Raw genomic sequence first — 57,206 nt, forward strand, 5'->3', positions numbered from 1 at the left:
ATCCTGCCATATATAGCGGCAGATGTATCACTCCATCCTTTTCCATTAAAGAGCACTTTTCCCATCGTCTATTTTTTTCCATTCAATCATTTTACTATATATTTTTCTGTTAAGATCCATGGTTACAGCCTCCAATTATAACTCACTCACGAAAGGGCACTTTGTTTCTCTTTTATTGTAGCAAAAACAGGCCGGATTCCATAGGAATCCGGCCTGTTTTGTGTCATGCCTCCTTGATGCTTTTAGCAAATTTTACTGCCTCTTTTATATCATCGTCATTGGGTCTGCCCTTGTGGATTCCCTTGAATTCACCCTTGCAGTGGAATTCCTTGTCGAGCATGGGAATTCCTACCTTGTCAGCCTCAGCCTTAACCTTCTTGTAGGTTGAGTTAAGCATGGCTGCAGATCCGAAGTTGACAATCTTACCAACTTTATTCTTATCCAAAGAACCGATAAAGGACTTAACCTCAGGATCTATATTGAATGCGTAATAGGAATTGCCAAGGAACAGGTAATCCACCTTATCTTCAACCGGGGAGCTGATGGGAAGTGCCTCCACGCCTAACTCTTTGGCTACTGCCTCCGCGAGGCGCTTGGTGTTTCCTGTCTTTGTATAGTATCTTACTGCAAATGTCATGGTCTTGTCCTCCTTTTTCTTGTGGTATATGAATGACTTTTGACACCTATATCATTATATTTTACACAATTTAATTTTATATTTGCATTATTCCATATAATAATTTCTTCGTCAAGAGAAAGTTAACTATTCTTTGAAATTAAGATAATTCCGGAGATTATAAGAAGGACTATAACAAGGTGCTTGGCAAGCTTCTCATCCAGTATGGATGCACTTTTTATCCCAAGAAAAAGGCCTATCAGTGCCACCGGAAGAAGGATCAGCGCCTGCTTTATACCATCAAAGGTGATAACCCCTAGAACCGAATAAAGAATGATTCTAAAGGTGTTATCTGCAATAAATACTGCGCTGATATTTCCCTTGAACTCTTTGCTGTTATCGGTAGTTCTTCCGATGTAGGCTGCAAGAAGCGCTCCCACGCCGAAAAGTCCGCACAGAACTCCCGATACAATTCCAATAATTGCCAGAACCAGCCTGGATTCCTTGTATTTCTTGGTGCTTTTTTCTCTGAGAAACATTTCCAGCGCCAGAAGAATAACCACCACGCCAAAAACTATTTTGATGGACTTAACATCCACGTTCTTAAGAAGCAATGCTCCGGGGATGCTTCCAAGAAGCACCAGCACCGCAAGGGGGATAAATACCTCTTTCTTAAGAGATTTTCTGTTTTTCCAGGTGAGAATAAGATTGGAGGGATATCCCAGCATAAGCTCCACCGGTGATATCGCCACATTATTCTCTCCAAATCCCAATATTGATGTAAACACCAGGGTGTTGGCAAAGCCGCACAGCCCCTTTACAAAAAACGCGGCCAAAGTCGCTATTATCCATAAAACCATATCGTTTCGCCTCTAATTAACCGCCTATCTGCTTCCTGCGCTCCACATAGCCCTGATAAAGGCCTTGCTTTTAACATTGTAATATCATAGCACAAAAGAGCCCCGGTGAACCGGGGCTCCCAATAATCATGGAAAAAATAATTAGAAAAGTTCAGATAATGCGTCCTTAAGGGACTCAGAGACATCCAAAGAACGGATATAGCCGATTTTATCTGTGATGTTTTCATCCTGGAGAGTTCTATACAGCCTCTCCTTAAGATCGTAGCTTATCTCGCAGCGCTTAAGGAATCTGTACAGCTCGTCATATCTCTTCATACCACAGAGCTCTACATCATCAATAACCACCGTTGTCTTTTTGGCAGTATCATAATTAATTCCAAGTACACAGGCCTGACGTTTCTCTGCATCATAGCTGTATCCCTTAACAGCCTCAACGCCGCAAAGCACCAGATTTATGCTCCGAGACTCAGGAATATCCATAATATCCCCGGTTACAGGCAGAATCTCGACAGTAAGCCTCTTTTCCCCGGCGTCATACTTCTGGGTGATCTTAGTAAAGCTTCCGGAATTATCAAGATACGCATTGCTGATTCCGTCGTCCTCAAAGAGCTCATACTCACCGTCAGCGCCAACACCCAGGAAAATATTAAGCTCCGAAGGATGTATGGTTATTATGCCCGCAGCGCCGGTACTTACATCGCCGCTGCCGGTATCCGTCACATCTCCGCCGTCCATGGGCACAATGCCTCCGGCCTTGATAAGCACAGGAATGCTCTCTATGGAGCGGTACAGGTTCATGATCTTCTCACCTTCATAGACATTGCCGTTGAAGATATCTATCCATCTTCCCTCAGGAATAAAGGCATGTACCCTGCCCATCTGCAGCTCATCACTGTTCTTCTCGGTAATAGGAAAAGCTATAAGCTCAGAGCCGAAATAATATCCGTTTCTTGCCTCATATGCTCCGTTGCTGTCAGGAGAATCATAGTACAAAGGCCTTATTATAGGAATATCCTTACTCCAGGCCTTGTAATTCTCCGTGTAGAGATAAGGAATCATGGCGTGCCTTAATCTCATGAAATCCCCGATAACAGATCTCATGGGCTCAGGCTGATTCCAGGGCTCCTTGAAAAAGAATGGATTGCAGGAGCTGTGAAGTCTCATAATAGGTGAGAAAACGCCGTACTGTATCCATCTGCAGGTTCTCTCGGTGTCCTCTTCCCCATGCATGTGGCCGCCTATATCGTGGCTCCACCAGCCATAGCCTACATTTGATGAGGTCGCTGTAAAAAAGGGCTGTATAGAAAGGCTGGTCCAGGTGGCATAGGTGTCTCCCGAGAATCCCACAGGATATCTGTGGCTTCCAAGGCCCGCATATCTTGAGAAGATCATGGCTCTTTTGCCCCGGCGAAGCTGATCAAGGTAGTGGTAATGGTTCAGGATCCACAGGGGGTCCACGCTTCCCTGCTTTGCCTTGGTGCCCTGCTGCCAGTCTATCCACCAGAAGTCGACGCCCTCATCCTCATAGGGGTGCATGACCTCTTCAAAATAGGCATCCACGAACTTCGGATCCATCAGGTCAAAGCTGACAGGCTCCTCATTCTCTGTATCAACGCCCATTCTGGAGGCCACTCTCTCATAGCACTCCTCGAATGCCCTGATTCCGTCTGCAGGATGGAGGTTCAGGGTTACAGCCTTTCCCCTCTTTTTTAATTCCGCAAGGAACCTCCTGTAATCCGGAAAATAATCCTTATTCCAGGTATATCCGGTCCAGCCGCTTCCATACTTCTCATCTATTTCAGTGAGATGCCAGTCCATATCTATAACCGCCACGGAAACAGGGATCTGCTCCTGCCTGAATCTGTCCATCAGGGCAAGATAGCTCTCCTCCGTATATTTCTCATACTTGCTCCACCAGTTGCCAAGGGCATATCTGGGTATCATGGGAGTCTTGCCGCAGAGATGGTAAAAGTCTCCGAGCGCTCTGTAAAAGTCCTTGCCATAGCCCCAGAAGTAGATATCCTCCTCGGGATGGCGCCTGTCGATTATCTCCTCTCCCACCAGCTCGCAGCTGTCTCCGTCTGCAAACCAGGAATAGCCCTGCCTGGAAAAAAGTCCTTTTCCATAGAGCACTATTCCGTCGGTCTCATCCAGGGTTCTCACGGTTCCGAAGAGATTCCAGCCGTTTTCCCCAAAGGTCCATTTGACATTTTCCTCCAGAAGCTCGATGGTAAGCCCTCTGGGAGTGAATTCCTTCTTATCATAGGTAACCTTAAGGCGCTTTGTGGAAAATTCCAGTACCTCATCATCCCTTATAACAGAAAAATCAACCCTGGGAAAATTCCTGTTAAGCACTGTCTGTGTCGCATTATCCGTAAAATGTCCGTCCTTTTCGTATTCAAGACGGAGCAGGCTATCCGTCAGAATACTGATGCGATAACCTGCCCCCTGAATAATATTTTCCTGCGGACAAACGGGATCAAATCTAAATGTCTGCATTTATTATCCTCTTAATCTATTACTTGTTTGCCTGATAGGTGCTGTAAGCATCCTGCTGGATCTTGATGAAGTCGTTGTAGCCCATGGCCTCAAGAGTCTTCATGTACTCATCCCACTGTGCATCAGCGCCGCCCTCGGTTACCCATGTAGCCTGAGTGGCTGTTACATAAGCGTCGATATCTGTGAAAAGAGTTGCCAGGGTGTTCAGCTGGTCATTGGTGTAACTTACGTTGGGATATGCTTCCTTTGCATATTTACCAAGTTCCTTATCAAGGGCAAGCTTGGAAGCATCGCCGTTTTCAGCAGCATAATTTACCTTGTCGTTGAAGCCCTCTGCCACATACTTAGGTCCGAAGTCACGAAGGGACTGGATCCATGCAAAAGTATCTGCAGAATTGCCGTCGTTTGGCTCAAGAACTGTATAAGTTCCTGTTGCCTCATCCTTCTCGATGCCTACTCCAAAAGAGCCATAGAAGTTCTGGATTGAAGCATCATCTGTGTAGAACTTGTCTACCCAGGAAAGAAGCTTGCCGGGTTCCTTGCACTTGCTGGTTACAACGAACTCGTATCTTGAATAGTTCCAGTGCTCAGGGTCTGATGAGATGTACTGAACTCCGTCAGGGCCTGCAAGAGCAGGAAGTGCCACATACTCACCGGCGTTGGCGCCAAAGGTGGAATCTGCTGTCCAGCCTGCAGCAGCGCCTACAATGGGAGTCTCATTCATAAGCTTCGCATCGCGCATGGAGGAATCCTCAGTAAAGAGCTCAGGATCAATAAGGCCCTTCTCGAAGCACTCGTGCATCCACTCTACGCCCTTTTTATAGCCCTCTGTTGTGGGAAGGTATACAGGAGTTCCGTCCTGGATAGCCATCATATAGGTTCCGTCAGCTCCGATGGTAGTTCCGAAGGGAAGGCAGAAGAACATTACTGAATCCGCATAGCCCTGTCCGAAGGGAATCTCATCATTGGGGTCTCCGTTGCCGTTGGCATCATTATTCTTGAAGGCTGTAAGGCACTCCTCGAATTCCTTGTAGGTTGTAGGAACCTCAAGTCCCAGGTTATCAAGCCACTTTTTATTGATGAACATCTGGTTAGCTACAGTAGGTCTGCAGGGCTTCTTGGAGGGAAGTCCGTAGATATGGCCGTCTGCTGATGTTGCAAGGGCCTTCATAGTTGGATCCTTCTCCATGACAGCCTTGAAATTGGGCATATACTCATCAATATAGTCATCAAGAGCTATAAAAGATCCTGTGTTGGTGAGCACATCTGACTCTGAGAAGCAGATGGAGCCCATGAAGGCATCGGGAAGATCCCCTCCTGCCAGAAGAACCGCTTTTTTATCCGCCCAGTCTGAATTAAGGATAGTGTCCCAGCCGATGGTTATTCCTGTCTCAGCTGCTGCCTTATCCGGAAAACCTGTGTGATAGTCCTCTCCCCAGTCTGCCCAGCGTACAGTTGCTACCTCATAATCGGCATTAGCTGCCTTTGCTGTAGTGCCTTTTGCACTGTCAGCGGAAGCGCCGTTCCCCGCAGCACTGCCACAAGCTGTCAGTAACATCGAAAGTGCCATAACTCCGACAAATAAATTCCTTTTCTGCATTTTCATACTCCTTCTCTATAATTATTATTTTAAACTATTTATCCCTTCACCGCTCCTATCATGACGCCCTGGTTAAAATATTTCTGTAAAAACGGATAAAGCATCATGATGGGCAGTGTAGAAATCACAATTGAACCGTACTTCATCATGTCAGAAAGCTGTCTGAGCTCCTGGGCCATGGTTCCGGTGGCCGCTCCCAGCAGGGATTCGTTGGAAATAAGGATCCTTCGAAGCAAAAGCTGAAGCGGTATCAGGTTTTCATTCTGAAGATATATAAGTGCGTTAAACCAGGAATTCCAGAGACCTACCGCTGTCCAAAGGCCTACCACTGCAATTACAGCCTTGGAAAGGGGAATTGCGAACTGCAGGAAGTATCTGATGGTGCTGCAGCCGTCGATCTGGGCAGCCTCCCAAAGAGACTCCGGCAGGGAGTTCTGGAAAAAAGTCCTGGCAACGATTATGTTGTAAGTGGATACCGCAAAGGGCAGGATCATCACCAGAAAAGAGTCAAGAAGGCCGAACTGTTTGACAACCAGGTAGGTTGGTATCAGACCTCCGCTGACAAACATGGGGATCAGATAAAAAATATTTATCCATTTTCTCCCGGGCAGGTCCTTCCTTGACATTGCATAGCCGGCTGTGATATTCACCACCAGAGCAACCAGGGTGCCGAATACTGTATAAATAATGGTGTTCAAATAGCTTTTCCAGATCTGACTCTGCTCAAAAAGCTTTTGGTATCCCCTTACATCAAATGATTTGGGCCAAAACCAGACTTTGCCGTTGGCCACATCCGCAGGATTACTGAAGGATGCGATGATAACAAACCAAAGCGGATAAATTACTATCAGGATCATAAGGATCGCTATCACATGAAATATGATGTTCACCACTGTATCCTGAGAAAACTTCTTTTTCTTAACCATTTTTCCTCCCATTTTTAAAAGAGACTGCTCTCTGTAAGCTTCTTGGATGCAAGATTTACCAGCAAAAGAACTATCACGTTGACCACGGTATTAAAGAGGCCGATGGCTGTGGATAAGCTGTACTGCATGCTCTGCATACCCATTTTGTAGACATAGGTTGAGATGATCTCGCTGCTCATGATGTTCTGGACATTCTGTAAAAGAAATACCTTCTCAAAGCCTATTCCCAGGATGCTTCCCGCTCTAAGAACCAGAAGAACCATGGCTGTTGGCAGGATCATGGGTATGTCTATGTATTTGATCTTCTGCAGTGTGCTGGCGCCGTCCACTGTGGCCGCCTCGTAGTAGGTGGGATCGATTCCCGCCAGTGCCGCAAGATAGATAATGCTGTCCCAGCCCAGGTGCTGCCAGATATCACTCCAGACGTATACATGCTTGAAGCCAGAAGCGCTGGCCATCAGGTTGGGAAACTTTGCCCCGAACAGATTGAAGATGTTGGCGAAAAGTCCGCTGGAGGGTGATAAGAAGATCAGCACCAGACCGCACATTACCATGGTTGAAATGAAATGCGGCAGGTAGGTTATAACCTGAAATACCTTCTTAAACATCTTGGTCTTCATCTGATTGCACATAAGTGCCAGCAGGATCGGCAGTGGGAAGCCCACCAGAATGCTGTATAAGCTAAGGACCAGCGTGTTCTTTATGGTCACCCCGAACTGGTAGGATCTGAAATATTGAAGGAAATGCTTGAATCCCACAAACTTACTTCCCATAACTCCCAGCGCCGGTGAATAGTCCTTAAAGGCTATCACTATTCCAAACATCGGCAGGTATGCAAAACAAAAAAGTAAAACCGCCGAGGGAATAAGAAGCAGATACAGCTGATAGTGCTTTTTTACGTTTTTAAGTATATTGTTTTTCATTGCTCTCTCCTTTTGTTCATGCTCCGATAATAAATTTTTTGAGCTTTGAAAAATAGCACATTTCGGTTCGACAGATAGCACTTTTTGGACAATGTAAGAAAAAACTCTAGATAAAAAAAATCCTTATAGATATAATGAACGCATGAAAAACAGGAAACGCACACGGTCCTACCCGGTGGTGAAGGTACTGCGTAAAACCTTGTTTCTGGCAATCCCGGTCATCATTCTTTTTGTGGTGGTGAGCTGGTTTTCTTTTTCGGAAATAAGGAAGCAGAACAGCCTGGCGGTAGAAAACGCCGTGGAAATTTATCAAACTGAATTAGAGCACAGATTGTCCGCAATAACGCATTTTATTCAGTGGACAGTTGTACATGATCCCATATTGGATTCCTTTTCCCCGGATAAACACATGGGGGACTTCAGGCTTGCCAGCAATGACCTGCGGCTTCGAGTCAGCGACATGCAGTACTCCACAGGAACGGAATACCAGTATTTCTTTTATTGGGATGAAAAGGACATCTTTTTCAATGCCTCGGAGTTTGGTTCCGACTACGAAACCTACAAGAAGATAAAGGAAAAGATAAAGACGGATGTAAACAACTACACCTGGGTTCCCTGGGTGTTCCGGGGCAATGAGTACCTCTACTACACCATCACCTACAAGCACAGAACCTTCGCCTGTCTTGTGTCCATGGAGGATATCCTGTCGCCTCTGTCCTCACTGAATCTGGGAGAAAACGGAGCCATCAGCGTTTACACGCCTTCAGGAGTTCTGTTTTACAAGACCGGGGACGGTCCCTCAAAGCTGTCCAAATACTATTACAACAGGCAGTTTTTCCCGGCAGAGGAATCCGGGCTTCCCTTCTCACTGTCCATAGATTCCAGGGTCCTGGGTGAATACGGAAGACTGTTTATCCTGCAGGTTATTGTATTTCTGGCAGCTCTGATGCTGAGCTTTATCATGGGAGGCTACATCCTTGTTACTTACAAAAAAGTGATACTTCCCATTAAGATCTTTTCCAAGAGCCTGTCGGGAATTGACTCCCTCTCAGACAGTGAGGGACTGGTGCTTACTGACAGCAAGATCCAGGAGCTGAATCAGATAAATGAACAGTTTAAGAACCTGATCCATGAGATAACAAGGCTTAGGATCGATATCTACGAAGCGGAGCTGGATAAGAACAAGTTCATGATCCACTTCCTGCAGCAGCAGATCAAACCCCACTTTTACTTAAACTGCCTGACAACCATAGACAGCATGGTGAGTCTTGGAGATATGGATGCCGCCAAGCAGATGCTGATGTTCACCTCCAAGTACTTCAGATACCTGTTCCAGGTGGACAATAACTTTGTGCCCCTGGCCAATGAGCTGGGACATATCAGGGATTACCTGTCCATTCAGAACATGAGACTTAGCAGGGCCACGGCTTTTGAAGCAGATATCCCCAGGGACTGCAACAATCTGGATATCCCGCCCCTGCTTCTTATAACCTTCGTGGAGAACTCCGTAAAACACGCATCACCGCCGGAGGATGAGAGCCTTACGATCTCCCTGTTCTGCAGGAAGCTTGAGGAAAATAACGAAAGCAAGCTGGAAATAGTGATCACCGACAACGGTCAGGGCTTTTCACAAGAGGTTCTCGAGAAGATAAACAGAAAAGAAAGCATCGAAGAAAACGGAAATCATATAGGAATAACCAACTGCATCAAGCGTATGGAGCTGCTGTACGGAAGCTCCTTCAGCCTTCACACAGACAATACCGCTCCCCATGGGGCCCGGGTTACACTGGTGATTCCCACCAAGCAATGAATTTTAGAGGATTAGAATGAATATTTTACTGGTTGATGACGACAGATTCGTCATTGCTGCCCTTGAAAAGAATATAGACTGGAACAGCCTTGGGATTACCGGCGTTTTTACCGCAAACGATATCAAAAAGGCTCAGGAGATCATGGCAGAAAACAGCATAGATCTGCTCCTTAGCGACATCGACATGCCCCACGGAAGCGGCCTTGAGCTTCTTGGAATTCTCAGGGAGCAGGGAAACAGCATTCCCGCCATTTTCCTGACTAATTATGCGGATTTTTCCTATGCCAAAAGGGCCCTGGAGCTTCGCTCCTTCCACTATTTTCTTAAGCCCATCGACTACCCTGAGCTTACCAAGATCATAAGTCAGGCCCTTCTTGAGGTGGATCCGGACAGGCAGGACAGTTCCAACACCCTGTCCAAGCTCTGGTATGACTATCTCATCGACCGCCGCATCACCTACAAGGCCCTCATATCAGATCTTAACAAGCTTTTGCCCTTTGAAAAGGGCATTCCTTCCTTTGCCATCTGTCTTATTCAGTTCACAGGAGAAAAGCTCTCCGGGGACAGGGGCCGCATCGCAGCCCAGATAAGGCACATAATGGAATCCATCTTCGGAAGCTCTTTTTCCTCCCAGGGTGTACTTCTGCCCTATCAGGCCGATGATTACATACTTTTTTCCCTGATTCCGGTGGAAGAAGATGCTTATAACACAGCACTTCGGCCCCTGGTCAGTGAGCTCTACTACGCACTTTCCCAGGAGTTTAAGACCTCCTTAAGGCTCTTTTTAAGCTCTGAGAAAAAAGTAAATGAAATCCCTGAGGTTCTGGACAGCCTCATCAACATGTGCTCAATGCCCTTTGATGAGGATACTAACGTAATACATGTGGATGAAACCTCGGTGACAGCCCTTCTTCAGTACGTGGACGCCCATTTTACCGAAGATATGAGCCGGGAACATCTGGCAGAGCTGTTCTACTTTGCCCCCGACTACATCACCAAGATTTTCAGAAAAGAAACCGGAATGAGTTTCAAGAACTACATAATTGAAAAGCGACTGGACCTTGCAAGGAAGCTCCTTCAGAATACCGATGATTCTGTCCGTGACATCTCCCTTAAAGTTGGCTACGACAATTACTCCTATTTCACAAGGCTGTTTAAGAACCGATTCGGAGTGACCCCCGTGGAATTCAGGGGCTGCGGAAATTGATAAATAATTATCGTAATTGCAATTATCTTTGTATCATGATACGCTTTTATAGAGTGGGTTAGTCTCGCATCATAAGGAGATTACATCATGGAAAATACAAGAAGAAAACGAATCGGTCTGTTTGTATCATTTCCTGAAACCGTACATGTGCGCAGGATCACTGAGGGCATCCGCAGGCGCTGCGAACTGTATGGCTATGATATGTGCGTGTTTGCCGCCAGCGTACATGTTGCCTTCCCTATGGATGATTATGTGCATGGAGAAGCCAGCATCTATGAGCTGGCCAATTTTGATGAACTGGACGGCGTAATCCTTGATCATGCGACTCTTAGCGGCTCCACTGATGAATTTGTTCTTAAAAGGATCCGGGAACGGCTCAAAGAGCACCCTTCTCTTCCGGCATGCTCCCTTGAGACTCCTATCGAAGGCACGACCTTCATCGAAAATGATAATGAAGAAACCCTGCGTGAGCTCTGCCACCACGTAGTTAATGTTCATAATAAAAAGAAAATCTGTCTTTTAACAGGTTTTAAAGATAATCCTGTATCAGAGAAGCGTCTTTCGATCTTTCTTGATGAAATTAAAAAACTGGGTCTTTCTGTGCTTCCGGAACACATTGTTTACGGAGATTTCTGGTATAGCAGCGGCTATAAGCTTGCAGATGAAATAGCAGACGGAATAATTGAATCCCCCGAGGCGGTAATATGCGCCAGCGACTGTATGGCACTGGGACTAATCAACAGGCTTGCCGCCCGCGGAATAAGTGTGCCAGAAGACATTCTGGTTCTTGGCTTTGATTCCTCAGACGAAGGAGCCATCAATTTCCTTACTCTTAGCTCCTATGACCCCAATGATATTGATATGGGCCAGCGGGCTGTAGATTATATCAGAACTGTGATAGAACCGGATGAGCCTGTCGCTCCTCGTGAAGCCAAAACAATAGGCCAGTTCCACCCCGGCGCCAGCTGCGGATGTGAATCCGATCCTTTTTACATCATAAAGCATGTCAGAAGCCAGCTTCACACCAATGCCTACAGCTTTGCCAACGAAAGCGATGATGAACCGGTCAGTGTTGGAGCCCTTATGGAGACCTATGTGCTGGAGGAATTCACTGCCTCCAAAACCGTGGATGAGTGTATGGGCAATATATTCGGCAGTACAAATCTTCTTGTCCCCTACTCCAATATTTTTCTGTGTCTCAGGGAAGACTGGCTCGATATGACAGACAGCCACAGCGAAGGCGATTCAAAGTATATGCGCATATATTTAAAAAGCTCCAAAGTAGGTGAACCGCCAATCTGTGGCACGGAAGGGGCACCACGCTTTGAGACTTCAAAAATGCTTCCCAAGCTTGATGAAAACAGGGAAAAACCCGGTATCTTCTATTTTTCTCCTCTTCATTTTAATGGAAAAGTTATGGGATTTACTGTTCTCGAACGAGAAATATCAGAAACTTATACCTTAAACATAGTGAACCGAAACTGGCTCCGTTACATCAATAATGCTCTTGAAATGATGTGCTCTAAGCACAGACTTGAAGCGCTTTCCATCATGGATGAAATGACCGGCGCCTACAACCGAAGAGGTATGTATCAGCGCTATAAGGAGCTGCTCTCCCAGGCTTCTCCGGGAGATTCCCTGTTTGTCAGTGTCATAGACATGGATGGCCTCAAATATATAAATGACACCTTCGGACATAAGGAAGGGGATTTCGGAATCAAGACCATCTGCAATGTACTTCGTGAGACCAGTCTTGAGAACGAGATCTGCATCCGCAGCGGCGGAGATGAATTTTTCCTTATAGGAATCGGCAAATATAAAAAGGACGATGAAAGCCAGAGATCTCTGAACTTCGTTGAGACCCTGAAAAAGCGCTCCGAAGAGCTGCAACGGTCCTACAATATCTCAGCCAGCATAGGATGCGTGGTATTTGACGATTACAATGAAGTGGCTCTGGACAATGCCCTAAGCGAAGCCGACGAGCGCATGTATCACTATAAGTTCCGTAACAGAAGGCACAGAAGCGTCTGACCAGTTATATCACCTGATCAGGGGCTTAACTCTTCTGGAAATAATAACTGCAATTGCCATCTTGGCAAGATCAGGAAGGATGAAGGGGAATACGCACCAGGTTAAAACCGTGAAAAGTCCCACCTCTCCTGTTTCTCTCATGTATACATACATAAACCAGGCTGTTCCGAAGGCATAGCATACAAAAAGACCGATTAGCAGAGCTGCGATCTCAACAACTGCCTTATTTCCAAAGGCTTTTGTCATAGCAATAAAAATAAGTCCCATAAAAATGAAGCCTACGATATATCCGCCGGTGCTGCCAAGGACAATACCAAGACCTCCCGAAAAACCTGCAAATACAGGTATTCCGATGGCACCCATAAGCACGTAGATAAGTGTGGCGATGGTTCCTCTCTCACCTCCCAGGATGAGAAGCACCGCGAATACTGCGAAGGTCTGAAGTGTAAAGGGAACCGCCATGGGTATGTTTATCCAGGAACATATGGTAATAAGCGTAACTCCTATGGCTGCATAGACCAGGTCCAGAGTTTTACTTTTCTGCAATCTTTGAGTATTTACTTTATTCATCTATGTCTTATCTCCTAATGATTTTCATTACTTATTCTCAACTATTCTTTTTACTCTCTTTGACCTCCAAAGTCAACCCTCTTCCTATGAAAAAAACTGTTCGGTGGTACAAAAATAATAGTACAATATATCTATGAGTAAAGAGAGAAAAAAATACAAAAGAATATCAATGGCCAGGCTTGCGATGTACATTTCCGTTACATCATCCGTTCTTCTTGGCTTAATCATAATACTTGTATCCGCAATGTTTTTCCGCAAAGAATCCATCAAGATCTACGAGGGCATGGAAACCTCACTGACCAGGTCTGCTCTGGTGAATGTGGACCGGAATGCCCTTCAGGACCTTATTATCCAGACTGCCCAGGTGGTGGAGACCATTGAAGATCCTGTCTCCATGCGAAATAATAACGAAGCTGAATATTTCGCCAAATTCGCTGACATTGAAAACAGTGAATCCTACAAAGCCATTTGGGATAAGCTCAATAACACCAGAAGAGCCACTATTTCCACGGCCTACTGCATTTCTCTTATCTATCCTGAAAGAGGCTATTGGGTATATGTAATGGACGCCAGCGATTCCACTGTCCAGAGATGCGGTGAGCTTCTTTTCGCTGATTTCAGTGATTATAAGGGCAATCCGGGCATGGATTATTTAGGTAATGTCACCATGTCTCCCACCTATGGAGGCGTCCGCACCGACGGCGTTGCCATCTATACTGATGAATCCAGGGGCATATACTCCTATCTCACTGCTGATATTCCCATCAGCACAACCCAGAGAAACGTAAGGCTTTTCCTGCTTCAGTCTGCTATTGCGGCCTTTATGCTGTCCCTTCTTTTCAGCATCGGTATTTTTGTCTGCGTAAACAGCGTGGTTGTAAAGCCCCTAAACAATATGGCGGGCAAGGCTGAAGACTTTGTTGATATGTACGAGGAAAGATTCGACACCCACCAGGGCACCGATATCTTCAAGAATATCTACCATGGTGATGTAAAAGAGCTCAATAAGCTCACAGACTCCCTTCAGAGCATGGAGTTTGAGATGAACAGCTATATCGAGGATATTAACAGACTAGCCGGAGAAAAGGCCAGAATCAGTACAGAGCTGGATATAGCCACCAAGATTCAGGAAGCCACTATTCCCAGGAATTTTGCCGACTATAACAAATATCAACAGCTTGAAATATATGGAGATTGCAAGCCCGCCAAAGAGGTTGGCGGTGATTTCTATGACTTTTTTATGCTGGATGAGGATCATCTGTGCATAGTAATGGCTGATGTTTCGGGAAAAGGTATACCTGCTGCCCTTTATATGATGGTTTCCAAGATTGCCATTCAGACCAGAGCTGAGCAGGGCGGAACCCCTTCAGAGATCCTTTACTATGTAAATAACAGGCTCTCAGCCAACAATTCCGTGGATATGTTCGTAACGGTATGGCTGGGCATTCTGACTCTTTCCACAGGACATGTCATCGCAGCCAATGCCGGCCACGAATATCCTGCGGTTACAGATGAGAACGGTAATTATGTCCTTCAAAAAGAAAAACACAGCTTTGTATGCGGTGGCATGGAAGGCCTTCGCTACAAGGACAACGAATTTGACATACCTGCCGGCGGCAAGATCTTTCTCTACACCGACGGTGTTGCGGAAAGCACCAATAAAGCTCAGGAGTTCTATGGAACAAGGCGTATGATCGATGCTCTTAACTGCTGCAAGGATGCCTCTCCCAAGGACACTGTGGAATACATACAGAAATCCCTGGCAGAGTTCTCCAACGGTGCAGACCAGTTTGACGATACTACAATGCTAAGTATTCTGTATAAAGGAAAACTGCCTGAATAAGTTTTCAGGCAGTTTTTTTCTGTGTAAATACATCGAGTATAATATTCTGAAGCTCTTCGTCATCAGCTTCTTCAGGAACGTTTTCAACAGCCTCGGAGACCTTGTCCACCACAGGCTTGGCCATCTTGTCCTCAAGAACCTCCTTAACCCAGGTAACATCGTCCATGGTCTGCTTGCCGGTGTATATCTGCTCAAATATGTAGGCAGCAACCTCACCCATGGCAAATACTATGGCTCCCGCTATAAAAGCATTGATGACGGCAGCACCAAGATTAAGTCCCGGGATCATCTTAAGGCCGGAAGCCAGCATTTTTCCTGCTGTTCCCTTGGTTCCTATATCAATGATATAGTCGATAAATTCCTTGGTTTTTTTAGTCTTTTTTATTCCCCAGATCTTCGATATTGCTTCAATTTCCAGGGCCTCTGTAGGCTTTAGAAGCATGGCATCCGCAATGGGCATAGCGCCTCCTCCCACGGTGATCCCGGCCAAAGTAGCGGCACTAACCACGGCATGGGACATGGCCCTTCTTCTTGCCAGGTTATATCTGGCAATATCCTTTTCTGCAGCCTGATATCCCTCGGGAAGAATGCTGTTTGTAAGCTCTATAAGCTCTGTTATCCCTTTGGGCGGTTCAATAACGCCCTCTTTTTCTGTATAGGGCTTGGCCACAACACTGACTATCTCTGTCAGCCTTGTGGCATATTTATTTTTGGACAAAAAGGCCTTTTCGACGATGTCCTGAGCCTCTTTGGTATCAGTTCCCTTGTATGACTGAGTAATGACCACAATGATAGGAACATTCTTCCACATGCTTATGGCCTTCATCAGGGAATCGATGGTCTTTGGGAAAATCTTTACAGTAAATCTGTCAACACAGAACCAGACAGCGCTGATGTGATGCTCATCATCCTTGTTCTTGATAGTCTCGCCGGCCCACTTCTTTACAGCGTTTACAGCTTTAAACTCCGAAAAAAGACCGGGCTCCAGCCCCACAGTATCAATGAGCCTGAAAGAGATCCCTTTGTTCTCATAGACCTGAAAGTCTGATGCCACCTTGGTTTTACCGCCGCAGGGCTTTTTCATTGCCTCATCTCCGAGCACAGTCCTGATCAAAGTTGACTTTCCGACACCTGCATAACCGACAACAAGCACATTTCCCTTTTCCATGATTTTTCCCCTGTAATACCAAACATCACTACGGAACACTATCATTATATCATTCACTTGTTATCGTAACAACATTCACACCATCTGATTACTTAAAATATTCATCAACACCGTTGGCGATACCGGTAACTATTTTCCACTGATATTCCTCGGTAGCCATCAAAAGGTCCTCTTCTGCGTTGGTCATGTATCCCATCTCAACGATAGTCACAGGCACCTGGCTCCAGTTGATGCCGCTCATGGTATCTGTTTCCCATACGCGCTCTTTTTTGCAGCCTGTAGCTGCCACCATATTGTCAAGAACGCAGGTTGAGAGCTTTTTACTCTCCTGGTAAACATTGGCATTATATGGGTTTGAAGCGGTCTGACAGATCGTCATGGCCCCGTGGGCTTCGGGATTGGCAACGCCGTTGGCATGGATCCTGAGAAAAACATCCGCATGATTGTCGTTGGCTATGGCAGCTCTCTCGGAATTACTGATATTTACATCATGGGTCTCCCTGACCATGATTACTGTATAGCCGCGCTTTTGAAGCTCATCCCTGAGCTTTAGGGAAACCTGAAGAGTGAGCTGATACTCTGCAAGTCCGCTGGCTACGCCTGAAGTTCCGCCGGATACTTTGGCCTTGGTCTCGCTGGCTCCGGGGCCCACAGGCTCCTTTTCGGAATTGCCCTTGGCCTGATGTCCTGCATCAATTACCACCAGTTTACCTGTAGCTTCTCTGGGAGTGTTATCCTGAGCTGTTTCCTCCTGAGTTGTGGCCTCCTGTGAAGGCTCGTCCTGTACAGTGGCTTCCTGAGCCGGGGCTTCCCGGACAGATTCTTCCGCTGAAGCTTCCTCGGAAGCAGGCTCTTCCTGAACCGACTCCTGCGCTGCCACTTCTTCCATGACAGTAGCTTCCTCCGCAGGAGAATCGCCGGCTTCTTCGGAGGCCTCTTCCACAGCCTCCTCAGGTTCTATATCCTCCAGCTTTTCAAAAATAACATCCGAAACAAATTCTTCCTTGGGAGAATCCGCTTCTTTACCGCATGCCACCAGCAGCACTGCTGCCGCCAGAAGCAGGGTTATCTTTAACCTTTTTAAAATCATCTGTATCCCTTTTCTTTTTCGTAATCTACGATCACATCTTTATTCTTTATCTCGATATCAGACAGTATGCTTTCCTGGAAATCATCAGCATCTATGGTTCCTTTATACCAGTCCTTGGAATCAAAGTATTCCTGAAGTTCGCTGTCCTTGAATTTTCTTCCGTGACGGGCATAGATCTCGTTTCTGGCAAGCTTGCAGGTCTGAGCATCGAAGCCCTCCAGGTCAGACTTTGAAATAAGTTCTGAATCACTGTTAGGAAGGATATAGTCAGCACCGGAGGTAACTGTCTGAGGCTTTTCAACCTCAGTATGATTTGATACTGCCAGGGATGTGTCAACATTGTCCTCATGGTTGTAAGCATCGAGATTGGCTGTAACTACAGACTTGTACAGGTCATCCAATGACTCGTAGCCGTGATAATACCAGGATTTTGTGCCAAACCAGCCTGTGCTCACATCTGTGTTTACATAGAAAGTATTGCCTGGTGTGTTGTAATCATTTAAGTCTACCGATACGATACCGTTTTCATCCAACATGACATCAGAATAAGAAATGAACCAGTATACATCATTGATCTTGTCATAGGTCTGCTTCTTGTTGCTTACAAAGTCATGGACCTCTGCCTTGTAGATAAGGTACAGATAGTTGTACTTCCCATATCCGCTGCCCTTGCTGGTAAGAAGGTAGTCGCCGATATAGTTAAGGCTCACTACTTCTTCGCCATCGCCAAAGCTCTTTGCAGCATGAGAATAATAAGCATCTTCGGCCTGACTCTGCATATCTTTAAGAGCAGAATCATTAATTTCGGAAATCTTTGTAACATAGCTGCTAAGTCCCGAAACAGTGTATTCCTTCTCAAGGGACTCAGGAACCCTGCCGTACTGTTCAGCGCAGCGCTCCACCTGCTTGTCATCGATCTTTACAACAAAACTGTCTCCGTTACTTAAGTCACTGTTTTCATCAAACTCAAAATTGTAATAATTCAGTTCTTCACCGGTATAATCCAGAGATGCGCGTCCCTGGGGAGCCACACCGCTAAAAGACACCTCAAGATCTGCAAAGGCATCGAACTTTCCAAGCTCAGTAAGATCAGACACTTTGAACTTACCGTCCTTATATTTGAGCTTGCACTTTACAGATGAAGAAAGGCTTTCATCTATATCCCATGTGTATTCAACTACGTCTCCGTTGGAGAGATTTTTGGAGTTGTCATACTCAACGGATACGCATTCTGCCACCATTTCGATAGGATCAAACATGGCAGCCAGCTCACCGAGCTCCTTTTTTGCCTCACCTGTAAGCTTGAGCTTTTTGCCGTACTTTTTGTCTATGCCGTCCCAGTCAATGCTTACATGGGGCTTTCCGTATCCGTCATAGCCCTCAGCCTCACAAACAACATATTTATTTAGGTCAATGGTTGGCTTTGCATTAAGAACCAGTACCGCAGCTATCACAGTAAGTACTGCCACTGCAACAAGGCCTGCCAGGATCTTAGGCAAAGCGGAGCCGCCCTTGGCAGGTGCCGGGGCAGAATTAGGAGCCGCAGCAACGCCGTCCTTGGGCTCTTCAACCTTATCTTCAGTATTATCTTCAACAACCGCTGCCGGAGCAGGATTGGCCGGTGCCATCAAGGGCGCACCACACTTCTTACAAAACTTTGCAACATCATTATTTTCAGTTCCACATTTTCCACAAAACATATACTATCCTCTTTAATAATAAATGAACTACAGTTACTCTATCTTTGCTCCGCAGGACTTGCAGAATGCAGCAGCATCCACAAGCTTTGCTCCGCACTGTGTGCAGAATAAAGGTCTTGTATCCGCAACTATCTTCACATTTCTTTCAGCCTCCTGCTGTGCTGCCTCTGCAGCGGCCTTTCTGGCTTCCTCTTCGGCAGCTCTTCTGGCCTCTTCAGCAGCTTTTCTTGCTACTTCAGCCTCGGCAATCATGTCCTCAGGCACCGGAGCTCCGCAGGAAGTGCAAAATCTGTTATCGATCATAAGCGGTTTGCCACACTTGGAGCAATAACCGATTATATCCTCTTTTTTAACAGTATTCTTTGCAGTGTTTGCTGAAATATTCTCGGCAATCTTACTTACAGAGTCAGACATCTGGTTTACAGCCGCAGACATCTGATTCAGAGTTTTCTTGGCTTCGGGACTGGTAAAGACCTTCACCAGATCCGCTTCCATATCAACAATTTTAGCAGCCGCCAAAACAGACAGTACTACGATCAAAAACAGCACTATCATATTGAACACAAACCAGACTGTGCTCTTGAATTCGCAGTAGTTCTCATCAGCAAGATCTTTTACTGAAGATCTGAAAACGAGCCACATTATAAAATCAACAACGCCACAAACAGCAATTATCAGCGCGCTCTGTTCATTTTTAAGCTTCTTGAGAAAAAGAAGCACCATAGTAGCAATCGGAAGTAATAAAACTATAAGCATAATGGGATGCGGATCAACGACTGTCTCTCCGTAGGACTTAATACCGGTAACCGCAGACATAGCTGAAACATCAATAGTATCACCGGAACAGGACACAAGAAATGTCGGGCAGAACACAAATACGATACATAACAAGGAAAGAACTCTTAGTATGTTCTTCACTGTCAAAATGGGTTTCTTTTCGTTTTCAATCATTACACTGTCTCCTTAAGCATACATTTTATGCGGTTTGTACCGCATCACCACATATATTATGCGCTGAGCCGCTAAATAGCAACAATAAAATGTATACTTAAGGAATTTAGTAACTCATCATGCTTCGGCAGTCTGTTTTTTAATAAACATTGGCCATACACAGATTGCCAGAAGTAACATTATAAATCTTGCTACGAAATTGCCCCAATGTCCCCCAAGGAAATCAACGATGATAGCGGGAGCAAAGAGCTCTTTCCATGCAAAGAGAAGTCCTGCACCGACACAAACGAGAATTGGAAGGTTCTTATGTCCCACAGGGATTTCATAATGAAGATAGTGACGATCCAGATAACTTCCGATCAGGAATCCTGTCATGGCACCACAAGCCTTGAAGCAGTCGTTCATCATCTTTGAAGGATTAACAAGAAGCTCTCCTGCAGCATCATAATCCATGGGATAAGGCTTAACCTGAATATAGATAAGAGCTGCCACAACAACAAGAAGCCCTACCAGGGTCAGAATATCAAGAGTCTTTTGATTTCCGCCTACCTTTTTAGCAATGGTATGCACGCAGAAAATAGTAAACAGCGCCTCAGTCATACCTACAGCAACGTCCTGAGGAGTATGAACTCCAAGAAAATTACGTGAAAATCCGGTAAGAAGGATCATTACTGCGCATACTACCGCAACCCATCTTTTCTTATCCTTCTGCCAGACAAAGGTATTTCCGTAAAGAATGGTTCCAACGTTTGTATGTCCGCTTGGGAACGAATATCCTGTGGCAGCGGTTTTCGAATCTCCCGCAGGTTCTATCAGTTCCGACCTGATCCATGGGCGATATGCGCATACCGTCAGTTTGATTACACCGTTTAACAGCTCACCGGCATTGTAGCAGGTCATGAATAAATAACCCCAGGCCTTATCAACGCCCCAGAAGATAACAAAGGGTAAAAAAGGAAGAATATCCACCGCAAACTTGGATATTGCATTGAAAAACTCATTAAAAATGCCCCCTGTCGCATTCCTCAGATCCTGCAACAAAAGTAAATACTGAATGTCTAATTCCATGCTCTCCTCCTCGATATGTAATTTTGTATTTATTCACTCTATAAATAATGATACGATAAAAAGTGTAATAAAATTATTAAAAAGCAATAAAGTTTATAAAATCGGTAAGTGGAGGAACCCATTATGGAGCTTACTAGTTCAGAAATCAGGATCTTATCTGCCTTATCCTTTAATTCAGAAGAAATACAAAACGGAAACCTCACAGACAAGGAATTGTCCCTGTTAAACGAGATGAGAGCTGTAGAAAAACAGCTCTCTTTCAAATACCCAAGCTATACATTCGAAGTCACCGGCTGTGAGCCCATGGAAGGTACCGCCAGAGACTACAATGAGTGGTTCTACCGCCCTGCCGGCTCCGAAAACGAATCCGCATATATCGCCAGAACCCGCATGGCAGATAATGTTCTTTTGATAACAGATGATTTTTATGCCGTAGTTATTCGAGACGCCATTTTAAGTGAGCTTGGAAAAATCGTCACCGGAGCCGGCTTCCCTCTTATTCAGTCAAATATAGGTTTCTGGGAATTTTTCGGAAAAGAATACGGCGAAAACCTTCCTCCCATGGATGTACTCACAGGAAAAATAAATGCCGGAAATGATATTAAGCTGTTTTTGGACGGCTCGAATCTAAAGCAGTCCTCCTATGAAACTGCAGTAAAAGAGCTGGAAGGAAGTCTTAAAAAAAGTAGCGTAACAGGTGATATTTATGTAATCATCCTCAAAAACGCCCAAGGGGATCCCGCAAAGGACAGGGTTTATTCAGACAGTTTTTCACTCGAAAGATGACACGGACAAAGGGGGTCAATGTCTATGAACAGCAGTCTTTCCATAGAAGAAGTTGTACTAATAAATAACCTTCTTTACATAGAAAATCTGGGAGGTCCCAAGGGCACCTTTATGTCTCCCAGCCAGGAATCAAAGACCATCGGCGATTACGTCAGAGGTGTTTTCAAAAATGAGGATCTTATAGAAGATGATACAGAGTACAGCGACGGGGTTACCGGCGCTGAATACAGGCAGATCCTGGGAGCTATCAGGAAAAACCAGCATCTTCTTAACATGATAATCATGCAGGTTCACTTTGAAAGCGACAGTGCCGGCGGCGGAAGAAGCGTTTTTCTCTGTGATCCCTCCAGCAACGAGGCTATCATTGTCTTCAAAGGAACCCAGAGCGATGCGGAATGGGTAGACAATATTGCAGGTCTCTATCAGGTGCCCACCGCTTTTCAGGAAAATGCCCTTAAATGGTTCAAGTCCCTCCCCCTTGAGGGCTATGACATCATCACGGTAACCGGCCACTCCAAGGGCGGAAACAAGGCCAAATACCTCGTGATCATGGATGACAGGATCGATAACTGTTTTTCTTTCGACGGCCAGGGCTTTTCGGATGAATTCATCAATGAATACTCAGCTGAAATACGAAGAAATGAAGGAAAAATCCTCAATATCAATGCAGAAAGCGACTTTGTAAACATCCTTCTAAATGATGTGGGCCCAAAGAAATACTTCCTGGGAACCAACTACGGAAGGCTTGGTTTTGGCGAGAATCACTGCGCCAATGCCGTTCTCTTTTTTGACGATGAAGATAATGTCTCCATGTGGGAAGCTCAGCAGCAGGACAAAAAGATGGCTGACCTTGACCTGATGCTCAACAGCTTCATCCGCTCCTATCCCATGAGCACCAGGGAAAACATCGGTAGCATGCTTGGAAATATCATTTTAAGCGCCTTCCACGGCAATACAGACACAATAATCGGAACTTTTTCAGATGATAAATACAAGGATAATGCGGCAGAACTCACCGCCTTCATCCTCAGATACAAGGAAAAGAAGCCTCAGATGGTGGCGTCTCTGAAGGAAATCCTGAAGCAAAACGGCGTAGACACTGCAATGATCGGCGTTATCGATTTTATCACCAATCATGCCCTTATTATGGAAGCTATCGGAGAAAATCCCACCTCCATAATCCAGATACTGGAACTAAATGAAGCCCCCGCTGCTGTCACAGATTTCCTGTCACAGCATAAGGAGCTCTTTGCCTTTATCGTCAATGTGTCCCACAGAATGAAGCGGATCGATCCCACCAGATACAAGGGTGATGATCTGGTAGCCAGCGAAGACGGCTTCTGGCCCAGCCTTCTAACCCACAAGGATAAACGGGTCAACCTCTTCGTTATGATAGCCATCGCACTGGCTGTAGTAATCCTGCTTGTTCTGCTCTTTCTAATATTATAAATTATCAGGCAGCGTCGCTGTTTTCGGGTTCCACGTATTGCTGATCACTTTTACGGATCGTATCGGGATAGATCTTGTAAAAATCATTTTTCATGGAAACAGGAACATAGCCTTTTTCGGCATAGTAAGCTGACTTTTCGGCCCAGTCCTGGGTTCCCCACTCACGGACATCATCATCGGCAACGATCATATAGGCCTGTGCCGGATAGGTATTTCTTTCATCAATGGCATAGTTCATCATACTGGTGTCACTGCCACTGTTTCCGAAGGCCAGTACAGGGCGCTGCCCGATCTCACGCTCGATCCAGATGGTCTTGTTGGCATTGAGGTTCTTCTGAATGAATCCTCCGGTGAAAACAAGCTCATCTCCATCGGCGTATTTATAATCCATATTTGAAGATATGTCTTCGTTTCCCTTTACCTTTACTTCGAACTCGGTTCCGATAACATGAGCCGGGGAAACATATTTTGCAATGGGTGAATTGGCCACGATAGCCCTTGTGGTGGTGCGCTCCGTGCCGCTGACTACATAGATGGTAAAATCGTTGTCATAGAGATATTTTACAAGCTCTACCATAGGAAGGTAGAAGCCGTCGCAATAGCGCATATTGCTAAAACTGTCTGTATACTTCTGACCAAACTCTACAGCGTAATCGTAGAGCTCCTGCACTGTCATTCCGGCGTAGGCCTTGGCGAAATTCCTTGCCAGCTCCTCTCCCGCTGTATATCCGGGTCTAATCTCAGCAGCTGCTGCCTTCAGTTCCTCGGAGACCTTGTCCGGATGGTCCACAAGGCAGTAGTTGATAAACATCATGGTGTCATAGTAAGTATAATAAGTCTCACAGGTCAGGGTTCCGTCCATGTCAAAAACGGCGATACGGTCCTTCACCGGAATGTAATTCTCCGGATCCTGGTTATTGGTAACCTTGGCCACATAATTTCTAAGGCTCTCCGCAGCCTGTGAATCCGCTGACCAGTATTCTGTCAGGTCCCTGGGTGCGCTGCTGCCGCAGCCTGTGATTCCTACGCAGCAAAAAAGCATAGTCATGATCAAAATAACAGATAAAATACGATTGCTTCTTTTAAGATACATTTTTCAATCTCCTCCTCAATCTTCTATAGAATGCATAATCATATTTTATCATTTGACGTATATTTATTTAGTAAAAAAAGTATAAAAATCCTAATCTGTCGTTCCCCTTAAGTTCATGAACCTCGCCGGTCTGTTTCAGTTTACCCGGGCACAGACAGTCCGCTCATTTTTCATGTCGTGGTAGATATGGAAGCTATCCTGTGAAAGGTCATAAACAAACACAATGTCCTTTAACTCTTCCGTTTCTTCCACGATATCCATGAGAACGTTCCTGTGGCCCTCCAATAAAGAGATGTCGTATTTTAGAGTCTTCTCATTCTCAAAAATGGCGTTATAGAGAATGCCGGACTCCACAAGATCCTGGAAGAAGTGGCTTCCATAGGACAGCTCCGGATTGTAGCCCACCTTGGAATCCGCAATCTCGCAGACGGCATCAAATTCACTGATATCCGCAAAAGCAGTAGGAACCCCCAGCTCCGGCGATGAGGTTCCTATTCTTCCCGGAACCATCAGGAGCATATGCTTTTCTTTGCTTCGCATGGCCCAGTTCATTTTTCCAATGGCTGCGGCCACTTTTATTTTGTCCTGATATCGCATGCTGTAGTATTTTACAGGGTCCACATATACGATATAGTCCAGCTTTTCAGCCCTGGAAAGGCCCATGGCGGACTTTCTGCACTCAAATATCACATCCTCATCCCTGATATCATCAGGAATCTTCAGCTCCTCCATGTCCTGATAGACCTGAAGAGGTCTGCACTGGAGAAGGTTTATCACGTAGTCCCCGCTCTCAGAGAAATTCATGGTAAATTCTATATCCACAGGGTGCCTGTACTCCTCCTGAAGGGCCTTTAGTATCTCCTTCATCTGGGCCATAAGCTCTTCTTTTCTGACAATCCCCTGACAGGAAATAAATTCAATATCCCTATCCTCGCCTCTGTCCCTGAACATCCGCTCTGTATCAGTGTCATGCTCAAGAAGAAGCCTTTTAAGGTAAAAAGGCATGTTATTCTCAACATCTTCCAAAGAAACCCTCTCAAGCTGCCTTGTGGAGCGGTTCATAAGCTCCAGCTTTCTCTGGGAATATTTGTGCTTTTCTATGGAGTTTCTGGCGGTGGTCACCGTGGGCTTATCCATGCTCACAAGCCTAGGATATGAGCCTTCCGTCCTGTCTACAGCCGAGGTTCCAAGGCCCATTACAAGGCGCAGCATTCCTGCGGCCTGATCAATGGACTCCATGAATTTATAGGGGCTGTAAGAATAGCCCACGCCTGCAGCGCAGGGCATATACACCTCTCCGTAATAGGAACCGGATACTCTCTGCACCAAAAGCGCCATCTGCTCATCCCTTGCCTGAAGGCCGCGCCTGCTGCGGTAGTCCAGGGCAGACCTGCTCATGGTGCTGGCATAAACGGTTCTTATGGCATTTTCCAGTTCCTCTACTCTTTGCTCAATGGTTCCGATATTGGAGCAGAAAACAGATTCATATTTTCCCGCAAAGGCATTGCCAAAGCCGTCTTCAAGGATAGAGCTGGACCTTACGATAATTGGGTCCTGTCCGTAGTATTCAAGGAGCTTTACGAACTGCTCCTCCATATCCCTGGAAAACTTGCCTTTCAGAAGATGCTCCGCAAATTCATCCGCAACAGAAAAGAACTCCTCCTCTGTTCTCTGCCTGATCCTTAAATCCCAGAATTTATTCTCAACAATAAAGCTGTAGAACACGTCGGAGCCTATATAAAAGGAATCATGGGGCTCAAGATATTTATATACCTCCGGCCTTCTGTGCTGGATGATCTTTCTGGCAAGGAGCATGCCGCAGGCCTTTCCGCCTATCATTCCGGTGCCTATCATCCTGTCCTTTACTTCCAGATAATCCCCGGGGCTAAAGAGCTCTTTTATCATCTCACGAAGTCTCTCATCCCTGGTCATCATGATGTTGCACATGGTTCTGCAGTTCTCGGTAACGTCCTGCCCCGCCTCGTTGAGCATTCTGGTGAGGTTAAAGAATCTGTCCCAGCTGTCCATGTTGTCGGAATCAGACATAGCACCGTTTTTCCCAAGAACCTGGTAGAACCTGCTGGCCATAACTCCGTCCAGAATAGGCTTAAAATCGCCGCTTTCAGGATTATAGAGCTGCGGCAGGAACATGGTCTCGGAATATCTGTTCCAAACCTTTTCAGGCCTTACAAATACATTTTTATCATCGGAATATACATCAAGGAAAAGCTGCGTGGTATCCCTGATCTTGGCGATGGCCTGGAAGGAATGTTTACCCCTTATCAGCGGGAAAAATGCCACTGTGTCCAGGATGAACAGATAAGGACAGGTCACCTGGAAAAAGTTACCCATCATAAGGTCTGTAGCCCAGGCAGTCTGCAGCTCAGAAAGGCAGTCAAAGACATAGAAGGCGTCCACGCCCTCTTTTCTTATGATCTCATGTATCTCCACAGTAAAGTTCTCGAACCTGTGATTCAGCTCGACATTTACTATCTTTAGCCCTTCCTGGGGCTTCAGCAGCGGCTCATGGGCAGCAAATCTGATATAAATGAGATTTCTTTTATCCGCGATAGCCTGCTTAACATAAGGCTTTACAAAGAGTTTGAACTCCTCAAGGTTATCTACCCGCCAAACTACATTGTCGCCCAGTCTTATATTGTCAAAAACCTGATCCATCTGAGGTATTCCGGAACACACTCTGTCAAACGCAGCCATAGTCTCCCTTTCCGGCCAAATGCCTTAGGTAATAGAAACGAATAATTGATCAATAGAAAAAGGCAAGGATGCTCCAAATCAAGCATCCTCGCCTTTTGTATTCTCATTATATCATACCGTAGAGGTTTTTGCAGATATCTGATGTTTACTGAATATACGCTTGCACATGCCCTGCTCATAGAGATTGTCTTGAATTCTTACGTTTTCGCTCAAATTAAAAAATCCTTTCATTTATTTACCTGATACTTTTTCATGGAGAAATGCGATGAGTTCCTCGGAGCAGTTGTTCTTGATAATCACGGAAGCCTGATTTGAAGCAACGCAAAGATAGAAATTCTCCTTAGTCTCAATCAGCTTATAGAGGTCCTCATATCTGATAACTCCATTTCCGAGCTCGCTCTTTGTTTCTACTCTGTCCTCATAGAAGGAAAAATGTGTAGTCACATCCTGTAAGCGCTTATTTGAGTAATAAGCTTGTTCGACGTTCTTTTTCATCTGAAGATACCTGATTCCCGGTAAAATAAGAACCAAAAGAGGCGGCACTATAAGAAAAATCACCCTTTCAGAAGTAAATCCGGTTACTTTGTACATTGAGTAAAGAGCCGCTTCCAGAAGCATCATTAATATAAAAAGAATGCCTACTATCACAAATTTTCTGATGTATCTTTTCTTAAAGATAACCCAATTCATCTTGGCGAATTCATCAAAGGTCCATTTTGTTTCTGTTTGAAAAAGCATAATCTATTTTCCCCTTTATCTTTTTTCTCACTGTTTTTCAAAGCCATGACGCAGAAGCTAAAAATGATCTTCTTTTTGATGCCCTGACCAAAACATCATCATTTCCATAAGGCTGCTCATCATAATCCGGGATTGAGATCTCCTTGCTCTCAATGCCATTAAGCTCGCAATCTGCGCTGATTTCATTGACTTCTTTATCAATTTGATTCATTGTTTCTTCCCCTCCCACAAAAATCATCACCATTTTATCATCTGAAGAAAAAGAAATAACGTCTTGACTTTATTTTTTTGATGCATTAAAAGAAGACTCCGGAATGATCAGTTATGATCATCTCCGGAGTCTTTGAAATCCATATAAACTTTTTTATTATCCCTTATACATCAGGCTTGAATCCCTTGATAGTTCCTGAATTATCGGAAGATGAATACTCATAACTTGCTGATTCATATGCTCTTTCAGGATTCTCTTCCATGATCAGTGCTGCGACAATATAAGCAATAAGTCCGGCACCTGTAAACAGGAATGTGCATGCCCAAATCAGTCTAACAATAGTAGGATCAACGCCTAAATATTCAGCAACGCCTCCGCATACACCTGATACTTTTTTATCTACGCTCTTGTATAATCTCTTTTCACTCATAATATTCACACTTTCTTAAATCTCATTTCCATCAGCATCAATTACTTCTACGTTTGATTTTTTATTTTCCAGAGAAAAATTACTTCTGTTAGCAAGAAAATAAAAGGCAATTGCCAGTAAATCATCTATCGGTCCCGGGCAAAGATCAGCCGGGGAAATCACATATACGGCAAGAAGAATAAATAACAATACTTTAAAAAAATTATTTTTCATCGGCAGCTCCTTTCCACCAAGTGTACTAACAATCTTGTTTATTAAGATGATTATAGAACTGCCATTTACGACAATACATATCAAAACTATGGAAATACAGACTATTATTTTTCATTTTGCGCAATTTAAACTCTGTTTCACGCAAAAAATCCAGGACACAAATTGTTCAAATCTCATTTAGTTTCGTTTAAGTTTGTAGCGATAATATGATTTCATCAAGAAGAACACATCTTCTTGCCCCCTTTCACACACACATACTTTTCATTTCCACACGGCTATTCCATCGTCCCCCACATAAGAAGGAGTAGCCAACTCCCAAATAATCAGCTCAGAGGAGCTTTATGATAAAACGAGAGCCCTGTTTCTCATATAGAAACAAGGCTCTTGGCTTATATTCATAGTCAGCATGTTTCGCATTTTGCTCGCGTTTGCTAAAATGCTACTATCTCCTACTTAAAAAATATCAAAAAAACTGTTTTTCTCCTCCAAAAAAAATAATGAATAACTCATGCTCAATTTTATCACACATTTTCCGGATAGCTGTATTTGACATACCAATTTATGCTGATCATGAAACAATAATTGCCACCGCATTTTTTTCGTTCGTATAAATAAACAGATCACAAATAAACATGATAAAAAAGTATGGAAAAAAGGAGATTTTTACAATGACTGCTATGACAATGGGAATGATGAACCTTAACGAAAAGGACCTGGCTTTTATCACAAGTGTAAATAAAATGGCATTATTCAGCCATCCTTCACATAAAATCACCAAAGACGATAAGCTTGAAAAGAAAACTTCAGAGAAAACAAATACATTATAACTGTACTAAAAAAGTATATCTTTGAGTATCCTCACTCCAGCGCCGCCAGCATCCGGGCAAGTTCAAGATAGAAGCTCTTCACCTTTACTCTTTTAAACATTCCGCCCTGCAGCGACATGTGGTCTCCCCGTCTCGTGGGCATCACATTCCAGGCCCCCGGCGCAAAGTCCGCACCACCGGCAAGCTCCTCTTCAGTATACTCCACCGAAGGCGCGCCAATGGGTGCTTTAGCGGAAATCGTATTCACCAATCCATCATTGTGCTGCCAGGATTCGTCTATGCTAAATCCGCCTGCAGTCGTTCCCGTGTACTTGCAGGCATAAATGGAGCTCTTCATGAACATATTCTCGGTGATCGCCGGATCCGGCATCAGCTCACCGTTCTTATCAATCATCGTCGAATCACAGGGATAAGCGAAATAGTACACGTCCACAAACGTAGTGATCCTCTCGTTCATCGCCAGCGCATTATCAATATGCATATCGTAAGAAGCATAGTCCCAGTCCGCCCTTCCGTCGTTGGCCTTGGCGCCGGTGCCGCGCTTCATACGCTCATTGCTTTTCTCATACTTTTCAGGAATCTCAATCTTAGACAGGTCAAAAGAGCTATCTTCATGCAGGTCATACGAGGTAGTGCCGTTGGTGGGCGCAGCCAGTGTCACCACCGCAAGAAGATTCTCCCCCTCGCCACCTTTGAAAAACGGTGACAGGTCGGCGGGATCGGTGCTTTCAATCTCTTCAGCCGCACCGTTCCTTATTATCTCGGAAAAGAGTCTTACAGTAGCCCCGCCAAACGAATGCCCTATCAGAACATAGTGGGAATCCGATAGATCTTTTACCAGAGGTTCAGAAGAATAATCTCTTCCAAATCTCTCATGACCGGCGCTCTCGCTGTGGGCCTTTCCATAGTCCACCCGGGTCCCGGTCAGCTGCGCGTAAAGCTCACAGGCCCTGTCCCAGGCGCTTCCCGAAGGATCCACCGAAGCCGCATAGCTCTCATAGCCCTGCTCATTCATATAGCGGACCACGTCACCGCCGAACATGCCCCAATAGGGAAAATATTCATACTGCGCATCATAGCTTCCCCAACCGGAAAGTCCGTGCACGTAAATGTACTTGATATCTGTCTTAAGGGGCTTGTGATATCCCACCAGTGCAGAGAAAACCGTGATTGCAGCAAACAGCGCCACCATCCACAGAACCGTGGCTTTGATCCCCTGCTGCTTGATCTTGAAGAAGGGATACGGCCCGTCCACCACGTCAATGTAATTGAAATACAACATGACAAGCCCGTAGATCAGAGTCATCAAACCGGGCAGCCAGATCCAGTGGAACGGCGCTCTTTTCTCAAAGAGCATATATGTCAAAGTAGATAGAATCGGGATTATCGTATGGTGATACAAGCCGCTGCCCGAAAACAACAGCTCTTTTACCATGCGCGCCCAGGGCGCCAGAATGCATGCAGTAACAAAAAAAGTCATCACCATCATGCTCACGCTAAGAAACCGCAGGACTTCAACCCAGTCCTTTTGGCCAAAGATCACGAAAAGCAGCGACGCGAAAAATGTCATCATATTCGAAAGCTGAGTGTAGAACACAAAGTTCTTCTTAAAACCTCGGCCTTTGAAAGTCCCAGACAAGCTTACAACTTCAAGAATAACAATCAACAGATTCAGTATTCGCGCCATTTTATCTTCCTGTCTGCATTTTACTATTCAATGCATATACACTTTTTTACCTCTTGATCATCCAATCAAAGCACCATCTGCAGCAAATGTATATACTTTGCCCCATCTGCGAATTTTTTCAGCTTTTGCAACATGTCCATCAGACTTGACGTAAAATCTCTTGCTATCTTTATTTACCCAGATGTTGGTTGTCTTCTTTCCCTTTGAATCGAAGTAATAAGTATCACTTCCGATATCGACAAAGCCGGTCTGAACTGCTCCATCTTCATTGGCGTAATAAGTAGCGCTCCACTTATTAAACCAGCCTTTGACCATTTTGCCATCTGAACCAAAGTAGTACTTATTTCCCTCTGATTCATAGAAGACGTCTTTCTGAAGTGTTCCGTTCTTGCTAAAGAGATAGGTATCTTCACCAATCTTCTGAATTCCTGTGGCTTTTTGGCCATCCGGAAGTTCGTAGTACTTCGCGCCATACTTTTCATGCCATTTGCCTTTAGCTTCTATTGGCTCTTCCGGTTCTTCAGGGTCTTCAGGATCCGGAGTTGGCAATTCATCCTTTATAATTATTCTATCAGATGCAAAAGTTAATTTTAGATATTTAGATCCCAGATTCGAAACGTCTTTAGAAATCAGTGTCCACTCGCTGCCATTGACATATAAACTAGTAGATTCAGTTATATAAAATCTTTCAAGGTATCCGCGAGCCAATTCTACATTTACTAAGCAGCGATATGTACCGAGTAAGAAATTATCATATTCGACATATGCCCAGTCATCGCCTTCTATTCTGCTCCAAGTAGAATCAATAACAAGATCGTATTCCGCATCATAATCAAAAGTAGCTTTGGTGACTGGCTCACCTAACACCGGAATGGTATCGAAATTACTAGTAAAATTCATTTGCGGAATCCATTCATGCATGATAGATTGAAGAACAACAGGCTCTGATTCAGAAATATCTGCCTCTTCCGTTTCTTCTACTTCAAGCTCAACCTCCAAAAGCTCTTCTTCCTGTGCAAATGCAGAAACAGGCTGTAATACCATACCTGCACACATGGTTAATGCCAACAATTTAGTCAGTAACTTTTTACTCATCGAATCCCACCTTTCTCATAAAAAAGCCTTCTATTTTTTAATTCTAAGATGGTTTTTTGCAAAAAAACATTAACCTTTAGTTAGTATTTTCATTAAGAAGCTTCTTTCCTACTGCCATAATCAAAGAATAGGCATTTATCCCATGACACTAAGAAAGAACAAGCCTCTGACAAAGATAGCCATGAGAATTGCAGTCTTTAAGATGAACAGCTTAGGTCTCATGATAGGCAGCGCAAAAATGATAAGGCTCATAAATGAATATGCCAAGTATTGCCTTGTAAAATACCCGATACATATAGAAATGCACTGAGGTTAACCATGTTCCGTGATATAAAATGTCCGGCGGAGCTGCCTTTTCAAGCTCTACGTCCACAGGTATCGAATGCCCCTGGTTCGCCCTGATAAGAGTCTTATCCTCGTTAAAAGAGTACCGCTGCTTATTATCTGTAGCTACGATCTCTTCAAGCATCTCCATGTTAAAATCATATTCTTTTGAGATACCCGCTATCAGATCATCTACATTAGCCCAGCCATGCTCATCCAGCGTAATCCCGATAGTTTCAGGCTTATGCCTAAGGATCAGGACTATGAATTTGCTTATTTCATTAAGTCCCACTTATAATTTTTTCCTTCCTAATTCTTCTGTGCAGGGAACATCATAGCGCCAGTTCTTGGCACTCCCCCCTGCGCCGTTATACCAATTTCCCGTAATCTCATTCACAACAGCAAGCTTATCGCCTATTTCTTCCATCTCAAAAAGTAGCATCCTCTTCTTTTCATGGATGTTAGGACAGTGAAGAGACATCATAAGCCTGCCATTAAAGGCCTTAAAGAGCATGGCATGACCACCATCCAAAGCGTACAAAGGAATCTCTTCCTGAATCCATGGGCCGTGGACAGTTCCGCTAGCAGATCTTGCATATCCCACGGTATATCCGCCTCTTTCGGAAAAACTGGACCATAACATGATAAGTGTGCCCGTTTGCATTCTATACAAAAATGGCCCATCAGTGATAAGGCCTCCATCAGCAGCTGCATTCCCACGCCAGAGAGCATCTGATGCCCTAAACAGAATTTCCGGTTCTGATATCGCTTTTGACAGATCATCACTAAGCTTAATAACACATATCTGTCCGTCATAGACCTGCATCCACTCATGGCAAAAGACCAGCCAGGGACTTCCTTCATCATCTATAAAAAGAGTCCCATCCAGGCACTGCCAGCCTTTCGGAGTAACAGGGCCTTCGCCAACAGGCTCAAAGGGTCCCTCGGGGCTGTCAGAAACCAGGCACTGACATCCTCTGTATTTTCCATCAGCCCGAAATGAAGAGATGATATAATATTTGTCCTTCCAGATATGACACTCTGGAGCCCAATAATCCTTATCCGCCCAGAAGGTGCCTTTTTCAAAGCACACCTTTGGTTCTGACCAGTTAAAAAGATCCGGTGATTTGAGCACGTAAAAACATGGCGTATCTGCTTTTGCATCCGGGAATCTTTCGGTATCAGCAAACTGGATATAGGTGTAATAAAGGTGAGTCTTATCATCTGCTAAAATAAAAGGATCGCTTATATGTACATCTCTGATACTGTATGGAAAAAGCAGTTCATTATTCTTCATCATAGTCCCTTTTATTTCTTTCTTCTATCTTACCCTTAACCGTTTCTTTGATCTTGGCTTTGATTTTCTTCTTTGCCTTTCTCTTAAGAATCTTAAGTGTCACAAGAACAGTCAGAATAGCGAGGGCTCCACCAGAGATTATCAGAGTATTTCTGATCTCCTTAAGTTTTTTCTGACGTTTTTTCCTTTTAATGTATGCTTGGATGCTCTTAATCATAAGAAACCTCCGATCTGAACGTAATTCCCCCGTCCTCCGACATGCTGTCAATGATAGCCAGGGATTTCACATCATATCCCATCTTGCGTAAATCCGCGCTTCCAGACTGGAAGCCTTTTTCTATACATATGCCAATACCGGCAATGGAGGCATTGGCCTGAGAGCATATCTCAATGAGGCCCTTCATTGCATTTCCAATTGCCAAAAAGTCATCTATAAGAAGAACAGTGTCTGAGCTTCCCAGATATCTCCTGGACACGGTTACATCGTAATCTGTTCCATAGGTATAGGAGCTTATCCGTGAAACATAAACGTCATCACCGATGTTGAGACTCTTGGATTTTTTGGCAAAAAGAACCGGAACCTCAAAGTACCTCGCTACGGAGCAGGCAACAGCTATGCCGGAAGCCTCAATAGTTAGAACCTTGGTAATACCCCTATCCTTGAAGTACTGGTAAAACTCATTTCCCATCCGATCCATGAGATCCACGTCGATCTGATGATTCAGGAAGCTGTCCACTTTAAGGATGTTCCCAGGATAAACCCTGCCTTCATTTGCAATGATCTCTTCTAATAGTTTCATGCTACGCATACCTCTTTTGGGATTCTTGGAACATATTTAACTGCATTTTAATATATATTTCATCGTAATAATGATACCATTAATTCACCTTCATGTGAGATTTCGGGAATAAGTCTCACAATCATAAGAAAAGCTCCTGCACTCGGTCTATTCAAGACCCCCTCGTGCAGGAGCACATTTCTTTTAATCATACGCCAGCCGCAATGTATCATCAGAAACACCAGGATACAAAGCTCGCAGCTCTTTTTTTCCAATGAGTTTGAAGCCATTATAGGAAAACTTCGGTGTGGTCATACAAGATACAAAGGTGTAGCTGTTGCTATCGAGGTTTTCTGCGGCAAAAATGGCGCCTTTGGGAATGGCAACCATCACTTCCTCGCCTATTGTGATGTCGCTACCAAGCAATAATTCTTTTTGACCATCGTCAGTAATGACTGTGATATTCATGCCACAGCCTTCATGGTAATACCAGATTTCCTCGCAATCTATCTGGTGGAAGTGAGAAATCTCATCTTTTTCCAGCAAAAAATATATGCTTCCTGCAAAAGCTCTTTCTGAAAGGGACGCACTTGAGGAGTAGCATTCGTTAAACCAGCCTCCCTCTGGATGCTTTTCAAGTTTATAATGATCTTTTAGTTCTTGTATTCTAGATTCCATAGGCCTCCATCACCAGATAATTTCATCCGGGTATTTTTCATATTCCGGTGCGACGAGTTCGTAGATACTACAATGTTGCATCTTAGCAGAATACTCAAAATCGTCTTTTAGGTTGAAATAACTCTGAGGTGGCTTGACCAGACGCTTTGCTATGTTGCGGAGCTTATCTTTGCGCTTTTCAACCGGTGTCTTCAGATATTCAAGATTGCACTTGTCTACATAGTAAGTCACATAATTCCAATATCGGCTTTCGAAACTATAATAAGATGATCTTTCAATTTCTTTATATACAGATTTAAAGCCATCGTTACCAATCACATCCCCAAGTGCTTTAAGAATAACCCCAGAAAGCATATTGATATAGTTTTTATCGTGAATATAGTCCTGAAGACCAATATCTCTGTGGAATAATCCGTCCTCGTCGTCCATTTCATAATACTTCCTGCAATAAGGGAACATTTCGCCAACAGAAACAGCAACAAAGACGGCTTCCGGGAAAAGAATGTTCACGCTGTAATGCACATTCTGCTTAGGCAGAACCATATTGTGCCATTCTTCTTTTTCTTCAGTAACGTCATTATCTACAAACAGAACTTCTCTATCACCCATATAGGCATGACGGATATCATAGCAGACGCCTAAAAGCCTGTTTTTTACGCCCCAATATGAATCGTCATAATTGTCATCTAGACCTGTGATATTATAAATGCTCTCAACAAGCTCATAAAAATCCAGGTATTCTCCCTCAAGGCAAATACCGGTCAGATTCTCAGTAGGTTTTGCATATATCATAGGCGGTCACCCCTCCAGCTGTGTTTTTTAGCGGAAGCAATTTATATTCTATTGTATCAAAAATATGCCTCCAGAAAACGCAAAAAATAACCTGTCCGGATTATGGAAAATAGTTTACCACTTACAGATGGCAATAGATCCCGGAATGCTGATATTTGCAGATATGCTCTGCTATAAGCTTGCTGAATATGGACTAAGATTTGCCCTGACCGAGGAGAGCTATACTTCGAAGGCGGATTTTCTTGCCATGGATCCGATTCCCATGTATGAAAAAGGGAAGAATAAAGAATACTCTTTTTCAGGAAGAAGGATAAAAAGAGGACTCTACAGACACTACGATGGAACACTCACAAATGCAGACATAAACGGGGCTGCAAATATCTTGAGAAAAGTATTCCCAAAGGTAACACAATACGAGGGGCATAGTGGACATGCCCTGTTCTTCAGGATGCCATAGGCAGACTGAAGGTTCATGCCGCAAAGCGGCATAACAGAAACCCTTTCCGACGCAGAGTCGGTGAGGGTAGTTCATTCTTCATCCTTATCGCGTCCAAACAGAATTGACATATAATCACGCTTCCTCTGAAGGACTCTATCTACATACATCATGGTTCCTTCAAGTCTGTAAAATGCCAGGTACTCTTTAAACCTTACAGAATAATATCCTGTAAACAAATCCTCATAATACAGAGGTGTTCCTGTTTTGGGATGCCCCACCATCGATTCAATCTTATCCTGTAAATCATCAAGATATCTGTGTGTTATATCAAGATCACACGATACCATAAGAACATCATCAAAAATGGTATCCATATCTCTTATGGCTTCTGGTGAGTAGTCAATATCATAAGTGATCATTTCTGTCTGTTACGGAAGTGTGCCCTGACATCAGCTGCCGGAACATATCCCTCTTCCTCTCCGGAACGGCGTCCCTTATTAAGCTCACACATAAGACGAAGCATCGCCTTAGTCTTTTCTATTTCTTCATCTTCTTCTATATCTCTAATAGTGTATTTTCCTCGACCATTTACTGTAAGATATACTGGAGAACCATATTCAACCTTTTCCAGCACCGTATTATAATTTCTAAGATCTGAAACAGGGCTAATTACTGCCATATCAATACCTCGCTTTCAATCTTATTCTAACACCACTCATTGTGTTAAGCAATATTTTAAGTAATATTTTACTAATCGCTTGAACCATATTTCTTATGTCATGGTTTGCAGTTCCCGCAGAGATCATACCCATCTGCGATAAGCTCCTGCCTTGTTTTTGTGCTGTATTTCTTGTTCTTTTCACTCATGGACTCGACACTCTTGCAGGTCTGATAGTGAAACTTCTTGGATTTCGTGTTTATTATTTAGGTGACGTCTGAAGTGGTTTGAGGTGCTGAATCAGGAACAATGGTTGCCCTCTCTGAAAGCTTATTGCTGCCGGTCCTGTAGTCAATGCAGCCTTGGCAAGATAAAGCGGAATCATGACATTTGCATGATAAGAGGCATCAGGATCTGCAATGCAAGCTGAAATATCCGAAATTGCAGCAGTATGAATAATGGTGTCAGCACCACTTTCTTCTACTATTCTCTTTATATCTTCCTCAGATGCATTCCTAAGCGATGGGCATGGAATGACATCTTCGCATACTTCCATTATCTTATGACCAACAAAACCGTTGGGGCCCGTAACAAGTATCATAGAGCTCCTTTACTCTGAACATGAAATAATAATTGGTTCAAGATCCGCAGCATAATAATTCTTTCTAGGCTTAATAGTTACTTTTTTAGAGCCAACCAGCAACTCTCCAATCATATCCAGCGTGCTGGTTTCAGGCAGATTCTTTTCAAAAACAAAGTTATCATCCAAATCAAAAATCCTGATCAGTGGGTAATAGTTGCCATTTTCCAAATATCTCAGATAAACTCGCGCTTTATACTTTGAACCAGCTTTCTCTTTGAAAAGCATTGTCATGTTCTCACCTTGTTCCATTGCTTCCAAGATGCAGTCATCCGTCAAAAGCTTATCATAAAACTCGTCTGTCACTTCAACGTCATAATATCTGTACCAAGGATGATATTTATCTATATCTCTATTTGCTAAAGACATCCCTCCAACAACATTACAGGTTGTTAGATTTATGTATAGATGATGGAAATCTCCCATAGAGAAGCCCTTTTCACGAAGCTTCATTGTGATGCGATTAAAAATAGCACATAACTTAGCGCTCATTTTAGGATTATAGAAATCACTCGGCGTAGAATTCCCGGAAATATTCTCTATGTCACTTCTATAAATACGTATATCTTGTATTATTTTCATCATCAGCCCCCGACTAACTTATTTTCCTCAAAGTCATCTTTTATCATAATTAATTTCCTATCTCTTTTATCTCCGGAATAATCTCATAGTCATCCGTCACAGTTACAACTGCATATGTACTTTTGTTGCCGCTCATTTTGGGATTTCCAATGCATCCAGGGTTGATGCAGACTATTCCAGTCGCATCGTCTCTTAGCACCTCAGCATAATGACTATGTCCAAAGAAAACAACATCCGCGCACCTTGATTTTGCTGCGGCAATCAGCGTATTAAGCTTGTTCTCATACTTTACATTGTACTTATTGCCGTGGTTTACCCATACCTTGAAAAAGCCAGCCTTAAACTCTTCATCAATAGGAAGGCTATTTCCATTATCGCAGTTTCCTCTGACCACCTTTACATCATAAGTCGGTCCTTCACCTGTTATAGAAGAAATGGTACCTTCCAGATCTCCGCAGTGGATAAGCATATCAAAAGGCTTTTCTTTTTCTATTGCTTTACGTGCAAGCTCTGAATAACCGTGTGAATCAGATATTACCAGCATCTTATACTTTTCCATAGCTTTCCTCTATCATCATCTCATCAAATAAAGTGTCATACTCTCATCTCTCCTGCAATATTTATGGAATAATAATCCCGTATCTCGGAAAGGTTCTCCGTCATTCCAAGGATCCACATGAGCTTGGTGAGGGCAGCCTCGCCGGTCATGTCGTGGGCCTGCAAAACTCCAATTTCCAGGGCTCTTCTGCCGGTTTCGTAGACGTCCATCTTGGAACCTTCGTAGGGGCACTGGGTCCCCACAACTATGGTTATTCCCTGATTGATAAGCTTCTCGACTGTGCCGATAAAATCATGCTTAACAAAAGGCATTCCGCCGATTCCGTAGGCTTCGATATAGATTCCCTTGTATCCCTGCTCCGCCAGGGATTCCAGTAAACTCCTGTGGATTCCCGGAAACATCCTTATCATGCAGACCTTGGTGGAATAGGAATCTGCCAGGTGAAAGACACCGTTTCTGGCAGGAACCGCCTTTTCATCAATGCTCATGCCCAGGGAGCTTATTTGGGCCACATAGGGGTAATTTATGCTCTCGAAGGCATCAAAACTCATGGATCTGACCTTGGATGCCCTGCAGCCCAGCATGACTTTTCTGTTAAAAGCCACAAAGACACCGGGTATTCCGCTGGCTGCCATATGAATGGCGCACCGGCAGTTCTCCATGGCATCGGCTATTGGGTCCTTTATTGAGAGCTGTGAGCCTGTTATCACCACCGGAATATTTACATTCTGCAACATAAAAGACAGCATGGATGAAGTATAGGCCAGGGTGTCCGTTCCGTGGATCACAACGATTCCGTCATAGGAATTCCTTAGCTCACTTATCCTGCGGGCCAGAAGGCTCCAGTCCTCGGGAAATATGTTAGCACTGTCAAGGGCGCAGAAATCCTCAATTTCCAGAGAGGTGTCCCCGGAGACGATATGAAGCTCTTTTTCCATGTCGTGGGTATTAAGCCCCGGCGCAAGGCCGTTTTCCTTCATGACCGAAGACAAGGTTCCTCCGGTGTTTATGATAAGTATCTTTCTCTTCATGTTCCTTTACGCTCTCCTGCTTTTGAAAATGTAAAAACAGAATAATGCCGCAGCTGCAGCAATTCCTATGGGATATGCTATTGTTCCTGATATGCCAAAGCCCTCGCCTGCCATAAGGATATAGGTCACGCTGACCGCGGTCATAAAGGTGGCGGGCAGAGCTGTCACAAGGCTATAAAGCTTATTTTCTACCTTCTTCAGAAGATATGCAGTGGCTACCCACAGGGATATCATTGCCAGGGTCTGATTGCTCCAGGAAAAATATCTCCAGAGTACGTCGAAATCCTGCTGAGTAAGGAAGGCGCCTATCGCCAGCAGGGGCAAGGTGATGATAAGACGATTGCGGATGTGCTTTTGATCAAGTCCTGTTATCTCAGCAAGGATTAGCCTTGCGGAACGAAAAGCGGTGTCTCCTGAGGTGATGGGACAGGCCACAACGCCAACTATGGCAAGGACCGCTCCTATGGGCCCCAGTACTCCTGTTGAGATCTCATATACAACTCCTGCCTGGCCAAGTTCACCGATAGCCTGGGAAAGTCCGCCGGTGGCGCCGTAAAATGCCACTCCGCCTGCTGCCCAGATAAGGGCTATTACGGACTCTGACAGCATTGCTCCGTAGAACACCTTTCTTCCCAGCTTCTCAGACTGGATGCACTTAGCTATGAGCGGGGACTGTGTAGCGTGAAAACCTGAAATGGCGCCGCAGGCCACGGTTATGAACATAAAGGGCCATATGGGCAGGTTCTTGGGATGAAGGTTCTCAAAGGTAATCTCAGGTATTGTATAGCCGCCCTTTAGGATTCCCACCACGATGCCCACTGCCATAGTGATGAGAACCACTCCGAATATGGGATAAAATCTTCCAATGATCTTATCTATTGGAAGAAGGGTTGCCAGAATATAGTAAATAAGGATAACAACGATCCAGAAGGTCATGCCTAAGGCCCCGGGGGTAAGCTTTGTAAGAAGGGCTGCCGGCGAAGTCACAAAAACTGTACCTGTAAGCACCAGAAGGACCACTGAAAAGAGTCTCATGATCCATTTGGCTCCTGAACCCAGATATATTCCGCTTAGCTGTGCAATGGATGCTCCATCATGCCTTTCGGAGATCATTCCGGACATATAGTCATGAACACCACCGCCCAGCACTGCTCCAAATATGATCCATAAGAACACCACAGGACCAAAGCAGGCTCCCATAATGGCTCCGAAAATAGGCCCGGTGCCTGCAATATTAAGAAGCTGCACCAGAAAGGCCTTCCAGGTGGGCATGGGCATGAAATCCACGCCGTCCTGCCTTGTATAGGCAGGGGTCTTCCTGTCATCCGGTCCGAAAACCTTCTCCACAAGCCTTCCATAGAACGAATATCCTAAAATAAGAACTGCCAATGATAAAGCTAATGATATCATATGCTCACCTCCCAAAATCTGCATTTATTCTGGGTTTCTCGCACTTCTGTCCATATTAAGTTTACCATATTTCGCATATTTCTTTTGTTAAAAATAAATAATTTTGTTAAAATTAAAGCGGAGGGTTTACTATGAGCAGCGATAGTAATTTAGGAATCATTTCACTGGAATCTTATATAGATAAAGCAAAGAGAATAAATCAGATATTATGCGGCTGGCGTCATCAAGACAATTTTCTTATAGACGTTCAATGTCCAAGATTTGCAAGCGGCGAGGCAAAGGCCGTAATCAAGCAGTCTGTCCGCAACAAGGATATCTATATCATTGTGGATGTCTGCAACAATTCACTGAAATACAAGATGGACGGCGAGCTTAACAGAATGTCCCCGGATGATCACTATCAGGACCTAAAGCGCGTCATCGCAGCCTGCAACGGTAAAGCAAAACGGATTACCGTGATAATGCCTTTTTTATATGAAAGCAGGCAGCATCGCAAAACAGCCCGAGAATCCCTGGACTGCGCAGTAATGCTCAACGAGCTGCAATTTCTCGGTGTGGACAACATCGTTACTTTTGATGCCCATGACCCAAGAATGCAGAACGTGCTTCCCTTAAACGGCATAGAAAACATCTCTCCCGCCCTTCAGTTTACTCAGGCTCTTTTGACGGAATATGAAGATATAAAGATAGGTCCTGAACACCTTATGTTCATTGCCCCGGACGAAGGTGCCACTGAGCGAGTAGTATTTTTTGCCTCGGTATTCGGGGTAAATATCGGGATGTTCTATAAAAGAAGAGATTATGCGAACATTGTTGACGGCACCAATCCCATAATAGCCCATGATTTTTGCGGCGGTGACCTTCAGGGCCTCGATGCCATTGTTGTTGACGATATGATAGCTTCCGGAGGAAGCATTATTGATGTGTGCAAACAAATAAAAGACCGCGGCGCAAAGAGAATCTTCATCTTTGCCACCTTCGGTCTTTTCTCCAGTGGATTCGATAAGCTGGATATAGCCTACGAAGAAGGGCTCTTCGACAGGATCTTTACCACCAACCTGATATATCAAAAGCCTGAGCTTCTCGAAAAGAAGTACTACTACGGCGTCAACATGAATCAATATATGGCCGCCATAATAGATACCCTTAATCACCACAGTTCCATGCAAGCCCTCACCAAGCCTGCGGCGCGCATTCGGGAAACCATAAGGAACTATAAGCGCCCTGAATGATCAGGACAGTGCTACGGAAAAAACATTTAATTCATCGGCTCTGCGATAATCCAGGGTTCCGCCGTGTTTCTCCATAATCTTACGGGATATGGCAAGGCCAAGGCCTGTCCCGCCGTCGGTTTTCCTTGTCTTGTCGCCCCTTGCAAAGGCCTCAAAGAGCCTTGGGATGAACTCCTCTGCTATGGGCTCCCCATCATCGGAAACCTCCACCAGAATACGGTCTTCATCCCGGGAGACCTTAATCCCTATGTTCCGGCCTGTGACATTGTATTTTCCTGCATTGGACAGCAGATTATGGATGACTCTGACAAAAAGCTGCGGATCAACCTCAGTAAATATGGGCTCATCGGGAATATCTATATCGAAATCCCTGCCCCCCTCTGTAAGGTCCTCATAGAATTCCACGCAGATCCTGCGTATAAGCTCGCAAACATCGGTGTTCTCCGGACTTAGCTTGTAATCATCGCTCTCCATCTTGAGACTGGTATTCATGTCATCAATAAGAGTACAGATCCTCTCTGACTTCATGCGGATCGTTCTGTAGTATTCAGGTCTTTTCTCCTCCCCCACAAGGCCCTCTTCAAGGGCACAGATACTTCCCTTTATAGAAGCTATGGGGTTCTTGATATCGTGGGCCAGCTCCAGCAGCATCTGGTTTCTGCTCTGCTCCACCCTGTGCTTTGCTTCTTCGCTCTCCTTGAGCTTTTTTGCCATAAGATTAAAGCGGTCCCGGATGTTCTCAAACTCTCTGTCGGTGCTGTAATCTATCACCACATCCCTTTTTCCCTCGCTAACCTCGTCCATGCCTGCCATAAGGAGCTTCAGAGGCTTGTCGATGTGCTTTTTCAGGTAAAAGCTGATGGCCACCACCTCTGCAATGAATACCACAAGAAACATGATAAAAATGCCGTTGGCGCCGCCATTTGTGCCATTGGTCAGCATGTAGGTAGCCTTGTAGGTCACCATATCGGAGGGGTAAAAAACGAGAAAGGTGTGCCTGGGGTCCCCTGCGAATCTGGCGCAGGCTGAGTAATAGCGCTTGTCCCCGGGGTCTCTGCGGGTGACAACAACTCCGTTATTGTTGTAGTCCACATAGCCGATGTCCACAAGCTCAGCCATCTCTGCGACACTGTAGACGTTTTTATCGGTCCTTTTCTCCCCGATGACGTTTATCACGTTGCCGTTCTCGTCCAGTTCCTCCACCCAGCCGCCGACCCGGTTTAAGACCTCCAGGTCGTTGATTGTTCCGTCATTTCTGACCAGGGTCTGGGGAGATGCGTTTTCTATGCTGCCGTTACCCAGATAAATAAGATAAGCCACAACTATGGCCAGATATATGAGCAGCGTTCCTGCAAGGAACACCACGAAGCTGGTCACCAGTCTGGAGAAGATACTTCTCTTGCGTTTTCTTTTTTCCCTTGTCATTTACTTTTGTCCTTTTCGAATTTATAACCAAGGCCTTTGACGGTCCTGATCATCACTGTGTCGTCGTCACTTTTTATCTTATTTCTGAGGTTGCTGATATGGACCATGATCGTGCTGTCATCGGCCATATCTTCTCCCTCCCACACGTATTCGCATATCTGCTGTTTGGTAAAAATGTGCCCCGGATGGGACATAAGAAGTTCCAGAATCCTGTATTCGGTGCCGGTTAAGGACAGGGCTTCCCCATCCTTGGATACCGACCTGGCTACCATATCAAGCTCGATTCCAAAAGCTCTGCAGACCTTGGATTTTTCCTCATGATAATCGTAGCTCCTTCGAAGCTGAGCCTTAACTCTGGCCACAACCTCCAGGGGATTAAAGGGCTTTAATATATAATCATCTGCTCCCAGCTCCAGCCCAAGGATCTTGTCGTAGTCCTGGGTCTTGGCGGTGAGCATAATTGCCGGAACGTGGCTGAACTCGCGAACCTTCCTAAGAACGGAAAAGCCGTCTATGCCGGGCATCATAACATCCAGAAGCATCATGTGCGGATGCTCGGCCTTAAACAGCTCCAGGGCCGATATTCCGTTATCGGCCTTCAGGAGCTTTATTCCCTCTTTGTTCAAAAAAAGTTCCAGTGAATCCAGTATCTCCTTTTCATCATCCGCGGCAAGTATTGTGTAATCCATTTTTTCCCCAATCTGATAGTTTAGTTATTTACATTTTCTGCAATAACCTCCTCCAGAGCTCTGTCAAAACTGTAGGAAGTCTTCCAGTCGGGGTTGAGCTTGTCCAGCAGCATGCACTCCAGCATTCCGAGATGATAGTACTTGGCATTGCCGTCAGCGTATTTTGCGATGTTCTCAAGATACTCTTTTTCGTAGGCTTCACGGCCGTTCTCGCAGAGAGCAACTCCCGCTTCCACATAATAAGCGGATCCTTCGAGCATCTCATAGAAAGCCTCAGATTTTTTCTGGCTTTCGCTGAGCATGTCGTCTCTTTCCCCAACTATATCAATATATTCTATAGCAATTCTCCTGATATCGCCAGTGTTCTCTGCATTTATTGCCTCATATAATTTTTCCAGTTTCCTTGTGAAAGATTTTTTGAGCTCAGGATCGTTATCCATCTGGGCTGCCAGCTCAGTTTCCGGCAAAATCCCCTCTCCTGCGTTCTCCAGCACGTTAAAAAAGGTGTTCTGATAGGCGTGGAAGCTCTCATGCCATATTACATATGAGAGCTGCTGCCCGCTGACAGCTGATATGTAAGCCCAGGTGTCGTATTCCGGAACCACCACCTGGAACTCATCCCCGTCCTGATACACACTGCCAACGAGCCCCCCCGTATACAGCCTCTCTATTGTAGGTTTCGTAGTCGCCATCGTTATAGCGCACTACTACTTCATTCTCTCCATCGGAAAAAGCTATTTTATAATCCAGGGGACAAAAGCCGTCAAAACCCATATTTCCGATCTCTTCATAATCCCTGGCCACTTTTTCCAGCTGCGCCTTATTGTTTTGTTTAAGCCCTCTTTCCGCTGTGGCAAAGCCTGATACCACCAGGGCTGCTCCTGCCATTAAATAAATCACAAGTCCAAGCTTTTTCATTGTTATGCTTCCTCTCTTCTGAATAAAAGTATGCCAAGGCCTGCGATCCATACTACCAAAAGGCCGATTATTATCTCATGTACGTTTAAGAGCTTTCCCTGAACCAGATTTCCTGCCTGGGTGCTGATTCCTGCAAGATTAGGGATAAGGAGGATCACTCTTTTAAGGATCATGCCGCCAATTCCGGTGGCTGCTGATGTGAGCAGTGTCAGCATGCTTCTGAAGGCTCCTCCGATAAGAAGAACTATCATGATCGCTCCGGTAAATACCGGCGGAAGCTTGATGGAAAGCGCTGTTGTCAGCATGCATACAATGGTTGTGTAGAGCATCATGAAAAGAACTGCTACAGCTAAAACTCCCAGGATATTGGAATAACCGTTTACTATTGCAAAAACTCCCATAGTAAAATAAAGGATGAAGCCTGAGATCCAGGAAACAAGCACGTTTCCTGCAGCAAGACTCATATGATATCTGCTCTGTCCGATGCCCCTTGACCAGATCAGGTGGCTGGTGCGTCTCTCATATTCATCGGGGATGGTTGTGACCGACAGTGCCAGAGCAATGGCTCCGGCCAGGAAGTTTACGACATTTATCAGAATGGGAACAAGCACGTAGTAGTCCTTGATGTCTTTTCCCTCTATGGTAAGACTTCCCACATCCGTAGAAAAAACGGCTACCACCAGAATTCCCAGAACTGTTGTGATGTACAGCATCTTCTTTCTTATCTTTTCTCTAACTACGTTAAGTGTGATCTCCATGTCTTACTCTTCCTCCCCTACAAGCCTGATGAATTTAGCTTCAAGGCTCTCGTCACTCTCATTTTTTGTCCAGGTATCAAGAACTGTGCCCTTTTTCATTATCACGCCTCTGTCACATACCTCCTCGATATCATGAAGGATGTGGGAGTTGATGATGATGGTTTTTCCTTTTTCCTTAAGGCTCTTAAGAAGCTCAAGATTGTGCTTTCCTCCCAGAGCATCAAGGCCGGCTGTGGGTTCGTCCAGAATCAGAATGTCCGGATCCTGTATAAGAGCCTGTGCCAGGGCCAGTCTCTGCACCATGCCCTTGGAGTAGTATTTTACCCTTGTCTTGGTATCCTCAAGGCCTGCAACTTCAAGAAGACTCTTAAGATAAGCCTTATCCTTTCTCTTCTTGTCTCCTTCAAGCCCTGCGTAATACTTCATGACTTCCATGGCTGTGAGATACGGCGGAAAATATGGGGTTTCCGGGGAATATCCGATTTTTGCTCCGTCTTCTATATCTATTTTTCCGGAGCTGATCTTGGTAAGACCAAGGATCATCTTTATGGTTGTGGTCTTGCCTGCTCCGTTTGCCCCAAGAAGTGCGAAAACTTCGCCTTTCTTTATGTCCAGTGACAGGCCGTCCACCACGGTGTTGTCCTTATATTTTTTTGTTACGTTTTCGATGTTTAGTACTGAATTCATGTGACGCCTCCTCCTTACAGAGTTCATGATAAAGGAGGAAGCATAAGAGTATTTAAAGGGAACCTAAAGATAACCTAAAGATTTGGAAAAAATAAGTCTTATCGGTAACACCAATCTTCGCAATGATGTCTTTAGCTTTCATTTCTCCGTTTTGAGCCAGCAGAGTAATTGTATCTGTCCGGTTCTTTCCCGAAGCTGAGACAAAATGGATTGTTGCTTGACATGGCGACTCCCTCTTAATCTGCGTTAGCATTTCAAATTTGCGTTAGATTTTGTTAGTATTTTACTTTTGTGTTAGATTGCGTTAGGATTCGTTAGTATTATTATCTTTCGCAGCATTATCGCCATCAAACTTAGAGTTATTCTTAGGCTGGTGCCTTGATGAAGCCCTGACTACACCTATGACACTAGCAGATCATATGAATAACTATAAGCTATAGTTCAACGTTATCCATAAGAAAGTCGAACAAATCAATAAGCATTACTCCCTTCTCATAACAATGGTATAGTCGAAATTTTCCAAAGACTTTTACATATTACTATTTTGCATCTTCTTCACATACTCAATCACATCAAAATCAAAGGTTTCATTCAAATTATCAGCGGTGAGCATCTCTTTTCTATCCCCATGGAGCGTGAGTCTGCCGTCCTTAAGGTATGCGATCTCGTCCGCCATCTGGGCGGCCAGAAACAGATCGTGGAAAACGCAGATCATTGTTGGCATGTAGCTCTTGCCATCGGGCATGACCACAGGCTTTTTGCGCCAATCCTCCAGGTAATCCATAAGTTCTGACTGAACCTTCATATCAAGGTGGTTCATGGGCTCATCAAGAATAAGGATGGGGCTTCGCTGTGCCATGCATCTCGCGAGCATAACACGCTGGAGCTGGCCTCCGGAGAGCTTGTTAATGCTCTTCCCCGCGATATCCGTAAGCCCCAGGGACTGCAGCGTCTCTTCCACTATCTCCTTGTCCCTGTTTCGGCCAAAGGAAGTCCCATCACCCTGATGCATGTATCTTCCCTGCATGACAGTCTCATAAACTGTATAAGAAAAATAAACTTGCGGCTTCTGGGAAAAGAAGCTGATATAGGAAGCTATCTCTTTTCTCTTCATCTGTCTGAGGTTCTTGCCGGCAATGGTTATATCTCCCGTGCTGTGGATAAAACCGCAGATAGCCCTAAGGAGCGTGGTCTTGCCGCAGCCGTTGCTGCCAAGAATGCTTAGGCACTTGCCCTCCTCAATGTCCAGAGAAATGTCTTTTATGATGTCTTTGCCGGGCTCGTAGCCTGCGCTGACGTTTGTTAAGGTAATAATGCTCTTCTTGTCCATGTCAGCTCCTTTCCTTGAAATATACGAAAAGGAAAAATGGCGCGCCAAACAGGGCCGTTATGGCTCCTACCGGTATTTCCTGCGGAGCCAGTAGGGTTCTCGCCAGAAGATCCGCAATGCTCATCATAGCGCCTCCCACTATGGCAGTCATAGGGATCACGACTTTATGAGAAGATCCGAAAACTTTCCTTACAACATGGGGCACCGCCAGGTCCACAAAACCTATAACTCCGGTAAAGCAGACCGCAATTCCAGTCAGCAGGGATGCGATAATAAGAAGCCTTTTCTTGGTTTTTTTTGCATCCACACCAAGAGCCATGGCGCCTTCATCCCCGAATGTAAGGATGTCCAGCTCCCTGCAGTACCTTATAGTAAGCACTATTCCAATCAGGAAAACAACCAGTATTACCAGCACATGCTTATATTTCCGCCCGGAAAAAGAACCCATCTGCCACAGAATAAGTCTTTGCATATGGCTGTGGCTAAGAGAGCTGAGCATGGTAAGCATGGCATTTACAAACAGTGAAAAAATCATTCCGAAGAGAATGATGGTATGATTCTGAAAGCCTGTATCCAGGCGGCCTGCAATAAGAATTACAAGAAGCACCGTCAAAAAGCCGCAGGTAAAGCCCACCACCGGAAGAAGCATGAAACCCAGCACGGAGCTGGATATTCCGCTGATGATAATAACTGCTGCCCCTAGGGATGCTCCGGAGGATACGCCCAGTGTATAGGATGAAGCCAGGGGATTTTGAAGGATTGCCTGAATGATGGCACCACTTACGGACAGCGCAGCGCCCACTAAAAATGCGCACAGCGCTCTTGGGATTCTGATATCCCATAAAATAGAAATATGCGAAGCCTCTATGGAATCATTTATCTTTAGTCCAAAAAGCTTCGCTCCTATGATGTTCAGGGTATCAGGAAGTGAGATTGATACACTTCCTATACAGATACCCATAATCAATGCTGCCAGTCCCAAAAGACAGGCAGCACATATTTTGTTTGCAGTTTTTCCAGAGTTTTTTTCCATAAAACTCCTATTCTTATGCTGCAGGCTCTACTTCCTCAGAACCCTCTTCAAATTCTGCATACTGCTCGGGATAAACAGCCTTTGCCATAGCAATAAGCGCTGAAATAACGTGCTGGTTTGGCTGATTTACCTCGTCGCTGTTAAGCATATATACTTCGCCGTTTGTGATGGCTTTAACATTCTCCCAGCCTTCCATAGTAAGTATAGTATTAATTACGTCCGGTGTGTACATATCAGCTGTAAGGATCACATCGGGGTTGGCTGCAACTGCTGCCTCTTCTGAAAGAGCTGGCCACTGGTCTGTCTCTGCTGCAGCAACATTCTTTGCTCCGATAAGCTCAAGCATTTCATTGATGTAGGTGCCGTTACCTGCTGTGTAGATAACCGGGTTATCTGCAGAAGGTGTGTAAAGCTCGAAAAGAACGCTCTTTTTCTGGTCCTCAGGGATTGTAGCGCTGATCTCAGCGATCTGATCGATAACAGTCTGCATTTCAGAAACCATGGCCTCTGCCTCAGCCTCTTTTCCAACTACAAGACCGATGAACTGAATGTCCTCTTCAATTCCCTTAAGGGATGTGCTGCTGGGAATATCTGTGATGCAGGCTCCGGACTCTCTTACTGACTCATAAACATCGGTGCCGCCTGCCTGGCTCATGCCTGTGGTAAAAATAACATCGGCTGAAAGAGCCACAAGCTGCTCCTGATCGGGAGCCATCATATCAAACTGAGGGATATCAGCCTTGAGCTCTGAACCGTAGCTTCCAAAGGAATATGTGTCGCAGGCTACGATGTTATCTGCAAGACCAAGATCTATAAGAACTCTTGTGATTGAAGGAGCCATGGAAATAATTGAATCTGTCTTCTCAGGAAGAGTGATCTCATTTCCGCTTCTGTCTGTTACTGTTCCTTCTGCTGCGGTCTCCGGAGCAGTTTCCTCTACTGTTTCTTCAGCTGCTTCTATTACCGCCTCTTCTACAGCCTCGGTAGTCTCTGTCACTTCCTCAGCGGGAGTCTTAGCACCGCATCCTGCAACTGCAGAAAGTGCCAGCACTGCACTCATAATTGTAATAACCAGTTTCTTTTTCATAATTTTTCTCCTCTAAACGTTGAAATTTTACAGGTTCCAAACTATGATAGTACAACATAAAAAATGTTTAGTCCAATTCCTTCTGATAGCAAAGGAAGTCTATGTTCCATTATTCAAACACCTTTCAGTGAGAAGAGTTTGCTGCGGCTGATGAGGTCATAACTACCATCATCATCATGAATACAATTTCCTCTGTAATGATCATTGCGAGGGTGCTCTCCAGAGCTGATGCCTTTGAAACTGCGTTTTCATCTGCGAAGGTTCCTGCATAAAGGAGTGCTGAGAACATAAGTCTTGTCTTTCCGCTTATATCAAGGCCTCCGAAGCCCTTCTGCTCCTTGAGAAAAGCAGATGCCTCCACGATATCTTTTACCATCTCTCCGATCTCAGCATTCATTCCTACCAATGCTCCAATTGAAGAAAGTTCATATTCTTTACCATACTTCACGCCGGCTTCTTTAAATGCATTAAAGATATCAACAGCCTTCTCACACTTCTCATTTGAGCTGCCCTCCTGCATAGTAAGAACCTGTGCAAGAGAATAAACCGCATTGTCATGGAACATGAAATTCTTCTTGAGATTCTGATAGTTCTGCTCAAGCTCTTCAAGGATTGTCTCCACATCCTTATCTGTCATAGCAAGAAGAACTGCAAAGCTGGTATCCTCATCAGATGTAAGGAATGGATGCTGCTTCTTCATGCCCTTTAAAAGAGCATCTGTCTTGGCTATGATCTCCCTGGCATCTGCTGCTCTTTTCGCATCGCAAATGCTGATGGCGGCAAGTACCATGTATCTTGATCCGAAAATTCTGCCTTCATGAAGCATCTTATAAACTGATGCAATGTCATCCATAAATCTCTCAGGATCATCCTTCTGGGCAAGTCTTGAGCTTACAAGTAATTCACAAAGACCTCTGAAATCTGAAAATACGCCTTCATTCTTTCTAAGAACGCCTCTGCACTCCTTGAGATAATCGATGTCAGCCACCTTGCCTTCCTGGGTGTACACAAGGGCTGATGCTATTTTGAGCATTGAATGCTCAAGCACAAATCCCTTGCTGATAAGATTTCTGTTCTCTGCCAAAAGATCGCATTTTGTCTGTAATATGTTATTCATAGCTGCTCCTCCGTATGGTGATTGTGATGTTATCAATTATTCCCAGAAAAGATCATCAAGTGTCTTATCCAGGGCCTTACATATTGAAATACAAAGATTGATGGTGGGATTGTAATCCCCTTTTTCTATAGCACTTATTGTCTGTCTTGATACTCCGCATAGGGCTGCCAGCTGGTCCTGGGAAAGATCCTTACCGGCTCTTGCGGACTTAAGTTTTAAATTCTTCATAACTTAGTCCTCCTCTTCCCTTGAATCTGCTATTTTCTTTACAAGTAAAGTGCATCCTATAAGTGCCATCCAGATCACTACAATAATATTGGTGATGGGAAGTGACCCAACGCCTTCTGCCTTGATGGATCCGTTAAGGAATCCGGCTACTATGGGAATGAGGTTGATCACAAAAAGAACTGCAAATATGATCAGATAGCTCTTCTTGTTATTGTTCATTCCCCAGTATGCGTCATTCCAGATACTGTAAACGCAAAGTACAAGGCATCCTGCCAAAATGGCTATGAAATGAAGCAGATAATCTGCAAAAGGAAGGCTTACCTGCCCGATTCCCAGGCAGATCAAAATCGCTTCACAGGTGATCATTGTATAGAAACCATATTTATATCCTTTATTAAGGATATTCTGCTGTCTCTCATCGTATTGTGTCTTAATTTTCTTATCCTTATTGGCAAACTTAATAATTATCATTGCTACAAGAAGACCTACCAATAATCCAACTGCTGCAAAAGCTGATACTGCGAACATTACTCTACCTCCTCGCTTCTTAGTGAAAATTGTTATCTGTGATTTTATAATAATCTCGTAATAGAATAATGTCAAGTATATTTTACATTTTTCTTTTCATGGTGGCATTTTGCTTGTTACAGCTGCAATAAAAAACATCATCCTGCTCATGGACATATTGCAAAAATGCTTCAGAATATGTATGATAAAACGCTAGTAAATCAAGAAAAATAAAGGAAGTGGATAGTTAAAATGAGTTATTTTTCAGGTGCATCTACCGTACATTTGGTAAATTTAATAAAAAATAAGAATGAAGAAAAGGGAAATAAGAAGTTGGCCCAGTCTTCTGCGGATCAATTTGAATGTGCTGCCGACGGCTATAGCATCGCCTTTGTCATCTTTGGACTGTTCTTTGCGATTCTTACTGCAATCAGCGTCATTTGCCTTTTTCGAGATGTTGAGGATGCTGTAGTGGCCATATTTGTCTTTGGGGTAATAACGCTGCTTAGCTTCTTTGCAGCCTGGGCAACTTCCCATCACAGGCTGATCGTCGAGGGAAATGAAGCCACCTATGTGAATGTATGGGGCATCACAAAGAAATTTCCATTTTCTGATGTGACCAAATGCCTTACCACTGAGCAGTCCCTTAGTCTTTATATCGAAAATAAAAAGGTAGTCACCTTAAGCAAAGACGTGTACGGCCTGAAATTTCTCCAGGAGCGTTGCAAAAAAGACGGCATAGAATGGGGCAATAAAAGCCGCGCGGGCATCACAAAGTTTACGCTGGTCTGGCATGCATCAAGAACCCTGGCGCTGATCCTTTTCTGGGCAACAGTGGGAATTGTAGTACTTATGGTCGTGATAAGTATCTCTTCCGGTAAAAATCCTCTTGATCAAATTGTTCTTCTTTTGGAATTGACTCTTTATATTGCGGGAATGTTTGGCTGTATGTTCCTGGGTTTCATGCTCTATTTTGCCCTTGGGTTAAAAGAGGTAAAAGTCATAGAAAAGGGCCTGGGCCTGTCCTTCCGTGAGGAGATGGCCAAAAGAGGCGCCACAGGCCGAGAGTACCAGGATGAGGAATGGTTTGTGGAAACAGCCCCGGGAAAGATCGAGGTGCTGAATCGCAGATTTATTAAAGCGTGGCTCGGAATTAAAGATAATCGTTCCGGAAGAGTCACAAACTATCATATTGAATTTATTGATATTAATGGCAAAAAAAGATCCATCGGCGGCCATTATTTAGAATATGCCAAGAGAATGGACAATTGGTACTTTAAGAAAAATGACAATTAATCAATAACATCATTCTGGAAGCGGGACAGATGCTCGAAGGGCAGGATAAGTCTTCCTCTGTACAGGCCGCAGCCATCGTTTATCAGACTGTTGTTGATGGCGCCGAACATGTTGACATCAATCTTGGAGAGCTCCAGCTGCTGAAGTAACATTCCCCTCTCGTAGGCCTCATCAAAATAGACGCACTCTCCCTGGGGAATCTTATCTCTTCTGGCCCGCTCCTTTTGCTGTCTCTTTTCATATCCAAGGTGGTTAGCCGGACCGATCTCAGCATAATCATCCATATCCTTGGTACGAAGCTGAACCTCCACATAGCTTCTGGATTCATTGTCATACAGAGTGATGTGAAGGGACTGATAGCCGTAGGGGCTGGGATTACTGATGAAGTCCTTGAAATAGGGTCTGACTGATTTATTTATCCGGTCTGAAATAAGGTCCACATCCATAGTGGAGACTTCAGCACAAAAGCCCACTCTCTCAAGGAAATCCGGAAGAATATTTGCAATCTCATAGAGGTATTTCAGTTCTGTTTCTGTTCTGTCTTCATTTTCATCCACATGGCACTTTGGCATGGAGATGACTATCCTGTATGCTATAAGGTCCCTGAAATGCTCAATCTTACTCTTTATCTCAGCCGGCTCCGGGAAACTTCCATTCTTTTTATAATAATCGTAGATTGTCCCAACGATATAGGCGTTGAATTTCTCTTCCGCCCTGATAAGTGATTTTATCCTTCCCTTAAAAGTAAACGCCAGATGCGGATACTGCTTGGTCATATACTTATAGAACTCGCGGATCCTCTGGGACTGGGATGTCAAAAAGTCATTATGAACCAGGAGTTCTTCCATCCGGAGGAGAAAATTGCTATGCAGCATGTCCACTGTATTTCCCGTCACTATGGAAGACCCCTTCAGATCCTGTGAGTACTTCTGTATGATCTTAAGAACAGTATCACCATTGTAGAGATAGTCATTTAGAGTAACCATACTGTCACCTCCAAAAAAATAAGCAAAGATGCCCTGACCTTAAGCACCTTTGCTCTTCTTTTTCTATAATATCACAATTGTATTTCCGTTACAGTCTTTTCTCGATATCTTCCAGTCCCCGGCAGAATTCCTCATCGTTGTGGTCTCTGACATGTTCAAGGAATTCATGAAAAGGCATTACCTTAACATCATTTACTTCATAGGTGTTGAACTTAAAGCCATCCTTCGGAACTTCAACTCTGCACATGAAAATAGAGGCCAGAAGGCCTGTTCCGTCGTCCCATTCCTTGATATATTCAAAGGCAAGCTCCATATCTTCCGGCGGAACCGTTATTGAAAGCTCCTCTTCAACTTCCCTGCAGGCCGCTTCCTTAGGGGACTCACCGCTTTTTACTCCGCCACCTGTCATATCCCACTTGCCGGCGTAATACTTTGCCTTGAGGGAGCGTTGCTGGACTATATATTGGCCCTCGCCCTTACCGGTTTTAGGACTGTCTACAGTCTTCATAATGACAAGAACATGCTGTATATACTCTCCGGGAAGTCTCGGAGTATGCTTAGGAACTGCTTCCTTTATAATTGACCCATCTCTGGAAAAAATGTCGATGTATTCATTCAGGCTCAAATTCTTCTCAAACATCTCCTTTGGCAGCATCACGCGATAAAACTCCTGATACAGCTTCCAAAGCTTATCATGATCCTCCTTCTGCTGCGGTCCCATCCTCAAAATTCTGAAGGGCACTCCAAAACATTTTACTCTGAGTCCTGTATCTGTGCAGCCATTCCTCAGGTAAAAATTATAACGCCTTGTCTGCAGATCTTTTTCCGAAGCCGCCTCTGCATAGTCAGGATCCTCCACTTCAACTATGACATTATCTGCATCCTTCAGGTTATTGGCAATTAGCATAACCGCAGTGCTTCCGACGCCTTTATTTCTCATATCCGAATGAACCGCAAGATAATCCAAAAGATAGTCGCTGCCAAGTTTGACAAAAAAAGCATATCCAATAAGCTCTGAATCCTCAAACAGCCCACAAGGTTCATATATTCCTTTATCAATGCCTTGGAGAATCGCCTTAAGAGGCTTAATCTCATCTGCCGGAAAATCCTCCTGCATCTTTGTCTTATATATTTCTTCGACCTGTGATTTATCTAGTCTTTCTAAACGCATAAAACTGCCCCTTACTTCTGTTCTATCTCTTTTTCCTGGCACTTATAGAATAAAGACTTAGGAGATTCTTTGTTTCCTCGTCAGTTGTTGGAACATTTTTCTCTTCGAGAAAGAGGCAAAGCTGCTCAAAATTCTCCATTTCGTCTTCAATAACCTTTATACTTTCCCCTTTAACATTGATCTTCATGATGTACCTATTTTTAGGAGCATATCTTGACGAATCATGATGGCGCCCAAAAGTAACGCCTGTTATCTCTGAAACATCCACTACCATCATGGGTTTTCGCAGCCTTTTTATAGTTATGCCATTATGATCTACAATAAGAGTCAGTGCAACAGAATATTCCAGACAATAGACTCCCCATGCCATCCATCCGGCTCCCACAAGAAAAAGGATAATTGCTAAAATTACATCAATTGAAATACTAAATGAAAGCAGAATATACCATACGCCAATAATACATGCAACTATTGCACCTATAAGCATCCAAATCAGTACATTATATGTTTTTTGAATATTTCCTTTACAACTCACAATAAAGTTCATTACTCACCTCTTTTGTATTATAACGCTGGCTTACCACAAGCACAGCAAGAAAAATTTTATAAAGTGTTCGATTGCAACATCCAGATTCGGAGAGTATTATGATTAATACACAAATATATGTTCGGAACATATATTCGATATTTGGTGAGGAGATTTTATGGAAAAAAAGCTGCACCCCTGCTTCATGATCATAGACTTAAAAAGCTTTTATGCCAGCGTGGAATGTGTAGACAGAGGCCTGGATCCCATGACAGCTCTTCTGGCCGTGGCAGACAAGGAACGTAGCAAGGGGACCATATGCCTTGCCATCACCCCCGCAATGAAAGCCCTCGGGATCAAGAACCGCTGCAGGATCTACGAGATCCCGAAGCATCTCAACTACATAGTGGCCCCTCCCAGAATGAAGAGATATATCGACATCTCCGCCGATATCTACGGAATATACCTTAGCTATGTGGCCAAGGAAGACATCCATGTGTATTCCATTGATGAGTCTTTTCTTGATGTGACCACATATCTGAGCCTTTACGGAATATCCGCTCACGACCTGGCCCTGCGGATCATGGGCGATATCAGGGGCAAGCTGGGGCTTCGAGCCACCTGCGGCATCGGCACCAACATGTATCTTGCCAAGGTGGCCCTGGATATCCTGGCCAAACACTCTCCTGACTACATAGCGGAGCTCACGGAGGAGACCTTTAAGGAGCAGCTGTGGGCCCACAGGCCCCTTACGGATTTCTGGCGCATAGGTCCCGGCACCCAGAGGCGCCTTAACTCCCTTGGAATGTACACTCAGGGGGACATAGCCATTTTCCCCGAGAAGCTCTTATACAAGAACTTCGGAGTCCTTGCAGAGTACCTTATCGACCACTCCTGGGGAAGGGAGCCCTGTACCATGCA

The 57,206-nt window shown here is 44.5% G+C and carries 58 protein-coding genes and 1 pseudogene (1 of these 59 running past the window's edge); 11 read left to right on the forward strand and 48 right to left on the reverse strand.

The genetic code is table 11. From position 1 onward, the window contains the following. Positions 1–223 precede the first annotated feature (223 nt). From T359_RS0117820 to T359_RS0117845, 6 genes are all read right to left on the reverse strand, one after another. A complete protein-coding gene (locus T359_RS0117820; protein WP_026518563.1) occupies positions 224–637 on the reverse strand; it encodes a flavodoxin family protein in 414 nt (137 codons plus the stop codon). 122 nt (positions 638–759) lie between these two features. Then, positions 760–1,476 (reverse strand): sulfite exporter TauE/SafE family protein, encoded by a 717-nt coding sequence (locus T359_RS0117825; RefSeq protein WP_026518564.1) that lies wholly within the window; start codon positions 1,474–1,476, stop codon positions 760–762. Between the two features lie 141 nt (positions 1,477–1,617). After that, positions 1,618–3,975, reverse strand: a complete 2,358-nt coding sequence (locus T359_RS0117830) for a glycoside hydrolase family 31 protein (RefSeq protein WP_026518565.1) — start codon at positions 3,973–3,975, stop codon at positions 1,618–1,620. Positions 3,976–3,994: 19 nt separating this feature from the next. Next, complete coding sequence (locus T359_RS0117835) at positions 3,995–5,575, reverse strand: hypothetical protein (RefSeq protein ID WP_197027123.1); 1,581 nt, start codon at positions 5,573–5,575, stop codon at positions 3,995–3,997. Positions 5,576–5,613: 38 nt separating this feature from the next. Continuing rightward, positions 5,614–6,501: a carbohydrate ABC transporter permease gene (locus tag T359_RS0117840; protein ID WP_026518567.1), complete on the reverse strand. Its 888-nt coding sequence runs from the start codon at positions 6,499–6,501 to the stop codon at positions 5,614–5,616. A 14-nt stretch (positions 6,502–6,515) separates the two neighbouring features. Then, positions 6,516–7,424 carry an ABC transporter permease gene (locus T359_RS0117845; protein ID WP_026518568.1) on the reverse strand — a complete coding sequence of 303 codons (909 nt, stop codon included), beginning with the start codon at positions 7,422–7,424 and terminating at the stop codon, positions 6,516–6,518. Between the two features lie 199 nt (positions 7,425–7,623). Here T359_RS0117845 and T359_RS0117850 point away from each other — a divergent pair, with 199 nt between their 5' ends. From T359_RS0117850 to T359_RS0117860, 3 genes are all read left to right on the forward strand, one after another. Beyond that, on the forward strand, positions 7,624–9,234 hold the full coding sequence (locus T359_RS0117850) for a sensor histidine kinase (protein WP_026518569.1): 1,611 nt from the start codon (positions 7,624–7,626) through the stop codon (positions 9,232–9,234). Positions 9,235–9,250: 16 nt separating this feature from the next. Further along, on the forward strand, positions 9,251–10,441 hold the full coding sequence (locus tag T359_RS0117855) for a response regulator (protein WP_026518570.1): 1,191 nt from the start codon (positions 9,251–9,253) through the stop codon (positions 10,439–10,441). An 87-nt stretch (positions 10,442–10,528) separates the two neighbouring features. After that, positions 10,529–12,472, forward strand: coding sequence for a substrate-binding and GGDEF domain-containing protein (locus T359_RS0117860; protein ID WP_026518571.1), 1,944 nt, complete (start codon positions 10,529–10,531; stop codon positions 12,470–12,472). A gap of 9 nt (positions 12,473–12,481) precedes the next feature. Here the strand turns inward: T359_RS0117860 and T359_RS0117865 are convergent, their stop codons facing one another. Continuing rightward, positions 12,482–13,042, reverse strand: coding sequence for a biotin transporter BioY (locus T359_RS0117865; RefSeq protein WP_035784906.1), 561 nt, complete (start codon positions 13,040–13,042; stop codon positions 12,482–12,484). Positions 13,043–13,175: 133 nt separating this feature from the next. Here T359_RS0117865 and T359_RS21940 point away from each other — a divergent pair, with 133 nt between their 5' ends. Next, positions 13,176–14,885: a PP2C family protein-serine/threonine phosphatase gene (locus tag T359_RS21940; protein ID WP_026518573.1), complete on the forward strand. Its 1,710-nt coding sequence runs from the start codon at positions 13,176–13,178 to the stop codon at positions 14,883–14,885. Positions 14,886–14,889: 4 nt separating this feature from the next. Here the strand turns inward: T359_RS21940 and T359_RS0117875 are convergent, their stop codons facing one another. The 5 genes from T359_RS0117875 to T359_RS0117895 form a co-directional block, all read right to left on the reverse strand. Further along, positions 14,890–16,053, reverse strand: coding sequence for a GTPase (locus T359_RS0117875; RefSeq protein ID WP_026518574.1), 1,164 nt, complete (start codon positions 16,051–16,053; stop codon positions 14,890–14,892). A gap of 88 nt (positions 16,054–16,141) precedes the next feature. Next, complete coding sequence (locus T359_RS0117880; RefSeq protein ID WP_035784909.1) at positions 16,142–17,143, reverse strand: N-acetylmuramoyl-L-alanine amidase family protein; 1,002 nt, start codon at positions 17,141–17,143, stop codon at positions 16,142–16,144. After that, positions 17,140–18,843 (reverse strand): YARHG domain-containing protein, encoded by a 1,704-nt coding sequence (locus T359_RS21945; RefSeq protein ID WP_026518576.1) that lies wholly within the window; start codon positions 18,841–18,843, stop codon positions 17,140–17,142. The genes T359_RS0117880 and T359_RS21945 overlap by 4 nt, the downstream gene beginning before the upstream one ends. Before the next feature lie 33 nt (positions 18,844–18,876). Next, positions 18,877–19,794, reverse strand: a complete 918-nt coding sequence (locus T359_RS0117890; RefSeq protein WP_026518577.1) for a zinc ribbon domain-containing protein — start codon at positions 19,792–19,794, stop codon at positions 18,877–18,879. Between the two features lie 117 nt (positions 19,795–19,911). Beyond that, positions 19,912–20,862 carry a phosphatase PAP2 family protein gene (locus tag T359_RS0117895; protein ID WP_035784912.1) on the reverse strand — a complete coding sequence of 317 codons (951 nt, stop codon included), beginning with the start codon at positions 20,860–20,862 and terminating at the stop codon, positions 19,912–19,914. Positions 20,863–20,985: 123 nt separating this feature from the next. Between T359_RS0117895 and T359_RS0117900 the strand changes: the two genes are divergently transcribed. Both T359_RS0117900 and T359_RS21020 read left to right on the forward strand, forming a co-directional pair. After that, a complete protein-coding gene (locus T359_RS0117900) occupies positions 20,986–21,648 on the forward strand; it encodes a hypothetical protein (RefSeq protein ID WP_026518579.1) in 663 nt (220 codons plus the stop codon). 24 nt (positions 21,649–21,672) lie between these two features. Next, the gene (locus T359_RS21020; RefSeq protein WP_035784914.1) at positions 21,673–23,097 is read left to right on the forward strand and encodes an Mbeg1-like protein; all 1,425 of its coding nucleotides are present in this window, start codon (positions 21,673–21,675) and stop codon (positions 23,095–23,097) included. Between the two features lie 4 nt (positions 23,098–23,101). Here the strand turns inward: T359_RS21020 and T359_RS21025 are convergent, their stop codons facing one another. From T359_RS21025 to T359_RS0117935, 6 genes are all read right to left on the reverse strand, one after another. After that, positions 23,102–24,190 carry an HAD family hydrolase gene (locus tag T359_RS21025; RefSeq protein ID WP_051545596.1) on the reverse strand — a complete coding sequence of 363 codons (1,089 nt, stop codon included), beginning with the start codon at positions 24,188–24,190 and terminating at the stop codon, positions 23,102–23,104. A 135-nt stretch (positions 24,191–24,325) separates the two neighbouring features. After that, complete coding sequence (locus T359_RS0117915) at positions 24,326–26,905, reverse strand: PEP/pyruvate-binding domain-containing protein (protein ID WP_026518580.1); 2,580 nt, start codon at positions 26,903–26,905, stop codon at positions 24,326–24,328. Between the two features lie 231 nt (positions 26,906–27,136). Beyond that, a complete protein-coding gene (locus T359_RS0117920) occupies positions 27,137–27,643 on the reverse strand; it encodes a YcxB family protein (RefSeq protein WP_026518581.1) in 507 nt (168 codons plus the stop codon). A 37-nt stretch (positions 27,644–27,680) separates the two neighbouring features. Then, positions 27,681–27,854, reverse strand: coding sequence for a hypothetical protein (locus T359_RS22660; RefSeq protein ID WP_242839129.1), 174 nt, complete (start codon positions 27,852–27,854; stop codon positions 27,681–27,683). 163 nt (positions 27,855–28,017) lie between these two features. Then, the gene (locus tag T359_RS0117930; RefSeq protein ID WP_026518582.1) at positions 28,018–28,284 is read right to left on the reverse strand and encodes a PspC domain-containing protein; all 267 of its coding nucleotides are present in this window, start codon (positions 28,282–28,284) and stop codon (positions 28,018–28,020) included. 15 nt (positions 28,285–28,299) lie between these two features. Continuing rightward, on the reverse strand, positions 28,300–28,497 hold the full coding sequence (locus T359_RS0117935; RefSeq protein WP_026518583.1) for a hypothetical protein: 198 nt from the start codon (positions 28,495–28,497) through the stop codon (positions 28,300–28,302). A 668-nt stretch (positions 28,498–29,165) separates the two neighbouring features. Between T359_RS0117935 and T359_RS22665 the strand changes: the two genes are divergently transcribed. Beyond that, positions 29,166–29,324, forward strand: a complete 159-nt coding sequence (locus T359_RS22665) for a hypothetical protein (RefSeq protein ID WP_155840180.1) — start codon at positions 29,166–29,168, stop codon at positions 29,322–29,324. A 31-nt stretch (positions 29,325–29,355) separates the two neighbouring features. On the opposite strand, the gene T359_RS0117945 is transcribed toward T359_RS22665, so the two are convergent. The 8 genes and pseudogenes from T359_RS0117945 to T359_RS0117985 form a co-directional block, all read right to left on the reverse strand. Next, the gene (locus tag T359_RS0117945) at positions 29,356–30,804 is read right to left on the reverse strand and encodes a lipase-like domain-containing protein (RefSeq protein ID WP_155840181.1); all 1,449 of its coding nucleotides are present in this window, start codon (positions 30,802–30,804) and stop codon (positions 29,356–29,358) included. A gap of 264 nt (positions 30,805–31,068) precedes the next feature. Beyond that, positions 31,069–32,106 carry an N-acetylmuramoyl-L-alanine amidase family protein gene (locus T359_RS0117955; protein WP_026518586.1) on the reverse strand — a complete coding sequence of 346 codons (1,038 nt, stop codon included), beginning with the start codon at positions 32,104–32,106 and terminating at the stop codon, positions 31,069–31,071. Between the two features lie 319 nt (positions 32,107–32,425). After that, positions 32,426–32,722, reverse strand: a pseudogene (locus tag T359_RS21030) (RNA 2'-phosphotransferase); the annotation flags it as partial. Beyond that, on the reverse strand, positions 32,723–33,730 hold the full coding sequence (locus tag T359_RS21035) for a glycoside hydrolase family 43 protein (RefSeq protein ID WP_081795662.1): 1,008 nt from the start codon (positions 33,728–33,730) through the stop codon (positions 32,723–32,725). It abuts the pseudogene before it with no gap. Further along, complete coding sequence (locus tag T359_RS0117970; RefSeq protein ID WP_026518587.1) at positions 33,717–33,944, reverse strand: hypothetical protein; 228 nt, start codon at positions 33,942–33,944, stop codon at positions 33,717–33,719. The genes T359_RS21035 and T359_RS0117970 overlap by 14 nt, the downstream gene beginning before the upstream one ends. Next, a complete protein-coding gene (locus T359_RS0117975) occupies positions 33,937–34,527 on the reverse strand; it encodes a xanthine phosphoribosyltransferase (protein ID WP_026518588.1) in 591 nt (196 codons plus the stop codon). The genes T359_RS0117970 and T359_RS0117975 overlap by 8 nt, the downstream gene beginning before the upstream one ends. 183 nt (positions 34,528–34,710) lie before the next feature. Further along, a complete protein-coding gene (locus T359_RS0117980) occupies positions 34,711–35,184 on the reverse strand; it encodes a cupin domain-containing protein (RefSeq protein WP_026518589.1) in 474 nt (157 codons plus the stop codon). A 9-nt stretch (positions 35,185–35,193) separates the two neighbouring features. Continuing rightward, positions 35,194–35,976, reverse strand: a complete 783-nt coding sequence (locus tag T359_RS0117985; protein WP_026518590.1) for a DUF6904 family protein — start codon at positions 35,974–35,976, stop codon at positions 35,194–35,196. A 64-nt stretch (positions 35,977–36,040) separates the two neighbouring features. On the opposite strand from T359_RS0117985, the gene T359_RS21040 reads away from it, so the two are divergent. Then, positions 36,041–36,433, forward strand: coding sequence for a zinc ribbon domain-containing protein (locus T359_RS21040; protein ID WP_051545599.1), 393 nt, complete (start codon positions 36,041–36,043; stop codon positions 36,431–36,433). Between the two features lie 71 nt (positions 36,434–36,504). On the opposite strand, the gene T359_RS0117995 is transcribed toward T359_RS21040, so the two are convergent. The 7 genes from T359_RS0117995 to T359_RS0118030 form a co-directional block, all read right to left on the reverse strand. Further along, on the reverse strand, positions 36,505–36,834 hold the full coding sequence (locus T359_RS0117995) for a type II toxin-antitoxin system RelE/ParE family toxin (RefSeq protein WP_026518591.1): 330 nt from the start codon (positions 36,832–36,834) through the stop codon (positions 36,505–36,507). Then, positions 36,831–37,094 (reverse strand): type II toxin-antitoxin system prevent-host-death family antitoxin, encoded by a 264-nt coding sequence (locus T359_RS0118000; RefSeq protein ID WP_026492994.1) that lies wholly within the window; start codon positions 37,092–37,094, stop codon positions 36,831–36,833. Before T359_RS0118000 ends, T359_RS0117995 begins: the two co-directional genes overlap by 4 nt. A gap of 241 nt (positions 37,095–37,335) precedes the next feature. Continuing rightward, positions 37,336–37,674, reverse strand: coding sequence for an NAD-dependent epimerase/dehydratase family protein (locus T359_RS0118010; protein WP_026518592.1), 339 nt, complete (start codon positions 37,672–37,674; stop codon positions 37,336–37,338). Between the two features lie 9 nt (positions 37,675–37,683). Beyond that, positions 37,684–38,295, reverse strand: a complete 612-nt coding sequence (locus T359_RS0118015) for a hypothetical protein (protein ID WP_026518593.1) — start codon at positions 38,293–38,295, stop codon at positions 37,684–37,686. A gap of 49 nt (positions 38,296–38,344) precedes the next feature. Then, positions 38,345–38,854: a metallophosphoesterase family protein gene (locus tag T359_RS0118020; protein WP_026518594.1), complete on the reverse strand. Its 510-nt coding sequence runs from the start codon at positions 38,852–38,854 to the stop codon at positions 38,345–38,347. A gap of 35 nt (positions 38,855–38,889) precedes the next feature. Beyond that, on the reverse strand, positions 38,890–39,885 hold the full coding sequence (locus tag T359_RS0118025) for an asparaginase (protein WP_026518595.1): 996 nt from the start codon (positions 39,883–39,885) through the stop codon (positions 38,890–38,892). Between the two features lie 6 nt (positions 39,886–39,891). Next, complete coding sequence (locus T359_RS0118030) at positions 39,892–41,295, reverse strand: carbon starvation CstA family protein (protein ID WP_026518596.1); 1,404 nt, start codon at positions 41,293–41,295, stop codon at positions 39,892–39,894. A gap of 131 nt (positions 41,296–41,426) precedes the next feature. Here T359_RS0118030 and T359_RS0118035 point away from each other — a divergent pair, with 131 nt between their 5' ends. Next, positions 41,427–42,527 carry a ribose-phosphate pyrophosphokinase gene (locus tag T359_RS0118035; protein WP_026518597.1) on the forward strand — a complete coding sequence of 367 codons (1,101 nt, stop codon included), beginning with the start codon at positions 41,427–41,429 and terminating at the stop codon, positions 42,525–42,527. Here the strand turns inward: T359_RS0118035 and T359_RS0118040 are convergent, their stop codons facing one another. The 12 genes from T359_RS0118040 to T359_RS21950 all read right to left on the reverse strand — a co-directional run bounded on the left by T359_RS0118040 (position 42,528) and on the right by T359_RS21950 (position 52,327). Continuing rightward, positions 42,528–43,952, reverse strand: a complete 1,425-nt coding sequence (locus T359_RS0118040) for a HAMP domain-containing sensor histidine kinase (protein ID WP_026518598.1) — start codon at positions 43,950–43,952, stop codon at positions 42,528–42,530. Further along, the gene (locus tag T359_RS0118045; protein ID WP_026518599.1) at positions 43,949–44,641 is read right to left on the reverse strand and encodes a response regulator transcription factor; all 693 of its coding nucleotides are present in this window, start codon (positions 44,639–44,641) and stop codon (positions 43,949–43,951) included. Before T359_RS0118045 ends, T359_RS0118040 begins: the two co-directional genes overlap by 4 nt. Before the next feature lie 20 nt (positions 44,642–44,661). After that, a complete protein-coding gene (locus tag T359_RS0118050) occupies positions 44,662–45,276 on the reverse strand; it encodes a hypothetical protein (protein WP_026518600.1) in 615 nt (204 codons plus the stop codon). Then, the gene (locus T359_RS0118055; protein WP_026518601.1) at positions 45,257–45,559 is read right to left on the reverse strand and encodes a hypothetical protein; all 303 of its coding nucleotides are present in this window, start codon (positions 45,557–45,559) and stop codon (positions 45,257–45,259) included. The genes T359_RS0118050 and T359_RS0118055 overlap by 20 nt, the downstream gene beginning before the upstream one ends. A 2-nt stretch (positions 45,560–45,561) precedes the next feature. Continuing rightward, positions 45,562–46,317, reverse strand: coding sequence for a hypothetical protein (locus tag T359_RS0118060; protein WP_026518602.1), 756 nt, complete (start codon positions 46,315–46,317; stop codon positions 45,562–45,564). A 3-nt stretch (positions 46,318–46,320) separates the two neighbouring features. Then, complete coding sequence (locus T359_RS21045) at positions 46,321–47,004, reverse strand: ABC transporter ATP-binding protein (RefSeq protein WP_051545601.1); 684 nt, start codon at positions 47,002–47,004, stop codon at positions 46,321–46,323. A 529-nt stretch (positions 47,005–47,533) separates the two neighbouring features. After that, complete coding sequence (locus T359_RS0118070) at positions 47,534–48,334, reverse strand: ABC transporter ATP-binding protein (protein WP_026518603.1); 801 nt, start codon at positions 48,332–48,334, stop codon at positions 47,534–47,536. Between the two features lies 1 nt (position 48,335). After that, entirely contained in the window at positions 48,336–49,367 is a 1,032-nt protein-coding gene (locus T359_RS0118075; RefSeq protein ID WP_051545604.1) for a FecCD family ABC transporter permease, read from the reverse strand. Between the two features lie 13 nt (positions 49,368–49,380). Further along, complete coding sequence (locus tag T359_RS0118080) at positions 49,381–50,454, reverse strand: ABC transporter substrate-binding protein (protein ID WP_035784920.1); 1,074 nt, start codon at positions 50,452–50,454, stop codon at positions 49,381–49,383. A gap of 124 nt (positions 50,455–50,578) precedes the next feature. After that, on the reverse strand, positions 50,579–51,571 hold the full coding sequence (locus tag T359_RS0118085; protein ID WP_026518606.1) for a DUF4003 family protein: 993 nt from the start codon (positions 51,569–51,571) through the stop codon (positions 50,579–50,581). Positions 51,572–51,607: 36 nt separating this feature from the next. Further along, positions 51,608–51,799 (reverse strand): helix-turn-helix transcriptional regulator, encoded by a 192-nt coding sequence (locus tag T359_RS0118090; protein WP_026518607.1) that lies wholly within the window; start codon positions 51,797–51,799, stop codon positions 51,608–51,610. Between the two features lie 3 nt (positions 51,800–51,802). After that, a complete protein-coding gene (locus T359_RS21950) occupies positions 51,803–52,327 on the reverse strand; it encodes a hypothetical protein (protein WP_051545606.1) in 525 nt (174 codons plus the stop codon). A 231-nt stretch (positions 52,328–52,558) separates the two neighbouring features. On the opposite strand from T359_RS21950, the gene T359_RS0118100 reads away from it, so the two are divergent. Further along, positions 52,559–53,602, forward strand: a complete 1,044-nt coding sequence (locus T359_RS0118100; RefSeq protein ID WP_026518608.1) for a DUF6560 family protein — start codon at positions 52,559–52,561, stop codon at positions 53,600–53,602. Here the strand turns inward: T359_RS0118100 and T359_RS0118105 are convergent. The 3 genes from T359_RS0118105 to T359_RS0118115 all read right to left on the reverse strand — a co-directional run bounded on the left by T359_RS0118105 (position 53,599) and on the right by T359_RS0118115 (position 56,306). After that, positions 53,599–54,588 (reverse strand): guanosine polyphosphate pyrophosphohydrolase, encoded by a 990-nt coding sequence (locus tag T359_RS0118105; protein ID WP_026518609.1) that lies wholly within the window; start codon positions 54,586–54,588, stop codon positions 53,599–53,601. The two genes, T359_RS0118100 and T359_RS0118105, sit on opposite strands and share 4 nt — an antisense overlap. Before the next feature lie 88 nt (positions 54,589–54,676). Then, on the reverse strand, positions 54,677–55,759 hold the full coding sequence (locus T359_RS0118110) for a GNAT family N-acetyltransferase (RefSeq protein ID WP_026518610.1): 1,083 nt from the start codon (positions 55,757–55,759) through the stop codon (positions 54,677–54,679). A 22-nt stretch (positions 55,760–55,781) separates the two neighbouring features. Further along, positions 55,782–56,306: a hypothetical protein gene (locus T359_RS0118115; RefSeq protein WP_026518611.1), complete on the reverse strand. Its 525-nt coding sequence runs from the start codon at positions 56,304–56,306 to the stop codon at positions 55,782–55,784. Positions 56,307–56,463: 157 nt separating this feature from the next. On the opposite strand from T359_RS0118115, the gene T359_RS0118120 reads away from it, so the two are divergent. Continuing rightward, on the forward strand, positions 56,464–57,206 hold the 5' portion of the coding sequence (locus T359_RS0118120; RefSeq protein ID WP_026518612.1) for a Y-family DNA polymerase. It continues 523 nt past the right edge of the window; the window shows 743 of its 1,266 coding nt (coding positions 1–743); the start codon lies at positions 56,464–56,466; its stop codon lies beyond the right edge, outside the window.

This window comes from Butyrivibrio sp. MC2021 (assembly GCF_000621605.1).
In the GTDB taxonomy this organism is placed as follows: Bacteria; Bacillota; Clostridia; order Lachnospirales; family Lachnospiraceae; genus Butyrivibrio.

What these genes read in the sequence shown, in the direction of transcription:
- T359_RS0117820 (WP_026518563.1), bottom strand. Translation starts at nt 637, where the DNA reads ATGACATTTGCAGTAAGATACTATACAAAGACAGGAAACACCAAGCGC.
- T359_RS0117825 (WP_026518564.1), bottom strand. Translation starts at nt 1,476, where the DNA reads ATGGTTTTATGGATAATAGCGACTTTGGCCGCGTTTTTTGTAAAGGGG.
- T359_RS0117830 (WP_026518565.1), bottom strand. Translation starts at nt 3,975, where the DNA reads ATGCAGACATTTAGATTTGATCCCGTTTGTCCGCAGGAAAATATTATT.
- T359_RS0117835 (WP_197027123.1), bottom strand. Translation starts at nt 5,575, where the DNA reads ATGCAGAAAAGGAATTTATTTGTCGGAGTTATGGCACTTTCGATGTTA.
- T359_RS0117840 (WP_026518567.1), bottom strand. Translation starts at nt 6,501, where the DNA reads ATGGTTAAGAAAAAGAAGTTTTCTCAGGATACAGTGGTGAACATCATA.
- T359_RS0117845 (WP_026518568.1), bottom strand. Translation starts at nt 7,424, where the DNA reads ATGAAAAACAATATACTTAAAAACGTAAAAAAGCACTATCAGCTGTAT.
- T359_RS0117855 (WP_026518570.1), top strand. Translation starts at nt 9,251, where the DNA reads ATGAATATTTTACTGGTTGATGACGACAGATTCGTCATTGCTGCCCTT.
- T359_RS0117860 (WP_026518571.1), top strand. Translation starts at nt 10,529, where the DNA reads ATGGAAAATACAAGAAGAAAACGAATCGGTCTGTTTGTATCATTTCCT.
- T359_RS0117865 (WP_035784906.1), bottom strand. Translation starts at nt 13,042, where the DNA reads ATGAATAAAGTAAATACTCAAAGATTGCAGAAAAGTAAAACTCTGGAC.
- T359_RS21940 (WP_026518573.1), top strand. Translation starts at nt 13,176, where the DNA reads ATGAGTAAAGAGAGAAAAAAATACAAAAGAATATCAATGGCCAGGCTT.
- T359_RS0117875 (WP_026518574.1), bottom strand. Translation starts at nt 16,053, where the DNA reads ATGGAAAAGGGAAATGTGCTTGTTGTCGGTTATGCAGGTGTCGGAAAG.
- T359_RS0117880 (WP_035784909.1), bottom strand. Translation starts at nt 17,143, where the DNA reads ATGATTTTAAAAAGGTTAAAGATAACCCTGCTTCTGGCGGCAGCAGTG.
- T359_RS21945 (WP_026518576.1), bottom strand. Translation starts at nt 18,843, where the DNA reads ATGTTTTGTGGAAAATGTGGAACTGAAAATAATGATGTTGCAAAGTTT.
- T359_RS0117890 (WP_026518577.1), bottom strand. Translation starts at nt 19,794, where the DNA reads ATGATTGAAAACGAAAAGAAACCCATTTTGACAGTGAAGAACATACTA.
- T359_RS0117895 (WP_035784912.1), bottom strand. Translation starts at nt 20,862, where the DNA reads ATGGAATTAGACATTCAGTATTTACTTTTGTTGCAGGATCTGAGGAAT.
- T359_RS0117900 (WP_026518579.1), top strand. Translation starts at nt 20,986, where the DNA reads ATGGAGCTTACTAGTTCAGAAATCAGGATCTTATCTGCCTTATCCTTT.
- T359_RS21020 (WP_035784914.1), top strand. Translation starts at nt 21,673, where the DNA reads ATGAACAGCAGTCTTTCCATAGAAGAAGTTGTACTAATAAATAACCTT.
- T359_RS21025 (WP_051545596.1), bottom strand. Translation starts at nt 24,190, where the DNA reads ATGTATCTTAAAAGAAGCAATCGTATTTTATCTGTTATTTTGATCATG.
- T359_RS0117915 (WP_026518580.1), bottom strand. Translation starts at nt 26,905, where the DNA reads ATGGCTGCGTTTGACAGAGTGTGTTCCGGAATACCTCAGATGGATCAG.
- T359_RS0117920 (WP_026518581.1), bottom strand. Translation starts at nt 27,643, where the DNA reads ATGCTTTTTCAAACAGAAACAAAATGGACCTTTGATGAATTCGCCAAG.
- T359_RS22660 (WP_242839129.1), bottom strand. Translation starts at nt 27,854, where the DNA reads ATGAATCAAATTGATAAAGAAGTCAATGAAATCAGCGCAGATTGCGAG.
- T359_RS0117930 (WP_026518582.1), bottom strand. Translation starts at nt 28,284, where the DNA reads ATGAGTGAAAAGAGATTATACAAGAGCGTAGATAAAAAAGTATCAGGT.
- T359_RS0117935 (WP_026518583.1), bottom strand. Translation starts at nt 28,497, where the DNA reads ATGAAAAATAATTTTTTTAAAGTATTGTTATTTATTCTTCTTGCCGTA.
- T359_RS22665 (WP_155840180.1), top strand. Translation starts at nt 29,166, where the DNA reads ATGACTGCTATGACAATGGGAATGATGAACCTTAACGAAAAGGACCTG.
- T359_RS0117945 (WP_155840181.1), bottom strand. Translation starts at nt 30,804, where the DNA reads ATGACTTTTTTTGTTACTGCATGCATTCTGGCGCCCTGGGCGCGCATG.
- T359_RS0117955 (WP_026518586.1), bottom strand. Translation starts at nt 32,106, where the DNA reads ATGAGTAAAAAGTTACTGACTAAATTGTTGGCATTAACCATGTGTGCA.
- T359_RS21035 (WP_081795662.1), bottom strand. Translation starts at nt 33,730, where the DNA reads ATGATGAAGAATAATGAACTGCTTTTTCCATACAGTATCAGAGATGTA.
- T359_RS0117970 (WP_026518587.1), bottom strand. Translation starts at nt 33,944, where the DNA reads ATGATTAAGAGCATCCAAGCATACATTAAAAGGAAAAAACGTCAGAAA.
- T359_RS0117975 (WP_026518588.1), bottom strand. Translation starts at nt 34,527, where the DNA reads ATGAAACTATTAGAAGAGATCATTGCAAATGAAGGCAGGGTTTATCCT.
- T359_RS0117980 (WP_026518589.1), bottom strand. Translation starts at nt 35,184, where the DNA reads ATGGAATCTAGAATACAAGAACTAAAAGATCATTATAAACTTGAAAAG.
- T359_RS0117985 (WP_026518590.1), bottom strand. Translation starts at nt 35,976, where the DNA reads ATGATATATGCAAAACCTACTGAGAATCTGACCGGTATTTGCCTTGAG.
- T359_RS21040 (WP_051545599.1), top strand. Translation starts at nt 36,041, where the DNA reads ATGCCTCCAGAAAACGCAAAAAATAACCTGTCCGGATTATGGAAAATA.
- T359_RS0117995 (WP_026518591.1), bottom strand. Translation starts at nt 36,834, where the DNA reads ATGATCACTTATGATATTGACTACTCACCAGAAGCCATAAGAGATATG.
- T359_RS0118000 (WP_026492994.1), bottom strand. Translation starts at nt 37,094, where the DNA reads ATGGCAGTAATTAGCCCTGTTTCAGATCTTAGAAATTATAATACGGTG.
- T359_RS0118010 (WP_026518592.1), bottom strand. Translation starts at nt 37,674, where the DNA reads ATGATACTTGTTACGGGCCCCAACGGTTTTGTTGGTCATAAGATAATG.
- T359_RS0118015 (WP_026518593.1), bottom strand. Translation starts at nt 38,295, where the DNA reads ATGAAAATAATACAAGATATACGTATTTATAGAAGTGACATAGAGAAT.
- T359_RS0118020 (WP_026518594.1), bottom strand. Translation starts at nt 38,854, where the DNA reads ATGGAAAAGTATAAGATGCTGGTAATATCTGATTCACACGGTTATTCA.
- T359_RS0118025 (WP_026518595.1), bottom strand. Translation starts at nt 39,885, where the DNA reads ATGAAGAGAAAGATACTTATCATAAACACCGGAGGAACCTTGTCTTCG.
- T359_RS0118030 (WP_026518596.1), bottom strand. Translation starts at nt 41,295, where the DNA reads ATGATATCATTAGCTTTATCATTGGCAGTTCTTATTTTAGGATATTCG.
- T359_RS0118035 (WP_026518597.1), top strand. Translation starts at nt 41,427, where the DNA reads ATGAGCAGCGATAGTAATTTAGGAATCATTTCACTGGAATCTTATATA.
- T359_RS0118040 (WP_026518598.1), bottom strand. Translation starts at nt 43,952, where the DNA reads ATGACAAGGGAAAAAAGAAAACGCAAGAGAAGTATCTTCTCCAGACTG.
- T359_RS0118045 (WP_026518599.1), bottom strand. Translation starts at nt 44,641, where the DNA reads ATGGATTACACAATACTTGCCGCGGATGATGAAAAGGAGATACTGGAT.
- T359_RS0118055 (WP_026518601.1), bottom strand. Translation starts at nt 45,559, where the DNA reads ATGAAAAAGCTTGGACTTGTGATTTATTTAATGGCAGGAGCAGCCCTG.
- T359_RS0118060 (WP_026518602.1), bottom strand. Translation starts at nt 46,317, where the DNA reads ATGGAGATCACACTTAACGTAGTTAGAGAAAAGATAAGAAAGAAGATG.
- T359_RS21045 (WP_051545601.1), bottom strand. Translation starts at nt 47,004, where the DNA reads ATGAATTCAGTACTAAACATCGAAAACGTAACAAAAAAATATAAGGAC.
- T359_RS0118070 (WP_026518603.1), bottom strand. Translation starts at nt 48,334, where the DNA reads ATGGACAAGAAGAGCATTATTACCTTAACAAACGTCAGCGCAGGCTAC.
- T359_RS0118075 (WP_051545604.1), bottom strand. Translation starts at nt 49,367, where the DNA reads ATGGAAAAAAACTCTGGAAAAACTGCAAACAAAATATGTGCTGCCTGT.
- T359_RS0118080 (WP_035784920.1), bottom strand. Translation starts at nt 50,454, where the DNA reads ATGAAAAAGAAACTGGTTATTACAATTATGAGTGCAGTGCTGGCACTT.
- T359_RS0118085 (WP_026518606.1), bottom strand. Translation starts at nt 51,571, where the DNA reads ATGAATAACATATTACAGACAAAATGCGATCTTTTGGCAGAGAACAGA.
- T359_RS0118090 (WP_026518607.1), bottom strand. Translation starts at nt 51,799, where the DNA reads ATGAAGAATTTAAAACTTAAGTCCGCAAGAGCCGGTAAGGATCTTTCC.
- T359_RS21950 (WP_051545606.1), bottom strand. Translation starts at nt 52,327, where the DNA reads ATGTTCGCAGTATCAGCTTTTGCAGCAGTTGGATTATTGGTAGGTCTT.
- T359_RS0118100 (WP_026518608.1), top strand. Translation starts at nt 52,559, where the DNA reads ATGAGTTATTTTTCAGGTGCATCTACCGTACATTTGGTAAATTTAATA.
- T359_RS0118105 (WP_026518609.1), bottom strand. Translation starts at nt 54,588, where the DNA reads ATGGTTACTCTAAATGACTATCTCTACAATGGTGATACTGTTCTTAAG.
- T359_RS0118110 (WP_026518610.1), bottom strand. Translation starts at nt 55,759, where the DNA reads ATGCGTTTAGAAAGACTAGATAAATCACAGGTCGAAGAAATATATAAG.
- T359_RS0118115 (WP_026518611.1), bottom strand. Translation starts at nt 56,306, where the DNA reads ATGAACTTTATTGTGAGTTGTAAAGGAAATATTCAAAAAACATATAAT.